68 protein-coding genes and 1 riboswitch (1 of these 69 cut by a window edge) are annotated in these 55,057 nt (G+C 40.8%); of the genes, 57 read left to right on the top strand and 11 right to left on the bottom strand.

The features are described 5' to 3' along the window. The 3 genes in view from mutL to SM12261_RS08735 are tightly spaced (at most 15 nt apart) and all read left to right on the top strand, a layout consistent with a single transcriptional unit that may run on beyond the window. Nucleotides 1-54: the 3' portion of a DNA mismatch repair endonuclease MutL gene (gene mutL / locus SM12261_RS08745; protein WP_000018200.1), read on the top strand. It extends 1,896 nt beyond the left edge of the window; only the last 54 of its 1,950 coding nucleotides appear in the window; its start codon lies off the left edge, out of view; it ends in the stop codon at nt 52-54. A gap of 15 nt (nt 55-69) precedes the next feature. Further along, nucleotides 70-663, top strand: a complete 594-nt coding sequence (ruvA, locus tag SM12261_RS08740) for a Holliday junction branch migration protein RuvA (RefSeq protein ID WP_000273422.1) — start codon at nt 70-72, stop codon at nt 661-663. A 9-nt stretch (nt 664-672) separates the two neighbouring features. Next, nucleotides 673-1,236 (top strand): DNA-3-methyladenine glycosylase I, encoded by a 564-nt coding sequence (locus tag SM12261_RS08735; RefSeq protein WP_000166574.1) that lies wholly within the window; start codon nt 673-675, stop codon nt 1,234-1,236. An 83-nt stretch (nt 1,237-1,319) separates the two neighbouring features. Here SM12261_RS08735 and SM12261_RS08730 read toward each other — a convergent pair whose 3' ends face one another. The 4 genes from SM12261_RS08730 to SM12261_RS08715 all read right to left on the bottom strand — a co-directional run bounded on the left by SM12261_RS08730 (nt 1,320) and on the right by SM12261_RS08715 (nt 4,497). Beyond that, on the bottom strand, nt 1,320-1,583 hold the full coding sequence (locus SM12261_RS08730) for a SemiSWEET family transporter (protein WP_000166114.1): 264 nt from the start codon (nt 1,581-1,583) through the stop codon (nt 1,320-1,322). Between the two features lie 105 nt (nt 1,584-1,688). Beyond that, on the bottom strand, nt 1,689-2,723 hold the full coding sequence (locus SM12261_RS08725) for a S66 family peptidase (protein ID WP_000626031.1): 1,035 nt from the start codon (nt 2,721-2,723) through the stop codon (nt 1,689-1,691). A gap of 140 nt (nt 2,724-2,863) precedes the next feature. Continuing rightward, nucleotides 2,864-3,541: a DUF1129 domain-containing protein gene (locus SM12261_RS08720; RefSeq protein WP_000078009.1), complete on the bottom strand. Its 678-nt coding sequence runs from the start codon at nt 3,539-3,541 to the stop codon at nt 2,864-2,866. Nucleotides 3,542-3,552: 11 nt separating this feature from the next. After that, nucleotides 3,553-4,497 carry a magnesium transporter CorA family protein gene (locus SM12261_RS08715; protein ID WP_000815623.1) on the bottom strand — a complete coding sequence of 315 codons (945 nt, stop codon included), beginning with the start codon at nt 4,495-4,497 and terminating at the stop codon, nt 3,553-3,555. 131 nt (nt 4,498-4,628) lie between these two features. On the opposite strand from SM12261_RS08715, the gene uvrA reads away from it, so the two are divergent. From uvrA to SM12261_RS08465, 49 genes are all read left to right on the top strand, one after another. Further along, on the top strand, nt 4,629-7,460 hold the full coding sequence (uvrA, locus tag SM12261_RS08710) for an excinuclease ABC subunit UvrA (protein ID WP_001152871.1): 2,832 nt from the start codon (nt 4,629-4,631) through the stop codon (nt 7,458-7,460). Then, entirely contained in the window at nt 7,453-8,514 is a 1,062-nt protein-coding gene (locus SM12261_RS08705) for a M24 family metallopeptidase (protein WP_001042845.1), read from the top strand. Before uvrA ends, SM12261_RS08705 begins: the two co-directional genes overlap by 8 nt. A 57-nt stretch (nt 8,515-8,571) precedes the next feature. Then, nucleotides 8,572-8,722, top strand: a riboswitch (M-box (ykoK) riboswitch). Nucleotides 8,723-8,916: 194 nt separating this feature from the next. Next, nucleotides 8,917-11,577 carry a magnesium-translocating P-type ATPase gene (gene mgtA, locus SM12261_RS08700; RefSeq protein WP_000858860.1) on the top strand — a complete coding sequence of 887 codons (2,661 nt, stop codon included), beginning with the start codon at nt 8,917-8,919 and terminating at the stop codon, nt 11,575-11,577. 134 nt (nt 11,578-11,711) lie between these two features. After that, complete coding sequence (spx, locus tag SM12261_RS08690; RefSeq protein ID WP_000591165.1) at nt 11,712-12,110, top strand: transcriptional regulator Spx; 399 nt, start codon at nt 11,712-11,714, stop codon at nt 12,108-12,110. Between the two features lie 60 nt (nt 12,111-12,170). Continuing rightward, on the top strand, nt 12,171-12,740 hold the full coding sequence (locus SM12261_RS08685; protein WP_000725153.1) for an SP0191 family lipoprotein: 570 nt from the start codon (nt 12,171-12,173) through the stop codon (nt 12,738-12,740). A gap of 86 nt (nt 12,741-12,826) precedes the next feature. Then, entirely contained in the window at nt 12,827-13,093 is a 267-nt protein-coding gene (locus tag SM12261_RS08680; RefSeq protein ID WP_000507059.1) for an IreB family regulatory phosphoprotein, read from the top strand. A 3-nt stretch (nt 13,094-13,096) separates the two neighbouring features. After that, a complete protein-coding gene (ruvX, locus tag SM12261_RS08675; protein ID WP_004239076.1) occupies nt 13,097-13,516 on the top strand; it encodes a Holliday junction resolvase RuvX in 420 nt (139 codons plus the stop codon). Nucleotides 13,517-13,531: 15 nt separating this feature from the next. Next, on the top strand, nt 13,532-13,837 hold the full coding sequence (locus SM12261_RS08670) for a DUF1292 domain-containing protein (protein ID WP_000017620.1): 306 nt from the start codon (nt 13,532-13,534) through the stop codon (nt 13,835-13,837). Nucleotides 13,838-14,042: 205 nt separating this feature from the next. Then, nucleotides 14,043-15,293 carry a folylpolyglutamate synthase/dihydrofolate synthase family protein gene (locus SM12261_RS08665; RefSeq protein ID WP_000464317.1) on the top strand — a complete coding sequence of 417 codons (1,251 nt, stop codon included), beginning with the start codon at nt 14,043-14,045 and terminating at the stop codon, nt 15,291-15,293. An 86-nt stretch (nt 15,294-15,379) separates the two neighbouring features. Then, complete coding sequence (locus SM12261_RS08660; RefSeq protein WP_000769495.1) at nt 15,380-15,841, top strand: SP_0198 family lipoprotein; 462 nt, start codon at nt 15,380-15,382, stop codon at nt 15,839-15,841. Between the two features lie 254 nt (nt 15,842-16,095). Next, nucleotides 16,096-17,628, top strand: a complete 1,533-nt coding sequence (gene cls / locus SM12261_RS08655) for a cardiolipin synthase (protein ID WP_000877376.1) — start codon at nt 16,096-16,098, stop codon at nt 17,626-17,628. Between the two features lie 254 nt (nt 17,629-17,882). Then, nucleotides 17,883-19,436 (top strand): hypothetical protein, encoded by a 1,554-nt coding sequence (locus SM12261_RS08645; RefSeq protein WP_000301989.1) that lies wholly within the window; start codon nt 17,883-17,885, stop codon nt 19,434-19,436. 119 nt (nt 19,437-19,555) lie between these two features. Next, nucleotides 19,556-21,763 carry an anaerobic ribonucleoside-triphosphate reductase gene (nrdD, locus tag SM12261_RS08640; RefSeq protein WP_004239081.1) on the top strand — a complete coding sequence of 736 codons (2,208 nt, stop codon included), beginning with the start codon at nt 19,556-19,558 and terminating at the stop codon, nt 21,761-21,763. 11 nt (nt 21,764-21,774) lie between these two features. After that, on the top strand, nt 21,775-21,915 hold the full coding sequence (locus SM12261_RS09520; protein ID WP_000521618.1) for a hypothetical protein: 141 nt from the start codon (nt 21,775-21,777) through the stop codon (nt 21,913-21,915). Between the two features lie 43 nt (nt 21,916-21,958). Then, nucleotides 21,959-22,465: a GNAT family N-acetyltransferase gene (locus SM12261_RS08630; RefSeq protein WP_000423408.1), complete on the top strand. Its 507-nt coding sequence runs from the start codon at nt 21,959-21,961 to the stop codon at nt 22,463-22,465. Then, the gene (gene nrdG / locus SM12261_RS08625; RefSeq protein ID WP_001064206.1) at nt 22,458-23,048 is read left to right on the top strand and encodes an anaerobic ribonucleoside-triphosphate reductase activating protein; all 591 of its coding nucleotides are present in this window, start codon (nt 22,458-22,460) and stop codon (nt 23,046-23,048) included. The genes SM12261_RS08630 and nrdG overlap by 8 nt, the downstream gene beginning before the upstream one ends. A 27-nt stretch (nt 23,049-23,075) precedes the next feature. Then, complete coding sequence (locus tag SM12261_RS09515; protein ID WP_000221339.1) at nt 23,076-23,285, top strand: hypothetical protein; 210 nt, start codon at nt 23,076-23,078, stop codon at nt 23,283-23,285. Nucleotides 23,286-23,302: 17 nt separating this feature from the next. Then, the gene (gene rpsJ, locus SM12261_RS08620) at nt 23,303-23,611 is read left to right on the top strand and encodes a 30S ribosomal protein S10 (RefSeq protein ID WP_001284513.1); all 309 of its coding nucleotides are present in this window, start codon (nt 23,303-23,305) and stop codon (nt 23,609-23,611) included. Nucleotides 23,612-23,693: 82 nt separating this feature from the next. After that, nucleotides 23,694-24,320 carry a 50S ribosomal protein L3 gene (gene rplC, locus SM12261_RS08615; RefSeq protein WP_000160193.1) on the top strand — a complete coding sequence of 209 codons (627 nt, stop codon included), beginning with the start codon at nt 23,694-23,696 and terminating at the stop codon, nt 24,318-24,320. Nucleotides 24,321-24,344: 24 nt separating this feature from the next. Beyond that, complete coding sequence (gene rplD / locus SM12261_RS08610) at nt 24,345-24,968, top strand: 50S ribosomal protein L4 (RefSeq protein WP_000024547.1); 624 nt, start codon at nt 24,345-24,347, stop codon at nt 24,966-24,968. Next, nucleotides 24,968-25,264, top strand: a complete 297-nt coding sequence (locus SM12261_RS08605; protein WP_001055347.1) for a 50S ribosomal protein L23 — start codon at nt 24,968-24,970, stop codon at nt 25,262-25,264. The genes rplD and SM12261_RS08605 overlap by 1 nt, the downstream gene beginning before the upstream one ends. Before the next feature lie 17 nt (nt 25,265-25,281). Beyond that, a complete protein-coding gene (gene rplB / locus SM12261_RS08600; RefSeq protein WP_000512911.1) occupies nt 25,282-26,115 on the top strand; it encodes a 50S ribosomal protein L2 in 834 nt (277 codons plus the stop codon). 103 nt (nt 26,116-26,218) lie between these two features. Continuing rightward, the gene (rpsS, locus tag SM12261_RS08595; RefSeq protein ID WP_000533766.1) at nt 26,219-26,500 is read left to right on the top strand and encodes a 30S ribosomal protein S19; all 282 of its coding nucleotides are present in this window, start codon (nt 26,219-26,221) and stop codon (nt 26,498-26,500) included. Between the two features lie 11 nt (nt 26,501-26,511). Next, a complete protein-coding gene (rplV, locus tag SM12261_RS08590; RefSeq protein ID WP_000818137.1) occupies nt 26,512-26,856 on the top strand; it encodes a 50S ribosomal protein L22 in 345 nt (114 codons plus the stop codon). Nucleotides 26,857-26,868: 12 nt separating this feature from the next. Further along, nucleotides 26,869-27,522, top strand: coding sequence for a 30S ribosomal protein S3 (gene rpsC / locus SM12261_RS08585; RefSeq protein ID WP_000529936.1), 654 nt, complete (start codon nt 26,869-26,871; stop codon nt 27,520-27,522). 3 nt (nt 27,523-27,525) lie between these two features. Further along, nucleotides 27,526-27,939, top strand: a complete 414-nt coding sequence (gene rplP / locus SM12261_RS08580; RefSeq protein ID WP_000960946.1) for a 50S ribosomal protein L16 — start codon at nt 27,526-27,528, stop codon at nt 27,937-27,939. A 9-nt stretch (nt 27,940-27,948) separates the two neighbouring features. Next, a complete protein-coding gene (gene rpmC / locus SM12261_RS08575) occupies nt 27,949-28,155 on the top strand; it encodes a 50S ribosomal protein L29 (RefSeq protein WP_000772918.1) in 207 nt (68 codons plus the stop codon). 24 nt (nt 28,156-28,179) lie between these two features. Then, nucleotides 28,180-28,440, top strand: coding sequence for a 30S ribosomal protein S17 (gene rpsQ, locus SM12261_RS08570; RefSeq protein ID WP_000440801.1), 261 nt, complete (start codon nt 28,180-28,182; stop codon nt 28,438-28,440). Nucleotides 28,441-28,465: 25 nt separating this feature from the next. Continuing rightward, the gene (gene rplN, locus SM12261_RS08565; protein WP_000616545.1) at nt 28,466-28,834 is read left to right on the top strand and encodes a 50S ribosomal protein L14; all 369 of its coding nucleotides are present in this window, start codon (nt 28,466-28,468) and stop codon (nt 28,832-28,834) included. 78 nt (nt 28,835-28,912) lie between these two features. Then, a complete protein-coding gene (gene rplX, locus SM12261_RS08560; RefSeq protein ID WP_000497691.1) occupies nt 28,913-29,218 on the top strand; it encodes a 50S ribosomal protein L24 in 306 nt (101 codons plus the stop codon). 23 nt (nt 29,219-29,241) lie between these two features. After that, entirely contained in the window at nt 29,242-29,784 is a 543-nt protein-coding gene (rplE, locus tag SM12261_RS08555; protein WP_000013542.1) for a 50S ribosomal protein L5, read from the top strand. A 17-nt stretch (nt 29,785-29,801) separates the two neighbouring features. Then, the gene (locus tag SM12261_RS08550; RefSeq protein WP_001085697.1) at nt 29,802-29,987 is read left to right on the top strand and encodes a type Z 30S ribosomal protein S14; all 186 of its coding nucleotides are present in this window, start codon (nt 29,802-29,804) and stop codon (nt 29,985-29,987) included. Nucleotides 29,988-30,200: 213 nt separating this feature from the next. Further along, nucleotides 30,201-30,599 carry a 30S ribosomal protein S8 gene (gene rpsH, locus SM12261_RS08545; protein WP_000245504.1) on the top strand — a complete coding sequence of 133 codons (399 nt, stop codon included), beginning with the start codon at nt 30,201-30,203 and terminating at the stop codon, nt 30,597-30,599. Between the two features lie 191 nt (nt 30,600-30,790). Beyond that, nucleotides 30,791-31,327, top strand: coding sequence for a 50S ribosomal protein L6 (gene rplF, locus SM12261_RS08540; RefSeq protein ID WP_000086626.1), 537 nt, complete (start codon nt 30,791-30,793; stop codon nt 31,325-31,327). An 83-nt stretch (nt 31,328-31,410) separates the two neighbouring features. Continuing rightward, nucleotides 31,411-31,767, top strand: a complete 357-nt coding sequence (gene rplR / locus SM12261_RS08535; protein WP_000624044.1) for a 50S ribosomal protein L18 — start codon at nt 31,411-31,413, stop codon at nt 31,765-31,767. 17 nt (nt 31,768-31,784) lie between these two features. Further along, nucleotides 31,785-32,279 carry a 30S ribosomal protein S5 gene (gene rpsE / locus SM12261_RS08530; protein WP_000874202.1) on the top strand — a complete coding sequence of 165 codons (495 nt, stop codon included), beginning with the start codon at nt 31,785-31,787 and terminating at the stop codon, nt 32,277-32,279. Between the two features lie 13 nt (nt 32,280-32,292). Then, nucleotides 32,293-32,475, top strand: coding sequence for a 50S ribosomal protein L30 (gene rpmD / locus SM12261_RS08525; protein ID WP_000057241.1), 183 nt, complete (start codon nt 32,293-32,295; stop codon nt 32,473-32,475). A 144-nt stretch (nt 32,476-32,619) separates the two neighbouring features. Continuing rightward, a complete protein-coding gene (gene rplO / locus SM12261_RS08520) occupies nt 32,620-33,060 on the top strand; it encodes a 50S ribosomal protein L15 (protein WP_000766087.1) in 441 nt (146 codons plus the stop codon). A 12-nt stretch (nt 33,061-33,072) separates the two neighbouring features. Continuing rightward, entirely contained in the window at nt 33,073-34,383 is a 1,311-nt protein-coding gene (gene secY, locus SM12261_RS08515; protein WP_000465403.1) for a preprotein translocase subunit SecY, read from the top strand. Nucleotides 34,384-34,532: 149 nt separating this feature from the next. Next, entirely contained in the window at nt 34,533-35,171 is a 639-nt protein-coding gene (locus tag SM12261_RS08510; protein ID WP_001050436.1) for an adenylate kinase, read from the top strand. Between the two features lie 116 nt (nt 35,172-35,287). Beyond that, a complete protein-coding gene (infA, locus tag SM12261_RS08505) occupies nt 35,288-35,506 on the top strand; it encodes a translation initiation factor IF-1 (protein ID WP_001029883.1) in 219 nt (72 codons plus the stop codon). A 24-nt stretch (nt 35,507-35,530) separates the two neighbouring features. Further along, the gene (rpmJ, locus tag SM12261_RS08500) at nt 35,531-35,647 is read left to right on the top strand and encodes a 50S ribosomal protein L36 (protein ID WP_001808836.1); all 117 of its coding nucleotides are present in this window, start codon (nt 35,531-35,533) and stop codon (nt 35,645-35,647) included. Between the two features lie 17 nt (nt 35,648-35,664). Then, the gene (rpsM, locus tag SM12261_RS08495) at nt 35,665-36,030 is read left to right on the top strand and encodes a 30S ribosomal protein S13 (RefSeq protein ID WP_000090781.1); all 366 of its coding nucleotides are present in this window, start codon (nt 35,665-35,667) and stop codon (nt 36,028-36,030) included. A 17-nt stretch (nt 36,031-36,047) separates the two neighbouring features. Next, complete coding sequence (gene rpsK, locus SM12261_RS08490) at nt 36,048-36,431, top strand: 30S ribosomal protein S11 (RefSeq protein ID WP_001118385.1); 384 nt, start codon at nt 36,048-36,050, stop codon at nt 36,429-36,431. Nucleotides 36,432-36,473: 42 nt separating this feature from the next. After that, entirely contained in the window at nt 36,474-37,409 is a 936-nt protein-coding gene (locus SM12261_RS08485; protein ID WP_000568988.1) for a DNA-directed RNA polymerase subunit alpha, read from the top strand. An 11-nt stretch (nt 37,410-37,420) separates the two neighbouring features. Continuing rightward, nucleotides 37,421-37,807, top strand: coding sequence for a 50S ribosomal protein L17 (gene rplQ / locus SM12261_RS08480; RefSeq protein WP_000331493.1), 387 nt, complete (start codon nt 37,421-37,423; stop codon nt 37,805-37,807). 264 nt (nt 37,808-38,071) lie between these two features. Beyond that, on the top strand, nt 38,072-38,338 hold the full coding sequence (locus tag SM12261_RS08475; protein ID WP_000644120.1) for an ACT domain-containing protein: 267 nt from the start codon (nt 38,072-38,074) through the stop codon (nt 38,336-38,338). A gap of 9 nt (nt 38,339-38,347) precedes the next feature. Beyond that, nucleotides 38,348-39,685 (top strand): PFL family protein, encoded by a 1,338-nt coding sequence (locus SM12261_RS08470; protein WP_000354926.1) that lies wholly within the window; start codon nt 38,348-38,350, stop codon nt 39,683-39,685. 244 nt (nt 39,686-39,929) lie between these two features. Further along, nucleotides 39,930-40,622 carry a histidine phosphatase family protein gene (locus tag SM12261_RS08465; protein WP_000241543.1) on the top strand — a complete coding sequence of 231 codons (693 nt, stop codon included), beginning with the start codon at nt 39,930-39,932 and terminating at the stop codon, nt 40,620-40,622. A 101-nt stretch (nt 40,623-40,723) separates the two neighbouring features. On the opposite strand, the gene SM12261_RS08460 is transcribed toward SM12261_RS08465, so the two are convergent. The 6 genes from SM12261_RS08460 to SM12261_RS08435 form a co-directional block, all read right to left on the bottom strand. Beyond that, entirely contained in the window at nt 40,724-42,382 is a 1,659-nt protein-coding gene (locus SM12261_RS08460) for an ABC transporter permease (protein ID WP_000440014.1), read from the bottom strand. Next, complete coding sequence (locus SM12261_RS08455) at nt 42,372-43,463, bottom strand: ABC transporter ATP-binding protein (RefSeq protein ID WP_001289690.1); 1,092 nt, start codon at nt 43,461-43,463, stop codon at nt 42,372-42,374. Before SM12261_RS08455 ends, SM12261_RS08460 begins: the two co-directional genes overlap by 11 nt. A 12-nt stretch (nt 43,464-43,475) precedes the next feature. After that, nucleotides 43,476-44,522: an ABC transporter substrate-binding protein gene (locus SM12261_RS08450; protein ID WP_000731167.1), complete on the bottom strand. Its 1,047-nt coding sequence runs from the start codon at nt 44,520-44,522 to the stop codon at nt 43,476-43,478. Between the two features lie 162 nt (nt 44,523-44,684). Continuing rightward, nucleotides 44,685-45,725, bottom strand: a complete 1,041-nt coding sequence (locus tag SM12261_RS08445; protein ID WP_000721791.1) for an ABC transporter substrate-binding protein — start codon at nt 45,723-45,725, stop codon at nt 44,685-44,687. Between the two features lie 292 nt (nt 45,726-46,017). After that, nucleotides 46,018-46,788 carry a response regulator transcription factor gene (locus SM12261_RS08440; protein WP_000475407.1) on the bottom strand — a complete coding sequence of 257 codons (771 nt, stop codon included), beginning with the start codon at nt 46,786-46,788 and terminating at the stop codon, nt 46,018-46,020. Beyond that, nucleotides 46,781-48,430, bottom strand: coding sequence for a sensor histidine kinase (locus SM12261_RS08435; protein WP_078228265.1), 1,650 nt, complete (start codon nt 48,428-48,430; stop codon nt 46,781-46,783). Before SM12261_RS08435 ends, SM12261_RS08440 begins: the two co-directional genes overlap by 8 nt. A 147-nt stretch (nt 48,431-48,577) precedes the next feature. On the opposite strand from SM12261_RS08435, the gene leuS reads away from it, so the two are divergent. The 3 genes from leuS to SM12261_RS08420 all read left to right on the top strand — a co-directional run bounded on the left by leuS (nt 48,578) and on the right by SM12261_RS08420 (nt 52,397). Then, nucleotides 48,578-51,079, top strand: a complete 2,502-nt coding sequence (leuS, locus tag SM12261_RS08430; protein WP_000011743.1) for a leucine--tRNA ligase — start codon at nt 48,578-48,580, stop codon at nt 51,077-51,079. Between the two features lie 194 nt (nt 51,080-51,273). Then, nucleotides 51,274-51,969, top strand: coding sequence for a GNAT family N-acetyltransferase (locus SM12261_RS08425; RefSeq protein WP_001144927.1), 696 nt, complete (start codon nt 51,274-51,276; stop codon nt 51,967-51,969). A gap of 11 nt (nt 51,970-51,980) precedes the next feature. Next, a complete protein-coding gene (locus tag SM12261_RS08420) occupies nt 51,981-52,397 on the top strand; it encodes a GNAT family N-acetyltransferase (RefSeq protein WP_000628389.1) in 417 nt (138 codons plus the stop codon). Between the two features lie 807 nt (nt 52,398-53,204). On the opposite strand, the gene SM12261_RS08415 is transcribed toward SM12261_RS08420, so the two are convergent. Continuing rightward, nucleotides 53,205-53,297, bottom strand: coding sequence for a type I toxin-antitoxin system Fst family toxin (locus SM12261_RS08415; RefSeq protein ID WP_000970293.1), 93 nt, complete (start codon nt 53,295-53,297; stop codon nt 53,205-53,207). A gap of 133 nt (nt 53,298-53,430) precedes the next feature. On the opposite strand from SM12261_RS08415, the gene ruvB reads away from it, so the two are divergent. After that, on the top strand, nt 53,431-54,429 hold the full coding sequence (gene ruvB, locus SM12261_RS08410; protein ID WP_004239104.1) for a Holliday junction branch migration DNA helicase RuvB: 999 nt from the start codon (nt 53,431-53,433) through the stop codon (nt 54,427-54,429). Then, complete coding sequence (locus SM12261_RS08405) at nt 54,410-54,982, top strand: nucleotidyltransferase family protein (RefSeq protein ID WP_001028387.1); 573 nt, start codon at nt 54,410-54,412, stop codon at nt 54,980-54,982. Before ruvB ends, SM12261_RS08405 begins: the two co-directional genes overlap by 20 nt. Nucleotides 54,983-55,057: the final 75 nt, after the last annotated feature.

Raw genomic sequence — 55,057 nt, 5'->3', positions numbered from 1 at the left:
TTCCGACGTATTCAGGAAAATCACACCAGTCTCCGTGAGTTGGGGAAATATTAAACTAAAAGGAAAACTATGTACGAATATTTAAAAGGAATCATTACCAAAATCACTGCTAAATACATTGTTCTTGAAGTCAATGGTATCGGTTATATTTTGCATGTGGCCAATCCTTATGCCTATTCAGGACAGGTTAATCAGGAGGCTCAGATTTATGTGCATCAAGTCGTGCGTGAGGACGCTCATCTGCTTTATGGATTTCGCTCAGAAGACGAGAAGAAGCTCTTTCTCAGTCTGATTTCGGTTTCTGGGATTGGTCCTGTGTCAGCTCTTGCTATTATCGCTGCTGATGACAATGCTGGCTTGGTTCAAGCAATCGAAACCAAGAACATTACCTACTTAACCAAGTTTCCTAAAATTGGCAAGAAAACAGCCCAGCAGATGGTGTTGGACTTGGAAGGCAAGGTAGTAGTTGCAGGAGATGACTTTCCTGCCAAGGTCGCAGTGCAAGCTAGCGCTGAAAACCAAGAATTGGAAGAAGCCATGGAAGCCATGTTGGCTCTGGGCTACAAGGCGACCGAACTCAAGAAAATCAAGAAATTCTTTGAAGGAACGACAGATACAGCTGAGAACTATATCAAGTCAGCCCTTAAAATGTTGGTCAAATAGGAGCAGAGCATGACAAAACGTTGTTCTTGGGTCAAGATGAGCAATCTTCTCTATATCACCTATCATGATGAAGAGTGGGGCCAGCCCCTCCATGATGATCAAGCATTGTTTGAGTTATTGTGTATGGAAACCTATCAGGCAGGCCTGTCTTGGGAAACGGTGCTCAACAAACGCCAAGCTTTCCGTCAAGCCTTTCATGGCTATCAAATTCAAGCGGTGGCAGACATGACCGACACCGAGTTGGAAGCCTTGCTGGAGAATCCAGCCATCATTCGGAATAGAGCCAAGATTTTTGCTACTCGGACTAACGCCCAAGCATTTCTACGACTACAGGCAGAATATGGCTCTTTTGATGCCTATCTTTGGTCTTTTGTTGAGGGGAAAACTATCGTTAACGATGTTCCCGATTACCGCCAAGCCCCTGCTAAAACACCCTTGTCTGAGAAATTAGCCAAAGATCTCAAAAAACGAGGTTTCAAGTTCACAGGCCCAGTCGCTGTCTTGTCTTTTCTACAAGCAGCAGGGCTAGTTGATGACCATGAGAATGATTGTGAGTGGAAAAGCGGTCACTAGTGTGTACAGGTAACTAGCATATCTGAGAATATATAAAAAGCTGAGAAATTTTTCCCAGCTTTTTATATATACTATTAGATTGGTTAGAGTGAAGTCAGAAAAGTGATTCCACCTAAAATAACACCAGCTGAATTTGGAATGATGAGTATCCAATCCTTCTTAGGTTCCTTTGTCCATCCATAAATAACCCAGATTAAGCAAGATATTGCAGCTGATAAAGGTTGAAATGGTTGAGCTTTATTTCCCTGTAAATTAGCGATAATTTGAGGTATGTAGGCAATAAATACTATAATTCCAATAAAGGCACCAATAGAACCTACGATTCGATTAATTTTTTGTTTTGTCATATACACCTCCTTCAAAAGGATATCATAGAAATTAGCGAAATGCAATAAATTCAGATACAAATTGTAACGAAAACCAATACAAAAGCACAAAAATAGAGAAACTATTTATTTTTTGTTATAGTCAAAGCGAATGACTTGCTCTTTTGCATCTACGTGGGCGTGGACTCCGAAGGGAATAATGGCTCTTGGAGTTGCGTGGCCGACATTGAGATTATAGACAATCGGGATATTGCTGCCAATGATATCCAATAGTGCCTCTTTATAGTCGTCATAGAAAGTTTCATCCATAGGTTTTCCGACCAGGAGTCCACTGATGCCCTCGAATATGCCAGTGTCTTTTAAAGTTCGCAACATCTTTTTGAAGTCTTCTGGCTCAGGCTTTTCTTCGCTTGTTTCTAGCAAGAGGATTTTTCCTTCCCAGTCTGACAAGTCAGGGAAAAGTTTGTATTTTTGACAGAGCTCCGTGCTATCTGCGTATCGAGAGTTGTCAAAGATATCGTAGAGGGATTCGAGGCAACCACCGAGGATTTTTCCCTCGAACTGGGCATTTCCTTGCAACAACTCAAAACCGGTATTTGTATGACTGACACGAGGTGTCCCCAGAGCCTTGGGACTGAAGTCAGTCCTTTCATCATACCAAACGTCACTAGAGCGGATTTCTGAGATTCTTCCCGTCTCAATCAATTCTTTAAAGTAGTGAAGGCTATAGGTTAGCATTTCTTTTTCTAATTCACAAATGTCTGCTAAGAAGGATTGACCATAAAAAGTCTTGATTCCTAGTTTATGCAACATGAGATGGTTCATGGTTGTATCCGAGAAGCCAAGAAAAATTTTTTGTTTGATAACCTTTTGTAGTTGGTCATTTTCAAAAAGATAAGATAGTAGGCGATAGGTATCATCTCCACCGATGGCACATAGGATCATATCGATGCTATCATCAGAAAAGGCATGAATCAAATCCTCTGCACGCGCTTCAGGATGGTTCTTGATAAAGTCTAATCCATTTAGAGAATGGGGCAAAAAGATAGGATTGAGTCCCAGATCCTTGAGACGTTGGACACCCAAGTCCACTTCGTGTTTGACAAAGTCCTCTCCGATAATGCCACTAGATAAACTAACAATACCAATAGTAGAAATCATATCTTATCCTCCTAGAATTAGATTGAGCCTATTTTATCACAAAAGATTAGATAGAGCTATGTGGGATGTCATAAGAATACTTTTAAATCAAGAAAGTAGTAAAAAAGCAACCGCATCTGCAGTTGCTTTTATGATTCTTCTTAATAGCGTGTTGGTCCTGCACTTGCGCTGCGGATATTCAAGCGTTTCTTGAGATAGAAGCGAAGGGCTAGGAGGGCTGCTCCGATAATAGCCAGTGGCAATGGAGCAAGTACTGGGTTAAGGCTAGCTGGTAGGAAGCTTGTTGCAAAGAAGACAAGCAACCAAAGGAACATAGAAGCTAGGATAACCAGTACAGATTTCCAGAAAGGTGGACGTTGGCTGCGGTCCATATCTGGTCCATAGTATTGGTAAACAAAGTAGTACATCAAGTAGAAGGCAAATCCACCAACAAGTCCAACTAGCAGGAGAGTGACAAGTCCATAGCCGAAAGCCTGATCTGCTGCAAAGAAAGTTGTGAGGGCACTGACGAGGGCAAAGAGGCTAGTGATGAAAAGGGCTGAGTCCATAATCATGAGTTTTGGATCATCATTTTCTTTTGGATGCTCTTTTTCATATTGTTCCTTGACAGTGAAACTATGAGCCCAGTGGGTCGGTGCGCCATAGAGGGAACGAGCAGTCGTACCCTTGGCTTGCTCTTCAAGGATTTTGGGAATGACTTCCTCAAAAATAGCCTTGATTTCAGCGTCTGTTTTCCCATCTTTGATGAATTGTTGGGTAGCGATGTGGACAAACTCTTGGTTTTTCTTAGTTAATTTTTGTAGATCAATCTGAGACATAGGAACTCCTCTTAGAACCATTTTTTATGGATGAGATAGAGAGTGAGCGAGACACTCATAGCAAAGGCGATAAAGACGATTAACCAGAAGGCATTTGGCTCGCCGTTTAGGGGGATTTCATTATCCTTAAAGTTCATCCCGTAGGCAGAAAAGACCATGGTTGGGATGGACATGACGATGGTCACAAGGGCCAAGGTTTTCATAATGTTGTTCTGGTTGTTGGAAATGATAGAGGCAAAGGTCTCTGTCATAGAGTGCAAGACATTTCCATAAATGTCTGCCATTTCGATGGCCTGTTGGGTTTCAATCAGGGTGTCTTCAAGCAGGTCTTCGTCTTCAAGGTATTTCTTGATATTGCTGGTTGAGCTGGTCAATTTCTTAATCACACGCTCATTTGTTTTGAGGGAAGCCTTGAAATAGACGATGGTTTTTTCCAATTCCATGAGCTCAATCAATTCTTCATTACGAGTTGATTGATGCAGTTGACTTTCGATTTGTTCACTCTTACGGTCAATCGAACGAAGGGCTGTTAGGTAAAGCTCTGCATTGCGATAGAGAATCTGAAAGATAAAACGTGAACGCATGAAGGTGTAGAAATTACGCAATCGACGGTTGATAAAGACATCGAGGACCGGTAATGGTTCCAAACAAGTAGTGATGATGGTTTCCTCTGTGATGATAATACCAAGCGGGATGGTTACGTAGTAGGTGCGATTATTTCTTTCTTCTGTGACCGGCACGTCAACGATAATCAGGGTGTACTCGTCTTCAATCGTAATACGAGACATTTCTTCCGCATCGAGCGGTGCTCGAAGGTCGGCAATATCGATATCGAAGGCGTTGGCGATTTCGAGTGATTCATTTTGAGTTGGATTGACGAGATTGATCCAAGTACCCGGTTCAAGTGTATCGATCTCTTTAAATTCAGTTGTTGTAGAGAGAAAAACTTGTTTCATATCCCTTATCCTTTCTCATTTTTCAGATTTTTTCACACCGTACTATTATACTACAAATTAAGTCTTTTGGGTAATAGAATCTCACTTTTTTTGGTATAATGGTAAGCAATAATGGACTAGAAAGAACAAAAATGCAAGATAAAATTGTCATTCATGGGGCGCGTGCCCATAATTTAAAAAATATTGATGTGGAGATTCCGCGAGACAAGTTGGTTGTTGTGACCGGTTTGTCAGGTTCAGGGAAATCCAGTCTGGCCTTTGATACCCTCTATGCGGAGGGGCAACGTCGCTATGTGGAGAGTTTGTCAGCCTATGCTCGTCAGTTCTTGGGGAATATGGAGAAGCCTGATGTAGATGCTATTGATGGTCTCAGCCCAGCTATTTCTATCGACCAGAAAACGACTAGTAAAAACCCTCGCTCGACGGTGGGAACAACGACTGAAATCAATGACTATCTGCGTCTCCTCTACGCACGTGTGGGGACGCCTTACTGTATCAACGGGCATGGAGCTATCAAGGCCTCTTCAGTGGAGCAAATCGTGGATAAGGTTTTAGAATTGCCTGAACGCCAGCGCTTGCAGATCTTGGCCCCTGTCATCCGCAAGAAAAAAGGCCAACATAAGAGTGTTATCGAGAAGGTTCAGAAAGATGGGTATGTCCGTGTCCGTGTGGATGGGGAAGTCTATGATGTGACCGAAGTGCCAGAGTTATCTAAGAGCAAGCAACACAATATTGATGTCGTGGTTGATCGTATTGTTATCAAGGAGGGCATTCGTAGTCGTCTCTTTGATTCTATTGAGGCTGCCCTTCGTATCGCAGAAGGCTATGTCATTATCGACACTATGGACGACTCTGAGTTGCTCTTCTCTGAGCATTATGCCTGTCCAGTTTGTGGCTTTACTGTTCCAGAGTTAGAGCCGCGTCTCTTCTCCTTCAATGCTCCTTTTGGTTCTTGTAGTGAGTGTGATGGCTTGGGCATCAAGCTGGAGGTGGATACTGATTTGGTAGTGCCAGATGCCAGCAAAACCTTACGTGAGGGAGCCTTGGCTCCGTGGAATCCTATCTCATCCAACTACTATCCAAACATGCTAGAGCAGGCTATGACAGCCTTTGGAGTGGATATGGATAAGCCTTTTGAGGACTTGTCAGAAGAAGATAAGAACTTGATTCTCTACGGCTCAGATGGTAAGGAATTCCATTTCCACTATGAGAATGAATTTGGTGGCGTGCGCGATATCGATATTCCTTTTGAGGGAGTTGTTAATAATATCAAACGTCGCTACCATGAAACTAATAGTGACTACACTCGCACCCAGATGCGCCTTTACATGAATGAGCTGACCTGCGGAACCTGTCATGGTTACCGTCTCAATGACCAGGCCTTGTCTGTCCGTGTTGGTGGTGCGCAAGGACCACATATCGGAGAAATTTCAGACCTGTCTATCGCAGACCACTTGGAATTAGTCAGTCAGTTGACTCTTTCTGAAAATGAAGCCATCATTGCTCGGCCCATTCTCAAGGAAATCAAGGACCGTTTGACTTTCCTTAATAACGTGGGTCTTAACTATCTGACTCTGTCTCGTTCAGCAGGAACTCTTTCAGGTGGGGAAAGTCAGCGTATTCGCTTGGCGACCCAGATTGGTTCTAACCTATCAGGTGTTCTTTATATTCTAGACGAGCCGTCAATCGGTCTTCACCAGAGGGATAATGACCGTCTGATTGCCAGTCTCAAAAAGATGCGTGACTTGGGCAATACTCTTATCGTGGTGGAACATGACGAAGATACCATGCGTGAGGCTGATTATCTGATTGACGTTGGTCCTGGTGCGGGTGTTTTTGGTGGGGAGATTGTTGCGGCAGGTACGCCCAAACAGGTAGCTCGTAACAGTAAGTCTATCACAGGCCAGTACTTGTCAGGCAAACGTGCCATTCCAGTACCAGAAGAACGCCGTGTTGGTAATGGTCGTTTTATCGAGGTGACGGGAGCGCGTGAGAACAACCTGCAAAATGTCACAGCTCGCTTCCCACTAGGAAAATTCATCGCAGTGACAGGGGTGTCGGGCTCAGGGAAATCGACCCTAATCAATAGCATTCTCAAAAAAGCTATTGCCCAGAAGCTCAACCGCAATTCAGACAAACCTGGTAAGTTTAAAACGATTACAGGGATTGAGCATGTAGACCGCTTGATTGATATTGATCAGAGCCCTATCGGACGAACGCCGAGGTCTAACCCTGCTACCTATACGGGAGTTTTTGACGATATACGTGACCTCTTTGCCCAGACAAATGAGGCTAAGATTCGTGGTTACAAAAAGGGACGTTTCAGTTTCAATGTCAAGGGTGGTCGTTGTGAAGCCTGCTCAGGTGACGGGATTATCAAGATTGAGATGCACTTCTTGCCAGATGTTTACGTGGCTTGTGAAGTCTGCCACGGGACTCGCTACAATAGTGAAACCCTAGAAGTTCATTACAAGGAAAAGAATATCTCGCAGGTCTTGGACATGACTGTCAATGATGCGGTGGAATTTTTCCAACACATTCCGAAAATTCAACGCAAACTTCAGACTATCAAGGATGTAGGGCTAGGCTATGTGACGCTAGGTCAACCAGCTACCACTCTTTCTGGGGGAGAAGCCCAGCGTATGAAGCTGGCTAGCGAACTCCACAAACGCTCGACAGGCAAGTCATTCTATATTCTGGATGAACCGACGACAGGACTCCATACAGAGGATATCGCTCGCTTGCTCAAGGTTTTAGCTCGCTTTGTTGACGATGGCAATACAGTCCTTGTTATCGAGCACAATTTAGACGTTATCAAGACAGCAGACCATATTATTGACTTGGGACCTGAGGGCGGTGTCGGTGGTGGAACCATCATCGCAACAGGAACTCCAGAAGAAGTAGCGGCCAATGAAGCCAGCTACACAGGACAGTATTTGAAAGGAAAGTTACATCATGAATAAACGTGTACAAGCATTTCTAGCTAAAATGCAAGAAAAAGAACTAGATGGCATCATCATCAATAACCTTAAAAACGTCTATTACCTTACTGGTTTTTGGGGCTCAAACGGAACAGTCTTTATCAGCCGTGACCGTCAGGTCTTGGTGACAGACTCTCGCTATATCATTGCAGCTAAGCAAGAAACCAGTGGCTTTGAGATTGTGGCAGACCGTGATGAATTGGCTGTCATTGCAGGAATTGTCAAGGACATGGGCTTGTCTCGTATCGGTTTTGAAGATGAGATTTCAGTGTCTTATTATCACCGTATGCAGGCAACCTTTGAAGGAATTGACTTGCTTCCACAAACTCAGTTTGTCGAAGGTCTTCGAATGATTAAGGACGAGGCAGAGATTGCAGCTATTCGCAAGGCTTGTTCTATCTCAGACCAAGCTTTCCGCGATGCGCTTGACTTTATCAAACCAGGAAAGACTGAGATTGAGATTGCCAACTTCCTTGACTTCCGTATGCGTGAGTTGGGAGCATCTGGCTTGTCTTTTGATACGATTCTAGCTAGTGGTATCAACTCTTCCAAACCTCATGCTCATCCTATGCACAAACCAGTGGAGCTGGGAGAAGCCATTACTATGGACTTCGGTTGCCTTTATGACCACTATGTCAGTGATATGACACGGACTATCTATCTGGGGCATGTCAGCGACGAGCAGGCGGAGATTTACAATACGGTTTTGAAAGCCAACCAAGCCTTGATTGACCAGGCTAAGGCAGGATTAGGTTTCCGAGACTTTGACAAAATCCCTCGTGATATTATTATCGAGGCGGGCTATGGCGACTACTTTACCCACGGTATTGGACACGGTATTGGGCTGGATATTCATGAGGAACCTTACTTTAGCCAAACTTCTACAGAAATTATTAAGGCAGGTATGGCCTTAACCGATGAACCAGGTATCTATATAGAAGGCAAATACGGTGTTCGTATCGAGGATGATATCTTGATTACAGAGACCGGTTGTGAATTGTTGACCCTAGCTCCAAAAGAGTTGATAGTTATCTAAGAGTTAAACAACTCAAATGATTGACTTTTAAATTTTAAAGGTTTATACTGAAAAACGAAAACGGTAGGTGAGGCTACCATAGGGATACGGATGACTACCGCAAAGCAGTGGAGACACTACTCGTTGGTCAACAGTCCTGGTCGCGAAGGCCAAGACTAAGCTCATTACATTGCCCTATGGAGTTAAAGCTTGAACGAAAAACAGATAATTAGTTTTTTAATCCTGCCATTTTATGGTGGGATTTTCTACTGTTTAAATCAAAGAAAGGAGATAGACGATGCAAATTGACGATCATCCGGAACCGCACATACACAGCCAATCGCTGATTTGTGTCATTCTGCCCTTATAAAGTGATTGGTCTCTGTGTATGAAACACATCATTCATACAGATAGGAGAAACCAATGAAAACTACAAAAGAAAGATTAGCAACAGCTATTCATACATCTTTAAACGAAACTCTATCTTTTTATAAGACAAGTCTAACAGGCTTGACTGAGGAGCAGGTGGAGAAAAATCGTGACCTATATGGCGAAAATACCATCACAAAGGGTCAAGAAGAAAGTATCCTCAAAAAGATTTACGAATCCATTATCAATCCTTTTACGATCATCTTACTGGTCATCGCCGTGATTTCCTTGGTGACCAATGTCTGGTTGGCAAAACCAGGTCAAGAAGATCCGACAACTTCCATTATCATCGTTGTCCTAGTCCTCATTTCTGGTGGCATACGCTTTGTCCAAGAACTCCGTAGTGATAAGGCTGCGACTAATCTATCAAAAATGATTGTCAACACAGCGACTGTCATTCGTCAAGGAGAAATCCAAGAAGTACCTATCGATGATTTGGTAGTGGGTGACGTGGTTAAATTAAGCGCTGGAGACATGATTCCAGCAGATCTTCTTTTATTTGAGTCGCGCGATTTCTTTGTACAACAGTCGGGCTTGACAGGTGAAAGTGAATCGGTTGAAAAATTGGCCTTGACCAAGGCAACAGTTCAACAATCTGATAGTCTGCTAGAAGCAGAAGCGCTCGCCTTTATGGGAACCAATGTCTTATCTGGTAGTGCCAAGGCCGTGGTTTTAGCAGTTGGTGATGATACCATGATGGGAGCCATTGAGCAGACTTTGAACACCTATGAAGAGCCTACTTCGTTTGAGCGGGAGATGAATAGTATTTCGTGGCTCTTGATTCGTTTGATGCTGGTCATGGTGCCCATCGTTTTCTTGTCCAATGGTTTAACAGATGGTGACTGGCTGGAAGCTGGCGTATTTGCTTTGAGTGTTGGTGTCGGATTAACACCTGAGATGCTTCCTATGATTATCACGGCCAGTCTAGCAAAAGGCTCCATCATTATGGCCAAGGAAAAAGTGGTTATCAAGAAACTCAATGCCATACAGGACTTAGGGGCGATTGATATTTTGTGTACAGATAAGACAGGAACTCTAACCCAAGACGAAATTGTCCTTGAATATCCCTTGGACATCCACGGACGCTTGGATTTGACCGTCTTGAGACGAGCTTATCTCAATTCTTATTTTCAAACGGGCTTGAAAAATTTGATGGACAGAGCTATCATCAAACGGACTGAAAAGGAAGCCAAAGAACACACCCTCTTACAAAATCTGGATCAAACTTTTCAAAAAATAGATGAGCTTCCCTTTGATTTTGAACGTAGACGGATGAGTGTTATCGTTAAGGATGAACACGAAGTTGTTAGTTTGGTAACCAAGGGTGCCCTAGAGGAAATGTTGACGATTTCCAGTCATGCGGAATACCAAGGAGTGATTACTCCCTTGACAGATGCTATTAGAGAAGAGATTTTAGAGGAAGTCCGACAACTAAATCAACAAGGTTTACGTGTCTTGGGAGTGGCCTATAAGTCAGGTTTGAGGGAAGGTCATGCCTATACAGTTGATGATGAAGGGGATATGATTCTAACTGGTTATTTAGCCTTCCTAGATCCTCCTAAACCATCTGCAGCACCAGCAATTAAGGCTCTGTTAGAACATGGGGTTCAAACAAAGATTTTGACGGGAGACAACGAGAAAGTTACCCAAGCAGTCTGTGAAAAGGTTGGTTTAGATATCAATCAGATGCTGTTAGGATCTGAAATTGATCAGATGAGTAATCAAGAATTGGCTCAAGCCGTGGAGGAGGTAACAGTCTTTGCCAAACTTTCTCCTGACCAAAAAGCACGAATTATTTTGCAATTTAAGGCTAATGGTCATGCTGTTGGCTATATGGGAGATGGGATCAATGATGCTCCTTCTATGAAAGTTGCAGATGTGGGGATTTCTGTTGATACAGCAGTAGATATTGCCAAAGAAACAGCGGATGTTATCCTACTTGATAAGGATCTCATGGTGCTTGAAAAAGGACTTGTTGAAGGGCGTAAGGTCTATGCCAATATGACCAAATATATCAAAATGACAGTGAGTTCTAATTTTGGAAATATCTTATCCCTATTAGTCTCTGGAATATTTTTACCATTTTTACCAATGGCGCCAGTCCATTTGATTATCCTAAATCTAGTCTATGATTTATCTTGTATCGCCTTGCCTTTTGACAAGGTGGACAAAGATTTTTTGAGAAATCCGCATACCTGGGAAGCTAGGTCCATCACACGTTTCATGATTTGGATGGGACCTATCTCTTCTGCCTTTGATATTTTGACCTTTATTTTGCTTTATTTTATCATTGTACCCATGACAACAGGTCAAGCTTATGTTCATGGGGCAGAGTCTGCCGTAGAATTTATTGTCTTGTTTCAGACAGGTTGGTTTATCGAGTCCATGTGGTCACAGACCATGGTTATCCATATGCTGCGTTCAGCCAAAATTCCCTTTTTACAAAGTCGTCCAGCTTGGCTAGTCCTTGTGACAACCTTATTGGCTGCAGCCTTTGTGACCTTCCTTCCCTACAGTCCACTCGCAATCCTACTTCATCTAACTCCATTAAAACCGATTTATTTCATCTTTTTACTTTTCATCATTATTTTGTATATGATTAGCGTGACAATTGTGAAAAAAATCTATATCAAGAAATATCAAGAATGGCTGTAAATTTCATTTTGTCAAGAAAAAAGTACGAAAATGACGAAAAAAGTTAAAAAATTTAAAAATAGGTCGCAAGTCGGATGTTTTTTATGGTATAATAGACTAAACTGATAGTAACATGTAGCGAAAGGGGTAGGTACATGATTAAAATTTATACAGTCTCAAGTTGTACTAGCTGTAAAAAAGCAAAAACCTGGCTCAATGCCCACCAGTTAAGTTATAAAGAACAAAATCTTGGTAAAGAAGGAATTACGAGAGAAGAATTACTGGATATTCTAACCAAAACAGATAACGGAATAGCCAGCATCGTTTCATCTAAAAATCGCTATGCCAAAGCCCTTGGAGTGGATATTGAAGATTTGAGTGTCAATGAAGTCCTCAATCTGATTATGGAAACACCGAGAATTTTAAAGAGCCCAATTCTTGTGGATGAAAAACGCCTACAAGTTGGCTATAAGGAAGATGATATTCGTGCCTTCCTACCACGCTCTGTCCGTAATGTAGAAAATGCAGAAGCACGTTTGCGTGCAGCTCTATAAACATCAAGGCTGGGAGCAACTCCCAGTCTTATTTTAATTTCAAAAAGAAAGAAGAAAGAAATGAAAAAAATAGTTCTTGTTAGTCTAGCTTTCCTTTTTGTCCTAGTTGGTTGTGGACAGAAAAAAGAAACTGGAACAGCTACAAAAACAGAAAAGGATACGCTTCAGTCGGCGTTGCCAGTTATTGAAAATGCCGAGAAGAATACAGTTGTGACCAAGACTTTGGTCTTGCCCAAGTCAGATGATGGCAGCCAGCAAACCCAAACCATTACTTACAAAGATAAGACTTTTTTGAGCTTAACGATTCAACAAAAGCGTCCAGTCTCTGATGAATTGAAGACCTATATTGACCAACATGGAGTGGAAGAAACTCAAAAAGCTCTTCTCGAGGCGGAGGAGAAGGATGAGGCTATCATAGAAGCTCGTAAATTAGCAGGATTTAAGCTTGAAACCAAACTATTGAGCGCAACAGAACTTCAAACAACCACTAGTTTTGATTTTCAAGTTCTGGATGTCAAGAAGGCTTCTCAGTTAGAATATTTGAAGAACATTGGTTTAGAAAATCTCTTGAAGAATGAACCAAGTAAATATATTTCAGACAGATTGGCAAATGGCGCGACAGAACAGTAGAAAATCCAAATAAATAGACTGCCTGAATTGTAGAACGTAAGGAATTATGCTATAATGGTACTATTCTAAGGAAAGAGGGTGTTAGAATGGGATTTACTGAAGAAACAGTACGTTTTAAATTGGACGATTCCAATAAAAAAGAAATTAGCGAAACTCTGACTGATGTTTATGCTTCGTTGAACGATAAGGGTTATAACCCGATTAACCAAATCGTAGGTTACGTATTGAGTGGAGACCCTGCCTACGTTCCTCGTTATAATAATGCACGAAATCAAATCCGTAAGTATGAGCGCGATGAAATCGTTGAAGAATTGGTCCGCTACTACCTTAAAGGACAAGGAGTCGATCTATAACCTATGAGAATTATGGGATTGGACGTCGGTTCAAAAACGGTAGGGGTGGCCATTAGCGATCCGCTTGGTTTTACAGCTCAAGGACTTGAAATCATCCAAATCAATGAGGAGCAAGGTCAATTTGGTTTTGACCGCGTTAAGGAGTTGGTTGATACTTACAAGGTGGAACGATTTGTAGTGGGCTTGCCTAAAAACATGAACAATACAAGCGGACCGCGCGTGGAAGCTAGTCAAGCCTACGGAGCAAAGCTAGAAGAGCTTTTTGGTTTACCAGTAGACTATCAAGATGAACGCTTGACAACAGTTGCCGCAGAGCGCATGTTGATTGAACAAGCAGATATTAGTCGCAATAAGCGCAAAAAAGTCATTGATAAGTTAGCAGCTCAGCTGATTTTACAAAACTATTTAGATAGAAAATTTTAATATAAAGGAGAGGCTATGTCACACGATCATAACCACGACCACGAAGAACGTGAACTAATCACACTAGTAGATGAACAAGGAAATGAAACCTTGTTTGAAATCCTTTTGACCATTGACGGAAAAGAAGAATTTGGTAAAAACTATGTTCTTCTAGTACCAGTTAACGCAGAAGAAGACGAAGACGGACAAGTTGAAATCCAAGCTTACTCATTCATCGAAAACGAAGATGGAACAGAAGGCGAATTGCAACCAATCCCAGAAGACTCAGAAGACGAATGGAACATGATTGAAGAAGTCTTCAACAGCTTTATGGAGGAGTAAACACGTCCAGTGGACGTGTTTAGCACTGCGCTAGAAATTAGAAACGCAGGCACATCCAGTGGATGTTTTACCCCAAGCTAATATTCATAGTAGCTAGTTATTAGCTAACCAGGTAAGAGGTCGGGACGAAAATCCTGGCCTCGTTTTTGTTAGTTATGAGACTTTATTGAGGCAGTTGATTGAACCTGTAATTAAGGAGATGTATATGTTTGAAGTAGAAGAATGGCTTCATAGTCGGATTGGTTTGAATTTTCGATCAGGTTTGGGCCGAATGCAACAAGCGGTGGATTTGTTGGGGAATCCCGAGAAGTCTTATCCTATTATCCACGTAACAGGAACTAATGGAAAAGGATCTACCATTGCTTTTATGAGGGAGTTATTTATGGGGCATGACAAAAAAGTTGCGACCTTTACTTCCCCTCATATCGTCTCTATCAATGATCGAATCTGCATTAACGGGCAACCAATAGCTGATGCAGACTTCATTCGTTTGGCTAATCAGGTCAAGGAGATGGAGAAAATGCTTCTGCAAACCCATGATCAGTTGTCCTTTTTTGAATTGCTGACCTTGATTGCTTTTCTTTATTTTAGAGAGCAAGAGGTGGATTTAGTTCTATTAGAAGTGGGAATTGGTGGCTTACTTGACACAACCAATGTGGTAATTGGAGAGATTGCTGTCATCACCTCCATCGGACTTGACCATCAGGAGACTCTGGGTGACAATATAGCAGCAATTGCAGAGCAGAAAGCTGGTATTTTTAAGGCTGGTAAAAAGGCAGTGATTGCTAAGTTGCCTTCAGAAGCTAGGCTTGTTTGTCAGAAAAAAGCAGACTCTTTAGCTGTTGACCTTTATCAGGCAGGCCAAGATTTTTCAATGCTGAATGGGAATTTTTCAAGCTCTTTGGCTAACCTTTCACAGTTGAAAATAGGTTTGGAAGGAGCTTATCAGCAGGAAAATGCGGCCTTGGCGCTACAAACGTTTCTTCTCTTTATGAGGGAAGGAAAGGAAGTTGTTGATGAGCAGGTTGTAAGACAGGCTTTGGAGAAGACCCATTGGGCTGGGCGTTTGGAGCGTATTTGCCCTCAGATTTACTTGGACGGTGCTCATAACCTCCCTGCCTTGACTCGCTTGGTTGAATTTATTAAAGAAAAAGAGCAGGAAGGATATCGGCCTCAAATCCTATTTGGAGCCTTGAAACGGAAGGATTATCAAGGGATGTTGGGTTACTTGACTGAGAATTTGCCTCAGGTGGAACTCAAGGTGACAGGCTTTGACTATCAAGGTTCTTTGGATGAAACAGATGTAACAGGTTACGATATAGTTCCTTCTTACCGAGAATTTATTAGCAATTTTGAAGCAAGAGTAGATGTCCAGGATTTGTTGTTCGTTACAGGTTCTCTCTATTTTATCTCAGAGGTACGGGGCTATCTACTGGGGCATGAGCAGATAAATTGACCTCCTTTTTTGAACTTGTTATACTAGGAAAACTACTAGTTAGAAGGAAAAACTTCTGTAAATTGGTATCAGAAAGGAAATTCATCATGAAATTAAAAAGATTCACACTTTCTCTTGCTTCTCTAGCAAGTCTTAGTCTCTTAGTAGCTTGTTCACAAAGAGCTCAACAAGTTCAACAATCAGCAACTCAACCCCAAACACAACAAACTCAACAATCACAAGCTGCTTCATCTTCTACAGAAAATACAAATCAGGCAGCAGCAAATTCTTCACAAAATGTGCCCGAGGCTCAACCAACCAATATTGATGGAACTTATACCGGTCAGGACGAAGGAGACCGTATCACTTTAGTGGTAACTGGAACAACTGGTACATGGACACAGGTAGAAACTGACGGAGATCAAGAAATCAAGCAGGTTAGCTTCGATGCTGCCAATCAACGCATGATTATTGGGGATGATGCCAAGATTTATACAATTAATGGAAATCAGATGATTATCGACGATATGGATAGAGAAGCGTCTGATCGCATTGTTTTATCAAAATAGACTAGAAGGAGACTGGTTTTGTCAGTCTCTTTTGTTTTTACTCAGAAAAATGATTATAAATACTTGCCTTCTACCGAATACCTGCGTTATACTAGTATTAATTACCTGTTTTTAGCATTCATACTCTTCGAAAATCTCTTCAAACCACGTCAGCTTCCATCTGCAACCTCAAAACAGTGTTTTGAGCAACCTGCGACTAGCTTCCTAGTTTGCTCTTTGCTTTTCATTGAGTATCAAAATATCAAGGAGGGGATATGAAATATAGAAAACTTCAATTATTGATGTCCAAGTATGGCTTTAGTCTTTCGATTATGTTACTTGAACTTTGTCTTGTTTTTGGTCTCTTTCTCTATTTAGGGCGCATGGCCCCTATTCTATGGGTAATTGTCTTAATTTTTATGAGTATGGCGACTATTGTCGCAATTGTCAATCGCTCAATGGCACCTGAAAGTAAAGTAATGTGGTTAGTGGTAACTTTTGTTCCTGTCATTGGCCCCTTGCTCTATCTAATGTTTGGTGAAAGGCGATTGTCCAAAAAAGAAATCAAGCAGTTGGACAAACTTGGTTCTATGCATTTTCGGGAGGATAACAGTAAAGCTCTCCGCCAGAAATTGAAGGAAGAGGATAAGGCTGCTTACGGAGTTATCAAATCTTTGTTAAGTATGGATAGTAACGCCGATGTCTATGATCGAACAGACTCACAATTCTTTTCTTCGGGTGAAAGCATGTGGCAATATATGTTGGAAGACCTCAAGAAAGCTGAGAAATTTATCTTTCTAGAGTACTATATTGTCGAAGAAGGTCTGATGTGGAATAGCATACTAGATATACTAGAGCAAAAGGCAGCTCAGGGTGTAGAGATCAAGATGCTCTATGATGATATCGGCTGTATGGCGACTTTACCTGGAGACTATACTGTTCAGCTTCGTAGTCGAGGAATTGAAGCACATAAGTTTAACAAGGTGATTCCTCGTTTGACGGTGGCTTACAACAATCGGGACCATCGTAAAATCCTTGTCATAGATGGTCAGGTAGCTTATACAGGAGGGATTAACTTAGCCGATGAGTACATCAATCATGTAGAACGTTTTGGCTATTGGAAGGATAGTGGGGTTCGCTTAGATGGCCCTGGTGTCAAGGCTCTCACCCGTCTCTTTTTGATGACTTGGTATATCAATCGTGGGGAAATCAGCGATTTTGACCAGTATCACTTGGAAAATCAGCCTTGTTCTGGCCAAGGGCTCTGCATTCCTTACGGTAGTGGACCCAAGCCTATCTTCCGTACCCAGGTAGGGAAAAAAGTTTATCAAAGTTTGATTAATCAGGCTACTGATTCAGTCTATATCACAACACCCTATTTGATTATTGACTATGATTTAACTGAGAGTATTAAAAATGCAGCCATGAGGGGTGTTGATGTCCGCATCGTGACTCCTTTCATTCCGGATAAAAAATTAATCCAGCTCATAACAAGAGGAGCCTATCCGGATCTTTTGTCAGCAGGAGTCAGGATTTTTGAGTATAGTCCAGGCTTTATCCACAGTAAACAAATCCTAGTGGACAAGGACTTTGCTGCAGTTGGAACCATTAATCTAGATTATAGAAGTTTGCTTCATCACTATGAAGATGCAGTTTTGCTATATAAAACGGCATCAATCACAGAGATTCAAAAAGATTTTGAGGAGATTTTTTCAGTATCGCAAGAAATTTTCCCTCATACGATAAAAAATAGCTGGTATCAAAAATTGATTAAGGAAATTGCCCAGTTATTCGCCCCTATCTTATAAGAAATCTAGGACTTAGGACACAAACCAGTCCTATTTTTCTTGCCTTTTACGAATAAGAAGATGTAGGAGGAACGATGCTGACTCAGAAGGAATTGAACTATATCACGACATTTAAACAGACGCATTTACACCGATTTCGGGAAATTGAAACCTTTGTGAAACTATGCAAAAAATCGCTCAAACAGCCATCGCAAGCTGACAATTTTAGGTCTTTTTGATATACTAAGACAGATAAATTGAATAGGAGAAACGATATGGCTGTATATGGCAGAATCGAAGAAGTATCCGAAATGATACAGAGTGATGGAATAGAAAATAGACTGGATAGGAACCTTGAATCTCATGTAGAAAAAGAAGAACAGGTAGCTTTCCCGTTTTTCAGACTCATCATTGGAAGTACGATTGCAACGGTTTTTTCTGTGGTGATACCTTTACTTTTAGATATGGTAAGTCCCTCTCAGGCGCAGGATTTGTATATAGGGTGGGCTTTACATCAGGGAGGACAGCTCTACAGTAGCTATTATGCTAGTCACGGTCTTATTTATTACTTGCTACTTTACATCACCCAAGGAGGCATTCTTTTTGCCTTGGTAGAATGGCTAGCCCTCTTAGGAGGAGGTTATTTCCTCTTTTCTTCAACTGACTATCTGACGGGACAAAGGGAACAAGCCAAGCAACTCCTAACCATATTTTATATTTTGGTATCCGGTCTCGGTTTTGGAGGAGGATATGCTACGATTTTAGCTCTGCCATTCCTGTTTGCAGGATTTTCGTTCATAGCAGCTTATCTATCAAATCCTAACCATGACAAGGGGTTTCTACGTCTGGGAATTTTCTTGGCTCTATCATTTTTCATAGAGCCTCTTACAAGTCTTCTCTTTATTGCAGTAGTAACGATTGGTTTATTTGTCTTTAATGTTGGGCATGGCCGCCTTGCTCATGGAGTTTATCAGTTTTTTGCAGCAGCACTTGGCTTTTCTCTCATCTTTTACCCAGTAGGATATTATGTTCTTGCTTCAGGTGGTTTTGGAGAAGCTCTAGGAAGTCTTTTATATCCGATTGATTCCCTTCAGGTCTTTGCGAATCCTCAACTAATGGATAATGTTGTATTCTATGGTTTGTTGACCTTTGGTTTAGGAGCTCTCTTCCTTGTTTTTCTAGGATTGTTCCAATCAAAGGCATCAAGATTATATGTTATTTCAGTACCAGCTAGTTTTGCTTTCTTATTTATACTAGCCTTGTTGCTTTTTTCTCAAGAACCTCTTCACGGTTCGCGTTTGATTCTAATCATTCCATTTTTACTGCTTCTTTTGATGACCAGTATTCGTGGGAAGCATTCAGCTAGGGGAGTTCGTCGTCGGAGAAGAGAAGAAGTTCCTACTCTATGGAAAAAATTCATGAAGGGAAATCTCTACCTACCGATTCTAGTGGTGGTTTATCTGATTGCTATTCCTTTTGTGGCTCGTTTTGTCTTGCATCCAGCTTCTTATAGAGAACAACATCAAGTGGTAGATAGAGTCAAACAAGAGACGAGTGATGGTGACCAAATCTATATTTGGGATTCACATGTTCAAATGTATAAAGAAAGCCAGCGTTTGGCTGGATCCATGTTCCCATCACCTCTTCTTTACACGAGTACAGAAGAGAATAAAACTAGTTTAATCAATGACTTGAAAGAAAACAAACCTAAGGTGATTGTGGTAAACGACAAGGTGGCTCTCTGGTCTGAGGCGGAGACACTCTTAAAAGAAAATTACCAACAAGTAAAGACTGATTACTCAGAGTTTAAAGTCTATAAAATCAAATAGCCAAATCAATATCTTGTGTATTTTTAAAAATTTTAGGATTTTTAACACAAGATATTGATTTTTCTTTTTAGAGTGGTATAATACTTTTTAGAAAGAACATTTTAGAAAAGAGCATGCATATGATTGCACTAGAAGAAAAAATTACAATTTTGCCAACTCTCTTCGTCGAGAAACGAGATGGGAGACGTGTTGTATTTGATGTGGACAAGATTGACAAGGCTCTCCACAAGGCGGCTGACAAGGTTATGGATGTGACACCCTTGGTTGAAAAGCGCCTAAATGCTCTGACCGAGCGAATTGTCACAGAAATTCATAGTCGTTTTCCGCAGGGGGTTAAGATTTACGAAATTCAAAATATCGTAGAACATGAACTCCTTGAAGCCAAAGAATATGCGCTAGCTGAGGAGTATATTACTTATCGGACACAAAGGGATTTTGAGCGTTCAAAAGCGACAGATATCAACTTTAGCATCCATAAACTTCTCAACAAAGACCAGGCCGTTGTCAATGAAAATGCTAATAAAGACAGCGATGTCTTTAATACCCAGCGTGATTTGACGGCGGGGATTGTTGGGAAATCAATCGGACTGCAAATGCTCCCTAAGCACGTAGCCAATGCCCACCAAAAGGGGGATATCCACTATCATGATTTGGATTATAGCCCCTACACACCTATGACTAACTGCTGTTTGATTGATTTTAAAGGTATGTTGGAGAATGGCTTTAAGATTGGAAATGCAGAGGTAGAAAGTCCCAAGTCTATCCAGACTGCGACAGCTCAGATTTCTCAAATTATCGCCAACGTTGCTTCTAGCCAGTACGGTGGCTGTTCAGCTGACCGTATCGATGAAGTTTTGGCGCCTTATGCAGAGAAGAATTACCAAAAACACCTCAAGGATGCGGAAGAATGGGTCTTACCTGACAAACGGGAAGATTACGCTTGGAAGAAAACCCAAAAAGATATCTATGATGCCATGCAATCTCTCGAGTATGAAATCAATACTCTCTTCACTTCAAATGGGCAAACACCTTTTACTTCACTAGGTTTTGGTCTGGGAACCAATCGTTTTGAGCGTGAAATTCAAAAAGCTATCTTGAACATCCGAATCAAGGGACTTGGTTCAGAACACCGCACAGCTATCTTCCCTAAACTTATCTTCACGCTTAAAAGAGGACTCAACTTAGAAGAAGGGACTCCCAACTACGACATTAAGCAGTTGGCTCTTGAGTGTGCAACCAAGCGGATGTACCCAGATGTCTTGTCTTATGATAAGATTATCGAATTGACAGGTTCCTTCAAGGTTCCGATGGGATGTCGTTCATTCCTTCAAGGATGGAAGGATGAAAATGGAGTTGAAGTTAACTCTGGCCGTATGAATCTAGGGGTGGTGACGGTCAATCTTCCTCGTATTGCCCTTGAGTCTGAAGGTGATATGAATAAGTTCTGGGAAATCTTTAACGAGCGGATGAACATTGCAGAAGATGCTCTAGTTTATCGTGTCGAACGGACCAAGGAAGCAACACCAGAAAATGCTCCTATCCTTTATCAATACGGTGCTTTTGGTCATCGTCTAGGTAAAGAAGAAAGCGTTGACCAGCTCTTTAAGAATCGTCGTGCGACAGTTTCACTAGGCTATATCGGTTTGTACGAAGTAGCGACTGTTTTCTTTGGTAACAGCTGGGAAAGTAATCCAGATGCTAAGGAATTCACGCTGGATATCATTCGTGATATGAAACGCCGTGTAGAAGAGTGGTCTGACCAATATGGCTATCATTTCTCTATCTACTCAACACCATCTGAAAGTTTGACAGATCGTTTCTGCCGACTAGATACAGAGAAGTTTGGTTCTATTCCTGATATTACAGATAAGGAATACTACACCAACTCTTTCCACTACGATGTTCGTAAAAATCCAACACCGTTTGAAAAATTGGATTTTGAGAAAGTCTATCCAGAAGCAGGTGCGTCGGGTGGTTTCATCCATTATTGTGAGTATCCAGTCCTTCAGCAAAATCCAAAGGCCTTGGAAGCTGTCTGGGACTATGCCTATGACCGTGTGGGCTATCTTGGGACCAATACACCAATAGACCGTTGCTACAAGTGTGACTTTGAAGGGGATTTTGAACCAACTGAGAGGGGTTTTGCTTGTCCTAACTGTGGCAATAGCGACCCTAAAACAGTAGATGTTGTTAAACGAACTTGTGGCTATTTAGGTAATCCTCAAGCGAGACCTATGGTCAATGGCCGTCACAAGGAAATCGCAGCGCGTGTCAAACATATGAATGGTTCAACGATTAAAATAGCTGGCCATCAAGTAACCAATTAGAAAGAAATGAAATGGGAAAATATCAATTAGACGATAAGGGGCGTGCACAAGTGACCCGTTATCACGAGAAACACTCTAAAGGTGGAGCTGGTAAAAAAGAACGCTTGCTCAACCTCAGAGAACAATTTTTAAACAAGAACAAGAAAAAATAAAAGTGAGAGTCAACTCTCGCTTTTCTCATAGTGGGAGGTAAGGATGGAATTACGCAGACCAAGATTAGCAGATAAAGAAACAGTTTTAGAGATGATGACAGAGTTTGAAAAGAGCCAATCAGCCCATGATGGAGGATTTTGGGATACAGAGAACTTTGTGTATGAAGAATGGTTGGAAACAAATAAGCAAAAAGAAATGGGAATAAACTTGCCTGAAAATCGTGTTCCTTCTATTCAATTTGTATCATTTGATGATGTAGGTCCTGCTCTAGGATTTTTGAATCTGCGATTGAGACTGAATGAGGGTTTATTGAATTATGCTGGCCACATTGGCTACTCCATTCGTCCATCAGAAAGAGGCAAAGGTTATGCTAAAGAGACTCTCCGTCAGGGCTTGCAAGTTGCTAAGGAAAAGAACATCAAGAGAACTCTTGTGACCTGTAGCGTGAATAATCCTGCTAGCAGAGCAGTCATTCTAGCAAATGGTGGGCTCCTTGAAGATGTTCGTAATGGAGTTGAGCGTTATTGGATAGAGGTAGCGAATGAATAATCCAAAACCACAAGAATGGAAAAGCGAGGATCTCAGTCAAGGGCGTATTATTGATTACAAGGCCTTCAACTTTGTAGATGGAGAGGGTGTGCGTAACTCTCTCTATGTATCAGGCTGTATGTTTCACTGCGAGGGTTGTTATAATGTTGCCACTTGGTCTTTCAATGCAGGAATTCCCTACACAGCAGAATTAGAAGAACAGATTATGGCAGACCTTGCCCAACCCTATGTTCAGGGATTGACCTTGCTGGGAGGGGAGCCTTTTCTCAATACTGGCATTCTTTTGCCACTCGTGAAGCGTATTCGGAAGGAATTGCCAGACAAGGACATCTGGTCTTGGACGGGCTATACATGGGAAGAAATGATGTTGGAAACTCCAGATAAACTGGAACTCTTATCATTGATTGACATTCTTGTCGATGGACGATACGACCGAACTAAGAGAAATCTCATGCTCCAGTTTCGAGGCTCGTCCAATCAACGAATTATCGATGTGCAAAAATCTCTCAAAAGTGGGCAAATAGTGATTTGGGACAAACTCAATGATGGAAAAGAAAGCTATGAACAGGTGAAGAGAGATTAACTTTCTTCTATAAAAATAGTTAAATAAATGACCTATAAAAAAAGAAAACAGTTTCATTGTAAAAAAACAAAAAAACAGCAACAAATCCCTTGCAATCGCAGGGGCTTTGTGTTATTCTATTATGGTGCTGTAAATTACAGCCTTAGCTTTGATGCAAGAGGTTGCGACACGCTCGGTTGCATTGCCACGCAACACCGCGTCGGTTTTCTTGTGGAGCTAGCCTATTATCTTAAATAGACGAAAAGGAGAAAAAGATGGCAAACAAAAAAATCCGTATCCGTTTGAAAGCTTACGAACACCGTACGCTTGACACAGCGGCTGCAAAAATCGTAGAATCAGCTACTCGTACAGGTGCACAAGTTGCGGGTCCAATCCCACTTCCAACTGAACGTAGCCTCTACACAATCATTCGTGCGACTCACAAATACAAAGACTCTCGCGAACAATTTGAAATGCGTACACACAAACGTTTGATTGATATCGTTAACCCAACTCAAAAAACAGTTGATGCGTTGATGAAATTGGATCTTCCAAGTGGTGTAAACGTAGAAATCAAACTTTAATCTAAAGCTTGATACCTTGAGCATAAAAAACGCTCGTTAAAAACTTTTTGAATAAAAAATATAGAAAAGGAACTATTTTCTCATGACAAAAGGAATCTTAGGGAAAAAAGTGGGAATGACTCAAATCTTCACTGAAGCTGGCGAATTGATCCCTGTAACAGTTATTGAAGCAGCTCCAAACGTTGTTCTTCAAGTTAAAACTGTTGAAACAGACGGATACAACGCTATCCAAGTTGGTTTCGATGACAAACGCGAAGTATTGAGCAACAAACCTGCTAAAGGACATGTAGCGAAAGCTAACACGGCTCCTAAGCGCTTCATTCGTGAATTCAAAAACGTTGAAGGCTTGGAAGTTGGTGCTGAAATCACAGTTGAAACATTCGCAGCTGGAGATGTTGTTGACGTAACTGGTACTTCTAAAGGTAAAGGTTTCCAAGGTGTTATCAAGCGCCACGGACAATCACGTGGACCAATGGCTCACGGTTCTCGTTACCACCGTCGTCCAGGTTCTATGGGACCTGTTGCACCTAACCGCGTATTCAAAGGTAAAAACCTTGCAGGACGTATGGGTGGCGACCGTGTAACAATTCAAAACCTTGAAGTTGTACAAGTTGTTCCAGAAAAGAACGTTATCCTTATCAAAGGTAACGTACCAGGTGCTAAGAAATCTCTTATCACTATCAAATCAGCAGTTAAAGCTGGTAAATAATAAGGAAAGGGGAATACAGTCAAAATGGCAAATGTAACATTATTCGACCAAACTGGTAAACAAGCGGGCGAAGTTGTTCTTAACGATGCAATCTTTGGTATCGAACCAAATGAATCTGTTGTGTTTGATGTGATCATCAGCCAACGTGCTAGCCTTCGTCAAGGAACTCACGCAGTTAAAAACCGCTCAGCTGTTTCAGGTGGCGGACGCAAACCATGGCGTCAAAAAGGAACTGGACGTGCTCGTCAAGGTTCTATCCGCTCTCCACAATGGCGTGGTGGTGGAATCGTCTTCGGACCAACTCCACGTAGCTATGCGTACAAACTTCCTCAAAAAGTTCGTCGCCTTGCGCTTAAATCTGTTTACTCAGAAAAAGTTGCTGAAAATAAATTTGTAGCCGTTGATTCTCTTGAATTTACAGCTCCAAAAACTGCTGAATTTGCAAAAGTTCTTGCAGCTTTGAGCATCGATTCTAAAGTCCTTGTTATTCTTGAAGAAGGAAACGAATTCGCAGCTCTCTCAGCTCGTAACCTTCCAAACGTGAAAGTTGCGACTGCTACAACTGCAAGTGTTCTTGACATCGCAAATAGTGACAAACTTCTTGTTACTCAAGCAGCTATCTCTAAAATCGAGGAGGTTCTTGCATAATGAATTTGTATGATGTTATCAAAAAACCTGTAATCACTGAAAGCTCAATGGCTCAACTTGAAGCAGGAAAATATGTATTTGAAGTTGACACTCGTGCACACAAACTTTTGATTAAGCAAGCTGTTGAAGCTGCTTTCGAAGGTGTTAAAGTTGCAAATGTTAACACAATCAACGTAAAACCAAAAGCTAAACGTGTTGGACGTTACACTGGTTTTACTAACAAAACTAAAAAAGCTATCATCACACTTACAGCTGATTCAAAAGCAATCGAGTTGTTTGCTGCTGAAGCTGAATAATCTAAGGAGGAAATATCGTGGGAATTCGTGTTTATAAACCAACAACAAACGGTCGCCGTAATATGACTTCTTTGGATTTCGCTGAAATCACAACAAGCACTCCTGAAAAATCATTGCTTGTTGCATTGAAGAGCAAGGCTGGTCGTAACAACAACGGTCGTATCACAGTTCGTCACCAAGGTGGTGGACACAAACGTTTCTACCGTTTGGTTGACTTCAAACGTAACAAAGACAACGTTGAAGCAGTTGTTAAAACAATTGAGTACGATCCAAACCGTTCTGCAAACATCGCTCTTGTACACTACACTGACGGTGTGAAAGCGTACATCATCGCTCCAAAAGGTCTTGAAGTTGGTCAACGTATCGTTTCAGGTCCAGAAGCAGATATCAAAGTCGGAAACGCTCTTCCACTTGCTAACATTCCAGTTGGTACTTTGATCCACAACATCGAGTTGAAACCAGGTCGTGGTGGTGAATTGGTACGTGCTGCTGGAGCATCTGCTCAAGTATTGGGTTCTGAAGGTAAATACGTTCTTGTTCGTCTTCAATCAGGTGAAGTTCGTATGATTCTTGGAACTTGTCGTGCTACAGTTGGTGTTGTCGGAAACGAACAACATGGACTTGTAAACCTTGGTAAAGCAGGACGTAGCCGTTGGAAAGGTATCCGCCCAACAGTTCGTGGTTCTGTAATGAACCCTAACGATCACCCACACGGTGGTGGTGAAGGTAAAGCACCAGTTGGTCGTAAAGCACCATCTACTCCATGGGGCAAACCTGCTCTTGGTCTTAAAACTCGTAACAAGAAAGCGAAATCTGACAAACTTATCGTTCGTCGTCGCAACGAGAAATAATATTAAACTAGTCGCTTAAGCAACTAGTAAATCCGCCAGCTCGGTAGCGCTGCTTGTGAGCGCAAGCCGCTGTGGTACAACATTTAAAGGAGAAAATATAAAAATGGGACGCAGTCTTAAAAAAGGACCTTTCGTCGATGAGCATTTGATGAAAAAAGTTGAAGCTCAAGCTAACGACGAAAAGAAAAAAGTTATTAAAACTTGGTCACGTCGTTCAACGATCTTCCCAAGTTTCATTGGTTACACTATCGCAGTTTATGACGGACGTAAACACGTACCTGTTTACATCCAAGAAGACATGGTAGGTCACAAACTTGGTGAATTTGCACCAACTCGTACTTACAAAGGTCACGCTGCAGACGACAAGAAAACACGTAGAAAATAAGGAGAACATAAATGGCAGAAATTACTTCAGCTAAAGCAATGGCTCGTACAGTACGTGTTTCACCTCGTAAATCACGTCTTGTTCTTGATAACATCCGTGGTAAAAGCGTAGCCGATGCAATCGCAATCTTGACATTCACTCCAAACAAAGCTGCTGAAATCATCTTGAAAGTTTTGAACTCAGCTGTAGCTAACGCTGAAAACAACTTTGGTTTGGATAAAGCTAACTTGGTAGTATCTGAAGCATTCGCAAACGAAGGACCAACTATGAAACGTTTCCGTCCACGTGCGAAAGGTTCAGCTTCACCAATCAACAAACGTACAGCTCACATCACTGTAGCTGTTGCAGAAAAATAAGGAGGTAAAATCGTGGGTCAAAAAGTACATCCAATTGGTATGCGTGTCGGCATCATCCGTGATTGGGATGCCAAATGGTATGCTGAAAAAGAATACGCGGATTACCTTCATGAAGATCTTGCAATCCGTAAATTCGTTCAAAAAGAACTTGCTGACGCAGCAGTTTCAACTATCGAAATCGAACGCGCAGTAAACAAAGTTAACGTTTCACTTCACACTGCTAAACCAGGTATGGTTATCGGTAAAGGTGGTGCTAACGTTGATGCACTCCGTGCGAAACTTAACAAATTGACTGGAAAACAAGTACACATCAACATCATCGAAATCAAACAACCTGATTTGGATGCTCACCTTGTAGGTGAAGGAATTGCTCGTCAATTGGAGCAACGTGTTGCTTTCCGTCGTGCACAAAAACAAGCAATCCAACGTGCAATGCGTGCTGGAGCTAAAGGAATCAAAACTCAAGTATCAGGTCGTTTGAACGGTGCAGATATCGCCCGTGCTGAAGGATACTCTGAAGGAACTGTTCCACTTCACACACTTCGTGCAGATATCGATTACGCTTGGGAAGAAGCAGATACTACATACGGTAAACTTGGTGTTAAAGTATGGATCTACCGTGGTGAAGTTCTTCCAGCTCGCAAAAACACTAAAGGAGGTAAATAACCAATGTTAGTACCTAAACGTGTTAAACACCGTCGTGAATTCCGTGGAAAAATGCGCGGTGAAGCAAAAGGTGGAAAAGAAGTAGCATTCGGTGAATACGGTCTTCAAGCTACAACTAGCCACTGGATCACTAACCGCCAAATCGAAGCTGCTCGTATCGCCATGACTCGTTACATGAAACGTGGTGGTAAAGTTTGGATTAAAATCTTCCCACACAAATCATACACTGCTAAAGCTATCGGTGTGCGTATGGGATCTGGTAAAGGGGCACCTGAAGGTTGGGTAGCACCAGTTAAACGTGGTAAAGTGATGTTCGAAATCGCTGGTGTATCTGAAGAGATCGCTCGCGAAGCGCTTCGTCTTGCTAGCCACAAATTGCCAGTTAAATGTAAATTCGTAAAACGTGAAGCAGAATAAGGAGAAGGCATGAAACTTAATGAAGTAAAAGAATTTGTTAAAGAACTTCGTGGTCTTTCTCAAGAAGAACTCGCGAAGCGCGAAAACGAATTGAAAAAAGAATTGTTTGAACTTCGTTTCCAAGCTGCTACTGGTCAATTGGAACAAACAGCTCGCTTGAAAGAAGTTAAAAAACAAATCGCTCGTATCAAAACAGTTCAATCTGAAGCGAAATAATAGACTAGGGAAGGAGAAATTTCAATGGAACGCAATAATCGTAAAGTTCTTGTTGGACGTGTTGTATCTGACAAAATGGACAAGACAATCACAGTTGTAGTTGAAACAAAACGTAACCACCCAGTCTATGGTAAACGTATTAACTACTCTAAAAAATACAAAGCTCATGATGAAAACAATGTTGCCAAAGAAGGCGATATCGTACGTATCATGGAAACTCGCCCGCTTTCAGCTACAAAACGTTTCCGTCTTGTAGAAGTTGTTGAAGAAGCGGTCATCATCTAATCAAACCTGAAAGGAGAAAACTGAAATGATTCAAACAGAAACTCGTTTGAAAGTCGCAGACAACAGCGGTGCTCGCGAAATCTTGACTATCAAAGTTCTTGGTGGTTCAGGACGTAAATTTGCAAACATCGGTGATGTTATCGTGGCATCTGTAAAACAAGCTACTCCTGGTGGTGCGGTTAAAAAAGGTGACGTTGTTAAAGCAGTTATCGTTCGTACTAAATCAGGTGCTCGTCGTGCTGATGGTTCATACATCAAATTTGACGAAAACGCAGCAGTTATCATCCGTGAAGACAAAACTCCTCGCGGAACACGTATCTTTGGCCCAGTTGCACGTGAATTGCGTGAAGGTGGCTTCATGAAGATCGTGTCACTTGCTCCAGAAGTACTTTAATTTTTAGAAACAAACTAGTCCCCTGGATTTACCTCCAGGGTGCCCTTATGGGCGTAAGAAAAATCAAGGAGAAACCTAATGTTTGTAAAAAAAGGCGACAAAGTTCGCGTAATCGCTGGTAAAGATAAGGGAACAGAAGCTGTTGTCCTTACTGCCCTTCCAAAAGTAAACAAAGTTATCGTTGAAGGTGTTAACATCGTTAAGAAACACCAACGTCCAACTAACGAACTTCCTCAAGGTGGTATCATCGAGAAAGAAGCAGCTATCCACGTATCAAACGTTCAAGTTTTGGACAAAAATGGTGTAGCTGGTCGTGTTGGTTACAAATTTGTAGACGGTAAAAAAGTTCGCTACAACAAAAAATCAGGCGAAGTGCTTGATTAATCACGAAGGAAAGGAGAAGTATAATGGCAAATCGTTTAAAAGAAAAATATCTTAATGAAGTAGTTCCTGCTTTGACAGAACAATTCAACTACTCATCAGTGATGGCTGTGCCTAAAGTAGATAAGATCGTTTTGAACATGGGTGTTGGTGAAGCTGTATCAAACGCTAAAAGCCTTGAAAAAGCTGCTGAAGAATTGGCACTTATCTCAGGTCAAAAACCACTTATCACTAAAGCTAAAAAATCAATCGCCGGCTTCCGTCTTCGTGAAGGTGTTGCGATCGGTGCAAAAGTTACCCTTCGTGGTGAACGTATGTACGAATTCTTGGATAAATTGGTTTCAGTTTCACTTCCACGTGTACGTGACTTCCACGGTGTTCCAACAAAATCATTTGATGGACGCGGAAACTACACACTTGGTGTGAAAGAACAATTGATTTTCCCAGAAATCAACTTCGATGACGTTGACAAAACTCGTGGTCTTGACATCGTTATCGTAACAACTGCTAACACTGACGAAGAGTCACGTGCATTGCTTACAGGCCTTGGAATGCCTTTTGCAAAATAATATAGGAGGTAAATCTAATGGCTAAAAAATCAATGATTGCTAAGAACAAACGTCCAGCGAAGTTCTCTACTCAAGCTTATACTCGTTGTGAAAAATGTGGTCGTCCACATTCAGTTTACCGCAAATTTAAACTTTGCCGTGTTTGCTTCCGTGAATTAGCTTACAAAGGACAAATCCCAGGCGTTACCAAAGCATCTTGGTAATATCATGATACGAAGAGCGTAACAACCACAGCAAAAATAGGAAATTTGGTGTAGGAGCGATGCTCCAAAACAAATTTATCTTTTTTGCACAGGTTGTAGCTCGTGTTCAAATAAGAGTTTTCTCATTTGAATGTATCAATACTATCTGAGCCTAGCTCAATCATTAACTAGCAAGTGCAACTTGCAAACTACTAGTAAGAGGAGAAAAACAAAATGGTTATGACTGACCCAATCGCAGACTTCCTAACTCGTATTCGTAATGCTAACCAAGCTAAACACGAAGTACTTGAAGTACCTGCATCAAACATCAAAAAAGGGATTGCTGAAATCCTTAAACGCGAAGGTTTTGTAAAAAACGTTGAAATCATCGAAGATGACAAACAAGGCATCATCCGTGTATTCCTTAAATACGGACCAAACGGTGAAAAAGTTATCACTAACTTGAAACGTGTTTCTAAACCAGGACTTCGTGTCTACAAAAAACGTGAAGACCTTCCAAAAGTTCTTAACGGACTTGGAATTGCTATCCTTTCAACTTCTGAAGGTTTGCTTACTGATAAAGAAGCACGCCAAAAGAATGTTGGTGGAGAAGTTATCGCTTACGTTTGGTAAAATCAAGATACAAAGCTCGTAAAGAACAAAGCAAAATTAGAAAGTTGGAGAAGTTTGTTTACAAACAAGCCAACTTATCTATTTTGCACAGTTCTTAGAGCGTGTTCAGTTCAGCTCTTGAACTAAATAAGTATCTGAACCCCGTGAAAACTGGCCGTTCTGGCCTGACAATTTAACAGGAGAAAATAAACATGTCACGTATTGGTAATAAAGTTATCGTGTTGCCTGCTGGTGTAGAAATCACTAACAATGACAACGTTGTAACTGTAAAAGGACCTAAAGGAGAACTTACTCGTGAGTTCTCAAAAGATATTGAAATCCGTGTGGAAGGTACTGAAGTAACTCTTCACCGTCCAAATGATTCAAAAGAAATGAAAACTATCCACGGAACTACTCGTGCCCTTTTGAACAACATGGTTGTTGGTGTATCAGAAGGATTCAAGAAAGAACTTGAAATGCGCGGGGTTGGTTACCGTGCACAACTTCAAGGATCTAAACTTGTTTTGGCTGTTGGTAAATCTCATCCAGACGAAGTTGAAGCTCCAGAAGGAATTACTTTTGAACTTCCAAACCCAACAACAATCGTTGTTAGCGGAATTTCAAAAGAAGTAGTTGGTCAAACAGCTGCTTACGTACGTAGCCTTCGTTCACCAGAACCATATAAAGGTAAAGGTATCCGTTACGTTGGTGAATTCGTTCGCCGTAAAGAAGGTAAAACAGGTAAATAATGTTGAGTGGTTGAGTCTCAACCACCAACCTATTTTCCAACTTTGTGCATAGCACACGATTTAAAACTAAAGAGGTGAAAACTGTGATTTCAAAACCAGATAAAAACAAACTCCGCCAAAAACGCCACCGTCGCGTTCGCGGAAAACTCTCTGGAACTGCTGATCGCCCACGTTTGAACGTATTCCGTTCTAATACAGGCATCTACGCTCAAGTGATTGATGACGTAGCGGGTGTAACGCTCGCAAGTGCTTCAACTCTTGACAAAGAAGTTTCAAAAGGAACTAAAACTGAACAAGCCGTTGCTGTCGGTAAACTCGTTGCAGAACGTGCAAACGCTAAAGGTATTTCAGAAGTGGTGTTCGACCGCGGTGGATATCTATATCACGGACGTGTGAAAGCTTTGGCTGATGCAGCTCGTGAAAACGGATTGAAATTCTAATAGGAGGACACTAGAAAATGGCATTTAAAGACAATGCAGTTGAATTAGAAGAACGCGTAGTTGCTGTCAACCGTGTTACAAAAGTTGTTAAAGGTGGACGTCGTCTTCGTTTCGCAGCTCTTGTTGTTGTTGGTGACCACAACGGTCGCGTAGGATTTGGTACTGGTAAAGCTCAAGAAGTTCCAGAAGCAATCCGTAAAGCAGTAGATGATGCTAAGAAAAACTTGATCGAAGTTCCTATGGTTGGAACAACAATCCCACACGAAGTTCTTTCAGAATTCGGTGGAGCTAAAGTATTGTTGAAACCTGCTGTAGAAGGTTCTGGAGTTGCCGCTGGTGGTGCAGTTCGTGCCGTTGTGGAATTGGCAGGTGTGGCAGATATTACATCTAAATCACTTGGTTCTAACACTCCAATCAACATTGTTCGTGCAACTGTTGAAGGTTTGAAACAATTGAAACGCGCTGAAGAAGTTGCTGCCCTTCGTGGTATTTCAGTTTCTGATTTGGCATAAGAAAGGGGATAAAATGGCTCAAATTAAAATTACTTTGACTAAGTCTCCAATCGGACGCATTCCATCACAACGTAAAACTGTTGTAGCACTTGGACTTGGCAAATTGAACAGCTCTGTTATTAAAGAAGATAACGCTGCTATCCGTGGTATGATCACTGCAGTATCTCACTTGGTAACAGTTGAAGAAGTAAACTAATGAATTTTTAGGGGATGTGCACTATACCATCCCCTAAAACTAGATATAGTCATCTATGATGACGTCGTATAGGCGAGTTGATGGGGGAGACAACCTTTTCTCCCTTATCGGCGCTAGCATTTTACAAAAGAGGAGAAAATAAAAATGAAACTTCATGAATTGAAACCTGCAGAAGGTTCTCGTAAAGTACGTAACCGCGTTGGTCGTGGTACTTCATCAGGTAACGGTAAAACATCTGGTCGTGGTCAAAAAGGTCAAAAAGCTCGTAGCGGTGGCGGAGTTCGCCTTGGTTTTGAAGGTGGACAAACTCCATTGTTCCGTCGTCTTCCAAAACGTGGATTCACTAACATCAACGCTAAAGAATACGCAATTGTGAACCTTGACCAATTGAACGTCTTTGAAGATGGTGCTGAAGTTACTCCAGTTGTTCTTATCGAAGCAGGAATTGTTAAAGCTGAAAAATCAGGTATTAAAATTCTTGGTAACGGTGAGTTGACTAAGAAATTGACTGTGAAAGCAGCTAAATTCTCTAAATCAGCTGAAGAAGCTATCACTGCTAAAGGTGGTTCAGTAGAAGTCATCTAAGAGAGGTGACCTATGTTTTTTAAATTATTAAGAGAAGCTCTTAAAGTCAAGCAGGTTCGATCAAAAATTTTATTCACAATTTTTATCGTTTTGGTCTTTCGTATCGGAACTAGCATTACAGTTCCTGGTGTGAATGCCAATAGCTTGAATGCTTTAAGTGGATTATCCTTCTTAAACATGTTGAGCTTGGTGTCAGGGAATGCCATGAAAAACTTCTCAGTTTTTGCTCTTGGTGTTAGCCCCTACATTACGGCCTCTATCGTTGTCCAACTCTTGCAAATGGATATTTTACCCAAATTTGTAGAGTGGGGTAAACAAGGGGAAGTAGGTCGAAGAAAATTAAATCAAGCTACTCGTTATATTGCTCTTGTTCTAGCCTTTGTGCAATCGATCGGGATTACAGCTGGTTTTAATACTTTGGCTGGAGCTCAATTGTTGAAAACAGCTCTTACTCCACAAGTCTTTATCATGATTGGTATCATCTTAACAGCTGGTAGTATGATTGTGACTTGGTTGGGAGAGCAAATTACAGATAAGGGATACGGAAATGGTGTTTCTATGATTATCTTTGCCGGGATTGTTGCCTCAATTCCAGAGATGATTCAGGGCATCTATGTGGACTACTTTGTGAACGTCCCAAGTAGCCGTATCAACTCATCCATCATTTTCGTAATCATTTTGATTATTACTGTATTGTTGATCATTTATTTTACAACTTATGTTCAACAAGCAGAATACAAAATTCCAATCCAATATACTAAGGTTGCACAAGGTGCTCCATCTAGCTCTTACCTTCCTTTGAAGGTAAACCCTGCTGGAGTTATCCCTGTTATCTTTGCAAGTTCGATTACTGCAGCGCCTGCGGCTATTCTTCAGTTTTTGAGTGCTACAGGTCATGATTGGGCTTGGGTAAGAACAGCACAAGAAATGCTGGCAACAACTTCACCAACTGGTATTGCCATGTATGCTTTATTGATTATTCTCTTTACATTCTTCTATACGTTTGTACAGATTAATCCTGAAAAAGCGGCAGAAAACTTACAAAAGAGCGGTGCTTATATCCATGGAGTTCGTCCTGGTAAAGGTACAGAAGAATATATGTCTAAACTTCTTCGTCGTCTTGCAACTGTTGGTTCTCTCTTCCTTGGTGTGATTTCTATTTTACCGATCGTAGCAAAAGATGTTTTCGGACTTTCAGAAGCAGTTGCTTTTGGAGGAACCAGTCTTTTGATCATTATCTCTACAGGTATTGAAGGAATCAAACAATTGGAAGGCTACCTATTGAAACGTAAGTATGTTGGTTTCATGGACAGAACAGAATAAAAGTAATTACTGAATCAGTAATTACTGAGGGAGTGGAGGTTTAACTCTAACATTAGTGAGAGTTTGGTCTCCCCTCTTCTATTTTGTTTTTAAATAGGGGTGAAAAAACTTTTTGCTTCTATTTAAAAATAAAATAAGGAGATCAAATCATGAATCTTTTGATTATGGGCTTACCTGGTGCAGGTAAGGGAACTCAAGCAGCAAAAATCGTAGAACAATTCCATGTTGCACATATCTCAACAGGTGATATGTTCCGTGCTGCTATGGCAAATCAAACTGAAATGGGTGTTCTTGCTAAGTCATACATTGACAAGGGTGAATTGGTTCCTGACGAAGTTACAAATGGGATCGTAAAAGAACGTCTTTCACAAGATGATATTAAAGAAACAGGATTCTTGTTGGATGGTTACCCACGTACAATTGAACAAGCTCATGCCTTGGACAAAACATTGGCTGAACTTGGCATTGAACTAGAAGGTGTTATCAACATCGAAGTGAATCCAGACAGCCTCTTGGAACGTTTGAGTGGCCGTATCATCCACCGCGTAACTGGAGAAACTTTCCACAAGGTCTTTAACCCACCAGTTGACTATAAAGAAGAAGATTACTACCAACGTGAAGATGATAAGCCTGAGACAGTCAAACGTCGTTTGGATGTGAATATTGCTCAAGGGGAACCAATCATTGCTCACTACCGTGCCAAAGGTTTGGTTCATGACATCGAAGGTAATCAAGATATCAATGATGTCTTCTCAGATATCGAAAAAGTATTGACAAATTTGAAATAAAGCGTTTTTCACACTTGCAAAAATCCGCTACAAATGTTATACTGAGATAGTCTGACTTATAATTGTTGTCTCTGTGTCTAGAGGCATCGAATCGAAATTTATGGAGGTGCTTTTGCGTGGCAAAAGACGATGTGATTGAAGTTGAAGGCAAAGTAGTTGATACAATGCCGAATGCAATGTTTACGGTTGAACTTGAAAATGGACATCAGATTTTAGCAACAGTTTCTGGTAAAATTCGTAAAAACTATATTCGTATTTTAGCGGGAGATCGTGTTACTGTCGAAATGAGTCCATATGACTTGACACGTGGACGTATCACTTACCGCTTTAAATAATCGAAAAACTTGGAGGGATAAGAAATGAAAGTAAGACCATCGGTCAAACCAATTTGCGAATACTGTAAAGTTATTCGTCGTAATGGTCGTGTTATGGTAATTTGCCCAGCAAATCCAAAACACAAACAACGTCAAGGATAAGATAGAAAGGAGAAAACATGGCTCGTATTGCTGGAGTTGACATTCCAAATGACAAACGCGTAGTAATCTCATTGACTTATGTTTATGGTATCGGACTTGCAACATCTAAGAAAATTTTGGCTGCTGCTGGAATCTCAGAAGATGTTCGTGTACGTGATCTTACATCAGATCAAGAAGATGCTATCCGTCGTGAAGTGGATGCAATCAAAGTTGAAGGTGACCTTCGTCGTGAAGTAAACTTGAACATCAAACGTTTGATGGAAATCGGTTCATACCGTGGTATCCGTCACCGTCGTGGACTTCCTGTCCGTGGACAAAACACTAAAAACAACGCTCGCACTCGTAAAGGTAAAGCTGTTGCGATTGCTGGTAAGAAAAAATAATATAGGAGGTAAAAGTCTTGGCTAAACCAACACGTAAACGTCGTGTGAAAAAGAATATCGAATCTGGTATTGCTCATATTCACGCTACATTTAATAACACTATTGTTATGATTACTGATGTGCATGGTAATGCAATTGCTTGGTCATCAGCTGGTGCTCTTGGTTTCAAAGGTTCTCGTAAATCTACACCATTCGCTGCTCAAATGGCTTCTGAAGCTGCTGCTAAATCTGCACAAGAACACGGTCTTAAATCAGTTGAAGTTACTGTAAAAGGTCCAGGTTCTGGTCGTGAGTCAGCTATTCGTGCGCTTGCTGCCGCTGGTCTTGAAGTAACAGCAATTCGTGATGTGACTCCAGTGCCACACAATGGTGCTCGTCCTCCAAAACGTCGCCGTGTATAATCATCGCATTACACTGCTTTTCGTTTAAGAGGGAGTAACTAAATGATCGAGTTTGAAAAACCAAATATAACAAAAATTGATGAAAATAAAGATTATGGCAAGTTTGTAATCGAACCACTTGAACGTGGCTACGGTACAACTCTTGGTAACTCTCTTCGTCGTGTACTTCTAGCTTCTCTACCAGGAGCAGCTGTGACATCTATCAATATTGATGGTGTGTTACATGAGTTTGACACAGTTCCAGGTGTTCGTGAAGACGTGATGCAAATCATTCTGAACATTAAAGGAATTGCAGTGAAATCGTACGTTGAAGACGAAAAAATCATCGAACTGGATGTTGAAGGTCCTGCTGAGGTAACAGCTGGTGACATTTTGACAGATAGCGATATTGAAATTGTAAATCCAGATCATTATCTCTTTACAATCGGTGAAGGTTCTTCCCTAAAAGCGACTATGACTGTTAACAGTGGTCGTGGATATGTACCTGCTGATGAAAATAAAAAAGATAATGCACCAGTTGGAACACTTGCTGTAGATTCTATTTATACACCAGTTACAAAAGTCAACTATCAAGTGGAACCTGCTCGTGTAGGTAGCAATGATGGATTTGACAAATTAACCCTTGAAATCTTGACAAATGGAACAATTATTCCAGAAGATGCTTTAGGGCTTTCAGCACGTATTTTGACAGAACATCTTGATTTGTTTACAAATCTTACTGAGATTGCTAAGTCAACTGAAGTGATGAAAGAAGCTGATACTGAATCTGACGACCGTATTTTGGATCGTACGATTGAGGAACTGGACTTGTCTGTGCGTTCATACAACTGTTTGAAACGTGCCGGTATCAATACTGTGCATGATTTGACAGAAAAATCTGAAGCAGAGATGATGAAAGTACGAAATCTTGGACGCAAGAGTTTGGAAGAAGTGAAACTCAAACTCATTGATTTGGGTCTTGGATTAAAAGATAAATAAAGGAGGAATAAATGGCTTACCGTAAACTAGGACGCACTAGCTCACAACGTAAAGCAATGCTTCGCGATTTGACAACTGACCTTTTGATCAACGAATCAATCGTGACAACTGAAGCTCGTGCTAAAGAAATCCGTAAAACTGTTGAAAAAATGATTACTCTAGGTAAACGTGGTGATTTGCATGCACGTCGTCAAGCAGCTGCTTTCGTACGTAATGAAATCGCATCTGAAAACTATGATGAAGCAACTGATAAGTACACTTCTACTACAGCACTTCAAAAATTGTTCTCAGAAATTGCACCTCGTTATGCTGAACGTAACGGTGGATACACTCGTATCCTTAAAACTGAACCACGTCGTGGTGATGCAGCGCCAATGGCGATCATCGAATTAGTATAAAATCATCAATTTTGTTGAGTGTTATGATGATGGAGTCTTGTGCTCTTAGTCTAGCTCTGGTCTACCGCTAGGATTTCGGTCCTAGCGGGAACACTCATCATAAGTTGGGATAGTAGACGCTTGTTTACGAAATTGTTTTTTTCTTAAGAACAACTTCGTAAGCAGGCGTTTTTGAGTATTTTAGTTAGAATTATGCTATACTATTTGAAAAGAATCCTGTTTAATGTTCAGGTTTCCTATTAAAAGAAGAATTGGAGTTTGCTTATGAAAGCGATTATAACTGTTGTTGGTAAAGATAAATCTGGAATTGTTGCAGGTGTTTCTGGTAAAATAGCAGAATTGGGTTTGAATATTGATGATATCTCTCAAACTGTCTTGGATGAATATTTCACGATGATGGCTGTCGTCTCTAGTGATGAAAAGCAAGATTTTACACGTCTTCGTAATGAATTTGAAGCTTTTGGGCAAATTTTGAATGTGAAAATCAACATTCAGAGTGCAGCGATTTTCGAAGCTATGTATAATATCTAGGAGGTTATCATGGATATTAGACAAGTTACTGAAACCATCTCCATGATTGAGGAGCAAAACTTCGATATCAGAACTATTACCATGGGGATTTCCCTATTGGACTGTATCGATCCGGATATCAATCGTGCTGCGGAGAAAATTTATCAAAAGATTAGGACCAAGGCAGCTAATTTAGTGGCTGTTGGCGATGAAATTGCGGCTGAGTTGGGGATTCCAATCGTTAATAAGCGTGTATCGGTGACTCCTATTTCTCTGATTGGGGCGGCGACAGATGCGACAGACTATGTGGTTCTGGCAAAAGCACTTGATAAGGCTGCGAAAGAGATTGGTGTGGACTTTATTGGTGGTTTTTCAGCCTTGGTACAAAAGGGTTATCAAAAGGGAGATGAGATTCTTATCAATTCTATTCCTCGTGCTTTGGCTGAAACGGATAAGGTCTGCTCGTCAGTCAATATAGGCTCAACCAAGTCTGGTATCAATATGACGGCTGTCGCAGATATGGGACGAGTTATCAAGGAAACGGCAACTCTATCTGATATGGGGGCAGCTAAGTTGGTTGTATTCGCTAATGCTGTTGAGGACAATCCATTTATGGCGGGTGCCTTCCATGGTGTTGGGGAGGCAGATGTTATCATCAATGTCGGAGTTTCTGGTCCTGGTGTGGTGAAACGTGCCTTGGAAAAAGTTCGTGGACAGAGCTTTGATGTAGTAGCAGAAACAGTCAAGAAAACTGCCTTTAAAATCACTCGTATCGGTCAATTGGTTGGTCAAATGGCCAGTGAGAGACTGGGTGTGGAGTTTGGTATTGTGGACTTGAGTTTGGCACCAACACCTGCAGTTGGAGACTCTGTGGCACGTGTCCTTGAGGAAATGGGGCTAGAGACAGTTGGTACGCATGGAACGACGGCTGCCTTGGCTCTCTTGAACGACCAAGTTAAGAAGGGCGGAGTTATGGCTTGCAACCAAGTTGGTGGTTTGTCTGGTGCCTTTATCCCTGTTTCAGAGGATGAAGGAATGATTGCTGCAGTGCAAAATGGCTCTCTTAATTTGGAAAAACTAGAAGCTATGACGGCTATCTGTTCCGTTGGTTTGGATATGATTGCCATCCCAGAAGATACTCCTGCTGAAACCATTGCAGCTATGATTGCGGATGAGGCTGCAATTGGTGTCATTAACATGAAGACAACGGCTGTTCGTATCATTCCAAAAGGAAAAGAAGGAGATATGATTGAGTTTGGTGGCCTATTAGGAACTGCACCTGTTATGAAAGTCAATGGGGCTTCGTCTGTCGATTTCATTTCTCGTGGGGGACAAATCCCAGCACCAATTCATAGTTTTAAAAATTAAGAAAATAGGAGAAATTTTAAGTTCTATTTAAGGTTGGATGTGTATACTATAATCATTAAATAAAGACCTCCTAATATTATTTGAAACAGATAACACTGATTTAGTTTGAATTTGATTTTCATCTAATATCTTTATTTAATAGAACTCCTAAACTTTTTCATAATAATCTCCTGCAAAAGTCACCTGTCTGGGTGGCTTTTGTTTTATCATCCATGATATAATAGAAGCAAACGGAGGACGGAAAATGGTAAAAGTACGATTGTATTTGGTACGTCATGGCAAGACTATGTTTAACACGATTGGTCGCGCGCAAGGTTGGAGCGATACTCCTTTAACGGCTGAAGGTGAGCGAGGGATTCAAGAATTAGGAATCGGTTTGCGAGAATCTGGTCTACAGTTTGATCGCGCTTATTCCAGTGATTCTGGCCGCACCATTCAGACAATGGGAATTATTCTTGAAGAACTTGGTTTGCAGGGGAAAATCCCTTATCGCATGGACAAACGTATCAGAGAATGGTGTTTTGGTAGCTTTGACGGAGCTTATGATGGTGATCTTTTCATGGGCATTATTCCTCGTATCTTTAATGTGGATCATGTTCACCAATTGTCTTATGCTGAACTGGCTGAGGGGTTGGTAGAGGTCGATACAGCTGGTTGGGCTGAAGGATGGGAAAAACTCAGTGGCCGAATCAAGGAAGGTTTTGAAGCGATTGCCAAAGAAATGGAAGAGCAAGGTGGGGGCAATGCCCTAGTCGTGAGCCACGGAATGACCATTGGAACCATTGTGTATCTGATTAATGGCATGCATCCGCATGGTCTCGATAATGGTAGCGTGACGATACTTGAATATGAGGACGGCCAGTTTAGCGTAGAAGTTGTCGGTGACAGTAGTTACCGAGAACTAGGACGTGAGAAGATGGAGGAAGTCTCTATTTAATTAGTCTAGACTTGCTTGCAATGAACTAGGAATCTAGTAGGAATATCAAAATAAGAAAAAACAGCCGAAGTAATCCTTTCGGCTGTTTTTGATGGGGAAAACTAAAGTGTAATGCTATTGCTTTTAGAGATTTTCATAAACAAGAGCAAGGAACCTACTGTTAGAACAGTCAGGATAGTTGATAAGGCTGCGGCTACACCGTAATTCCCTCTGAGAACCTCTGTATAAATGGCTACAGTCATTGTTCTTGTTTTGACATTGTAGAGGAGGATAGAAGTAGAGAGTTCTGAAATCATTGTAACCCAAGATAGGATAGCTCCAGAAATAATACCAGATAGCATCATTGGAGTTGTAATCTTGGCAAAGGTATTGAGACGGCTACTTCCTAAGCTTTCAGCAGCTTCTTCAATACTTGGTGCTATTTGTTGCAAGCTAGCAACAGATGAGCGAATAGTATACGGTAATCTTCTGACAGATAGAGACATAATCAAGATGAAAGCAGTTCCTGTAATCATAAGAAATCCACTTCCAAATAGACCGGTATTGAAGGAAGAAATGAAGGCAATCCCTAGAACGGTTCCTGGTACAATATAAGGGACCATACTGAGGCTGTCAATTAAGTTTGTAAACAAATTCCGTTTTCTAACGGCTAGGTAGGAGATAAATGTTGCGAATAGGACAACTAGAACTAAGGCAATCAAAGGGATACGAATGGTATTGAAAATAGCAGATCCCATACGATTGAAAGCCACCTTGTAACTGTTTAGAGAATAACCTTTGACAAATACCATACCTGATGTTTTTAGGAAAGAAGTATAAATCAAGTAGACTTGAGGTAGAACAGAGAACAAGATAATTCCGTAGACTGTTGCATAAATGGCAGCCATTTTTCCTTTTGTAGTTTTTTTAGGCTCAATTGGATGGAGCGAATTCATGCTGAAACTGTAGCGGTTTGAGATGTATTTTTGGATAAGGAAAATCGCCAAGGCAATGATAATCGCCATAATTGCTAAAGCAGATGCAAAAGCAGAATTTCCTCCAACCTCGCTAATGAATTGGGTATAAATCAAGACGGGGAAAGTCCGATATCCTTCACCAATCAACATAGGCGTTCCAAAGTCTGAGAATGCTCTCATAAATACAAGCAGGGCAGCTGCTAGTAAGGTTGGAACTAGGAGAGGTAAAACAACCGTTACGATACGCTTAAATCCGAAGGACCCCATGCTTTCAGCGGCTTCAAGTAGAGAATTGTCAATACTTTTCATTGTACCAGCAACGTATAGAAATACCAGTGGGAATAGTTGCAGTGTAAAGACAAGTACAATTCCTTTGAATCCATAAATATCGATAGCTGGAAGATGAAGAGAATTTGTCAGGAATTTAGTAATTACCCCATTTCGTCCCAGCAAGAGAATCCAGGAGTAGGCTCCCACGAAAGGAGCTGACATAGAAGCAATGATAATCAATATTTGTAGAAATTTCTTTCCCTTGAAGTCATACATAGAGAAGAGATAAGCTAATAGGGTTCCTACGACTAAGGAAGTGACAGTAGCGGTAATGGAGACCTTGAAACTGTTGACAAGTGTCTCAGAGTAGTAAGCTTTACTAAAGAAAGTGACAAAATTAGCTAGTGAGAATTGTCCTTCATGTATGAGTGCTTGCTTGAGCACGGTAACGATAGGATAAACGAGAAAGACAAGATAAGTAAGAAAGATGAAGAAAGAGGAGGCTGTCCAAATATTTAGTTTTTTACGTTCCATGGTTGACTCCTTTTATCAGGTTTTGTGAACCATTTGCAGAAAAGACATTTAATTTTTGAGTATTGATTCGTAGACGAATACGATCGCCTTTTTGTAGATCTTCTTCAAAAGTTGATTCTTCGCTAACCTGAATTTTTGAGGCAAATCCTGTTTCGATGAAGTATTCAGTATTCAGTCCAAGATAGACGCTATCGCTAATAATTCCTTCAATATCTCCAGATTCATCTTTGATAAACTCTTCAGGACGAATACTTACATGAATGGCTTGCTCCTCAGCCTGATCAAGAGCTGGCATTCGAAGAGCATAGCCATCTGAAAAGACGATATAAGCGCCGTCGCTCCGTTTTTCGAGATTGGCAGGGATAATATTTGTGCGTCCGATAAAGGTTGCTACAAACTCATTAGCTGGTTTATGATAGAGTTCTTTTGGTCGACCGATTTGTTGGATGACTCCGTCTTTCATAACAGCAATTTGATCTGAAATAGCCATAGCTTCTTCTTGGTCGTGGGTCACATAAACGGTTGTAATTCCCACTTCGTGTTGGATTTCTCGAATGGCTTGACGCATATCCAAGCGAAGTTTGGCATCTAGATTACTAAGTGGCTCGTCCATGAGGAGAACACTTGGATTAACCGCTAAGGCACGTGCCAAAGCGACACGTTGTTGTTGTCCACCACTGAGTTTATCGGGCTTTCGATCCGCATATTGAACAATTTGCATGAGTTCAAGATATTTATTGGTTTGTTGAATCAATTCTTCTTTTGGAACCTTCTTTTGCTTGAGACCAAAAGCAACATTATCTCGGACAGTCAAATGTGGGAAAATAGCGTAGTTTTGGAAAACCATCCCGATATTGCGTTTGCTGGGTTCCATATTATTGATTTTTTTATCATCGAAGTAAAATTCTCCGCCTTCGATACTGTTGAAACCTGCAATCATACGAAGAAGGGTCGTTTTCCCACACCCTGAAGGCCCAAGAAGGGTAAAGAGACTTCCTTTTGGAATTGTAATGTTCAAATTCTCAATAACAGGGACATCGTGATAGATTTTTTTTGCGTTAATAATTTTGATCTCACTCATAGTGAACCTCTTTTACTGTTTAGATTGGATATCTGTAAAGACTTCGTTGTATTTTTTAACGATATCTGATTTATTCTTGATGACATAATCATAATCTTCAGTGAGTGTTTTGATTTTGTCAATTGGTTTCATATTTTCGCTCGTTTTAGCATTTTTACGAACAGGACGGTTAGTAGTGGTTGTACCAAGTGTATCTTGTACTTCTTGAGAGATAATAAAATCGATAAATTTTTTGGCATTTTCCATATTTTTAGCTTTTTTAACGATAGCAGCACTAGCAGGTAGGAAGACTGTTCCTTCTTTTGGATAGACTACCTTAATGTTAGCTCCGTCATTTAAGAGTTTAACTGCTGGATCTTCATAAGAGAGACCAACAGCCATTTCTCCGTCAGCGACTGCTTTATAGACACCAGATGAGCTTGAACCGATTTTACCATCAATAAGTGTGAAGAGATCTTTTACATAAGACCAAGCTTTATCGTCTTTGTAACCACCTTGAGCTTGTAGCATATTTGTTAATTGAGCAAAGGCGCTAGAAGAGTTTGCTGGGTCAGCAGTTGCGATTTTTCCTTTTAGTTCAGGTTTGAGAAGGTCGCTATATCCTTCGATGTTCATGCCTTTCGTTAAATCAGGATTGACGATTAAAACACTACCATCTAGTGTATAAGGAGTAGAGTAGCCAGTTGTGTTTTGATATTCTTTGATAACATTATCATTTTCTTTTGAAGTATAGTTTTCAAAGAGTTCTCCGTGGGTAGCATATTGTGTATAAGAACCACCAAAGATAACATCGGCTACAGGAGCTTCTTTTTCTGACTCTAGTTTTTTGAAAAGTTCTCCAGTACCAGCTTGAATCAGTTCTACTTTAATACCGTATTTTTCTTCAAAGGCGGGAATAGTTGCTCCAATTAAGCCCTCTGAGTTTGGTGAATAAACGACTAGCGAACCGCCGTCTCCTTTATCAGATGAACTGTCATCGGCAGATTCACTAGAAGAACAAGCGGCAAGACCAAAAAGAGCTAGTCCGCAAGCAGCATAATACATCCATTTCTTTTTCATGATGGATACCTCCGTTATGTTATTTAAGTTTATTTTAAAATAATGTAAGCGTTTTTAAAACCGATAATTCTATTCTATTAGAGTAAAATTCTCTACAAAAACGGAAGCAATCTTTTTGATTTTATAGTAGGGTGCGACAGTTAATCATTGGGAAATCAAATTTTATTTTTTAGATAGAATATCTGTGAAAATATCATTGTACTTTTTAAGAATAGTGGATTTATTTTTAATGACATAATCTGAATCTTCGGTGGCAATCTTGATTTCTGTCATAGCCTTCATATTTTTATTGGTTTTAGCATTTTTACGAATGGGTCTGATTGTTGTTTCAGTTCCTAGCTTATCTTGGATTTCTTGAGAAAGGAGGAAATCGATAAATTTCTTAGCGTTTTCCATGTGTTTGGCATTTTTGACGATAGCTGCGTTACCAGGTAAAAAGACGGTTCCTTCTTTTGGATAAATGACTTTTACATCAACCCCATCATTTAAGAGTTTTAAAGCAGGATCTTCATAGGTGAGTCCAACAGCCATTTCCCCATCGGCGACAGCTTTGTAAACATTTGAAGAACTAGATGCAATCTTTCCATCTACTAGGGTAAATAGATTTTTTACATAGGTCCAAGCTTGTTCATTTTCGTATCCACCTTGGTCTACAAGCATGTTTGTTAATTGAGCAAAGGCACTAGAAGCATTACTTGGATCAGCAGTAGCAATTTTTCCTTTTAATTTAGGATTGAGTAGATCATTGTAGCCTTCAATTTTTATATCTTTTGTAAGGGCTGAATTGGCAATGATAACACTGACATCCAGTGTGTAAGGGGTGTAGAATCCAGTTTTATTTTGATATTCAGGGATTATCTGGTCGTTTTCTTGAGAAATATAAGGTTCAAAAAGTTTTTCGTTAGAAGAGAAGAGGGCGTAGGAGCCTCCGAAAATGACATCGGCTACTGGGGATTCTCTTTCGGCCTCAGCTTTTTTGAATAATTCACCAGTGCTGGCTTGTACTAAATCAACCTTAATACCATATTTTTCTTCGAAGGAAGGGATTGTTTCTTCGATAAGGTCTTCAGGGTTAGGCGAGTAGACAACCAAAGTGTTATCTGAATCTTTTTCAGCGCTAGTTTCTGCTTCTATAGGTGAAGAACATCCTGATAAAGAAAGGAATATCCATCCACAAGAGAGAAAGAATAGTATTTTTTTCATAAGTATCTCCTTTTTTACGAACAATTTCTCTACCTAGATTGTTAATGTTTTTAAATTGTAGAGTTCTACAGGATATAATAAAAACCTTAAAGAAATCTAAAACGGGAAATAGGAAATGGGTTCCTAGAGCAAGGATGGGTGAATTGTAGCTGAGATTTTGATGGTAATACTCTTCAAAACACGTCGCTTTATCTGCAATCTCAAAGCTATGATTTGAGTAGTTAGCACTTTGATTTTCATTGGGTAAAAGCACAAAATAAAAAGATTGCCTGAGCTGAGCAATCCTTTTACATCAATGGTTTTTATCCATGAGTTTTAATTCTTTTGGAGAAATATGGAGATACTTTTTAAAAACTTTTGCAAAATATTTATAGTCTGAAAATCCAATTTGTTCAGAGATATCGCTTAGGGGGGAATTGGGGGATTCAGCCATTTTATCTATAGCTTGCTTGAGGCGGTAGCGTAAGATATATTCATTTAGCGTCATTGGGAAGTCTTCTTTGATAACCTTATATAGATAACTTTCGCTATACCCTAGATTCTCTGCAATGCTAGAAATGGTAAAGTGCATACAGTAGTGTTGATGAACAAATTCAAGAATTTGCTGAATGATTTGGTTTTGTGTATCAATTTGTTGGATAGAGGTAAGTAAAGTTTGATATTCTTCTAAAAAAGGAGTTTCTTGACGAGTGCTAACTCGTAATCGCAAAACAATTTTTTGAAGACATTCTGTCAACTCCTTGGTATCAATTGGTTTGGATAAGAAATCAACTGCCCCATATTGCATGGCTTTTTTGGCATTTTGAAAATCGTTATAACCTGATAAAATAACTTTTTCATAGGAGAGAGTACGAGTGGCTTCGAACATCATAAAAGCATCCATAATTGGCATTGTGATGTCTGTTAAGACAATATGAGGTTCTTTTTCTTGGATGAGTTTCATTCCCTCTTGACCGTGACTGGCAGTTCCTACTACTTGGATACCTAAGGCAGAGTAGTCTACGGCAATCTCTAGCCATTTTCGAATGAGGTGTTCGTCTTCTACGATAATGAGCTTAAACATGAGTTAGTCCTTTCGTTATAAATTTGACCCAAGTTTCTCCTTGGCGATTGACTCCTAAATCTAGCTGGACATCAGAAAAGAAATTGCTCAATCGTTTATAGCTGTTAACGATGCCATGCTGGGTATGAGGGCTTTCTAAAGAGTCTAAAATAGCGAGTCGCTCTTGTTTTGTGAGTCCTCCAGCATTATCCTTGACTAAAAAAGTTAGAGAATCTGCTTCCAAGGTAATTTGGATATCAATATGAAGATCAATACGGTATTGCATCCCATATTTTATAGCATTTTCTACTAGAGGAAGCAAGAAAAGTTTAGGAATAGGTTGATTATCGATAGTTTCTGGGCAGACAATATCATAGGAAAAGTGCTCGAAACGAATCTTATGAATAATAAGGTAATCCTCTATAATCTTTAAATCTTGGCAAATGGTTGTTTCTTTTTCTAAATCGGTGATACTGTAGCGAAGAATGCGCGTGAGATTTTGAATCAGGTCTTGTGTGAGAGCTGCATCCATTAAAGAAGTGATTTTAATCGTCTCAAGTGTATTGTAGAGAAAATGAGGATTGAACTGAGCTTCCAGCATTTTTCTTTCAAAAATCCACTTTTCTTTTTCGATGGTCAACATTTTCTGATGAAGTTGATCTAATTCATACAACATATTATTAATTTTTTCGGCCATAAATTCAAACTCATCACCTGTTTGTAGAGAAAGTCTTTTTTCTGCTTGTTTGGGAATTTCTTGAAGTTGGTAAACTAAGCTTTCAATAGGAACAGCGTTGTGTGTAGCAATCTTATGAGCAATTCGTCTTGCTTGCCAGAAGTAGAGGAAGAATATACATAAGGTGAGAATGGAGGCTAGGCCGAGTAAGCTAGGAATAGGAAAAAAGGATTGAAAAGTATAGATTGAAAAAATAGCACCGACTTTTTCTTTTTGAACAATAAGCGGTTCATTCTCATACCAGTGGGTACGAGAGTGTAGGAGTTTTTCATCAAATTTTTCAAGAGTGGAGCGAGTGAACTGGTTTGTATTGTTGGAAAACATATTTCCAAAGCTATCGGTAATGATGTATTTAGAATTTATCATTGGGAAACTTGAGATGAAATCATTCTCATTTACGAAAGCAATCGTATAGGCTATAACTCGTTGGTTTTGAAGTAGTGGTTTGATAAAGAGTGTGTAATGTTGCTTATCTGAAGAGAGTGCAATTTTTTCTGTAACTTTTTCTTGAGAAGGATTTTGAATGAGCAGTTTTAGATAGTAGGGAGATAAAATACTTTCTTGATGATTGCGATTGGTACTAAATAGTAATTCACCTGTATCACTTAGGATAATGAGGTCAGAACTAAGTTTTAATTTAGCTTTTGTCTCGTAAAATAAGCTAAAGACTTCTCTCTCTGTGTGTTTGCCATCCAAAAATCCAGGAATCATTTTATAGTTCATAGTGGTCAGGAGCTCATTATTTGCTTCTTTCATCTCTTGAACTTGTTTGACAATCTGTCTCGTGTCTTTGGAGAGTTGTTGCTTTTGTAAAAAATAGGAAAAACCAAAAAGTAAAATGAGTAGTAAAAGAGAGGTCATAAAGGCTGCGATAGAGCTTCTATGGAGAATTTCTTTTTGGAGAGATTTTTTAAAGGAATGAGACATCCGCTACCTCCTTGGAAGGGTTTTTTGTTATAAGTATAGCAGTTTAAAAATTCTAGAGCAAGGTAAAATAGAAAAGTATAGAATAGAACGAGACCAAATTCCCTCAAAAATGGTATAATAGTAACATCACAAAATTGGAGAGAGACCATGAGTTTTTATAATCATAAAGAAATTGAGCCTAAGTGGCAGGGCTACTGGGCAGAACATCATACATTTAAGACAGGAACAGATGCATCAAAACCTAAGTTTTATGCGCTTGACATGTTTCCGTATCCGTCTGGAGCTGGATTGCACGTAGGACACCCAGAAGGTTATACCGCAACCGATATCCTCAGCCGTTACAAACGTGCGCAAGGCTACAATGTTCTTCACCCAATGGGTTGGGATGCTTTTGGTTTGCCTGCAGAGCAATACGCTATGGATACTGGAAATGACCCAGCAGAATTTACAGCTGAGAACATTGCTAACTTCAAACGTCAAATCAATGCGCTTGGATTCTCTTACGACTGGGATCGTGAAGTCAACACCACAGATCCAAACTATTACAAGTGGACGCAATGGATTTTCACTAAGCTTTACGAAAAAGGCTTGGCCTATGAAGCGGAAGTGCCAGTAAACTGGGTTGAGGAATTGGGAACAGCCATTGCCAACGAAGAAGTCCTTCCTGACGGAACGTCTGAGCGTGGAGGCTATCCAGTTGTCCGTAAACCAATGCGCCAATGGATGCTCAAAATCACGGCCTATGCGGAGCGTTTGCTTAATGACTTAGATGAACTTGATTGGCCAGAGTCTATCAAGGACATGCAACGCAACTGGATTGGGAAATCAACGGGGGCTAATGTAACTTTTAAAGTTAAGGGAACAGACAAGGAATTCACCGTCTTTACCACTCGTCCTGATACTCTTTTCGGTGCGACTTTCACCGTTTTGGCTCCTGAGCATGAACTAGTAGATGCCATTACAAGCACAGAGCAAGCAGAAGCAGTAGCAGACTACAAACACCAAGCCAGTCTGAAATCAGACTTGGCTCGTACAGACCTTGCCAAAGAAAAAACTGGTGTCTGGACAGGTGCTTATGCCATCAACCCTGTCAATGGTAAGGAAATTCCAATCTGGATTGCCGACTATGTTCTTGCTAGTTACGGAACAGGTGCCGTTATGGCTGTGCCTGCCCACGATCAACGTGACTGGGAATTTGCCAAACAATTTGATCTTCCAATCGTCGAAGTACTTGAAGGTGGAAATGTAGCAGAAGCTGCCTACACAGAAGATGGCCTTCATGTCAACTCAGACTTTCTAGATGGACTCAACAAAGAAGACGCTATTGCTAAGATTGTGGCTTGGTTGGAAGAAAAAGGATGTGGACAAGAGAAGGTTACTTACCGTCTCCGCGACTGGCTCTTTAGCCGTCAACGTTACTGGGGTGAACCAATTCCAATTATTCATTGGGAAGATGGGACTTCAACAGCAGTTCCAGAAAGTGAATTGCCACTTGTCTTGCCAGTAACCAAGGACATCCGTCCTTCAGGTACAGGGGAAAGTCCACTGGCTAACTTGACAGACTGGCTTGAAGTGACTCGTGAAGATGGCGTCAAAGGTCGTCGTGAAACCAATACTATGCCACAGTGGGCTGGTTCAAGCTGGTACTACCTCCGCTATATCGACCCACACAATACTGAGAAATTGGCTGATGAGGATCTTCTCAAACAATGGTTGCCAGTAGATATCTATGTGGGTGGTGCAGAGCATGCCGTTCTTCACTTGCTTTACGCTCGTTTCTGGCATAAATTCCTCTATGACCTCGGTGTTGTTCCGACTAAGGAACCATTCCAAAAACTCTTTAACCAAGGAATGATTTTGGGAACCAGCTACCGTGACCACCGTGGGGCTCTTGTGGCAACCGACAAGGTTGAAAAACGTGACGGTTCTTTCTTCCATGTGGAAACAGGAGAGGAGTTGGAGCAAGCGCCAGCCAAGATGTCTAAATCGCTCAAGAACGTTGTTAACCCAGATGATGTTGTGGAACAATACGGTGCCGATACCCTTCGTGTCTATGAAATGTTTATGGGACCACTTGATGCTTCGATTGCTTGGTCTGAAGAAGGTCTGGAAGGAAGCCGTAAGTTCCTTGACCGTGTTTACCGTTTGATTACAAGCAAGGAAATTGTTGCAGAAAACAATGGCTCTCTCGACAAGGTTTACAACGAAACCGTTAAAGCTGTCACAGAGCAAATCGAGTCCCTCAAATTCAACACAGCCATTGCTCAACTTATGGTCTTTGTCAACGCTGCTAACAAGGAAGACAAACTCTATGTGGACTACGCCAAAGGCTTTATCCAATTGATTGCCCCATTTTCACCTCACTTGGCAGAAGAACTCTGGCAAACAGTTGCGGCAACAGGTGAGTCAATCTCTTACGTGGCTTGGCCAACATGGGACGAAAGCAAATTGGTTGAAGACGAAATCGAAATCGTTGTCCAAATCAAAGGAAAAGTTCGTGCCAAACTCATGGTCGCTAAAGACCTATCACGCGAAGAATTGCAAGAAATTGCTCTAGCGGATGAAAAAGTCAAAGCAGAAATTGACGGTAAGGACATCGTGAAAGTAATTGCGGTACCTAACAAACTCGTTAATATCGTCGTTAAATAACGAGTTTATTAGCTCTATCTGCCACCTTCAATAGTCCACTGGACTATTGAAGCCAACCAAATTGGTTAATATTGTTGTGAAATAAGATAGGAATCCTTCAGAGTAGAATCTGGAGGATTTTTTGAGTCTTCTTATGAAAGTATGATATACTATGGGCAACTATAAAGTTTGGAAAGCAAAACAAGGGGAAAGTTATGCCAGTAAATGAATATGGTCAAATGATTGGTGAGTCAATGGAAGGTTATACACCAGGTGAACTGCCTTCTATTGATTTCTTAGAAGGGCGATATGCTCGAATAGAAGCTCTTTCAGTGGAAAAGCATACGGAGGATTTATTAGCTGTTTATGGTCCGGATACTCCTCGGGAGATGTGGACCTACCTTTTTCAGGAACCAGTGGCAGATATGGAGGAGCTGGTTACCCTTTTAAATCAGATGTTAGCTCGTAAGGACCGTTTTTACTATGCAATCATAGACAAGGAAACTGGTAAAGTTTTAGGAACTTTTTCTCTCATGCGTATTGACCAGAATAACCGAGTAATAGAAGTGGGAGCTGTCACTTTTTCTCCAGAGCTCAGGGGGACACGAATAGGGACAGAAGCCCAGTATCTCCTGGCGCGCTATGTTTTCGAGGAACTTAACTATCGTCGCTATGAGTGGAAATGCGATGCTCTTAACCTGCCATCAAGACGAGCAGCGGAACGTTTGGGCTTTATTTATGAAGGAACCTTCCGTCAGGCAGTGGTTTATAAGGGGCGCACGAGGGATACGGATTGGTTGTCTATAATTGATAAGGATTGGCCCAAAGTAAAATCTCGTTTGGAAACATGGTTGCGTCCTGAAAATTTTGACAAAAATGGACAGCAGTACAAGAGCTTGAGAGAACTCTAAGAGGTGTTGAGATGATTACTATTAAAAAGCAAGAAATTGTCAAGCTAGAGGATGTTTTGCATCTCTATCAGGCTGTCGGTTGGACAAATTATACCCATCAACCAGAGATGCTGGAGCAGGCCTTGTCTCATTCATTAGTAATTTATCTGGCACTTGATGGTGATGCTGTGGTGGGCTTGATTCGTTTGGTTGGCGATGGATTCTCATCAGTTTTTGTACAGGATTTGATTGTTTTGCCTAGCTATCAGCGCCAAGGGATTGGTAGCTCCTTGATGAAAGAGGCTTTAGAGGATTACAAAGATGCCTATCAAGTCCAGCTGGTGACAGACCAGACAGAAAGAACCTTGGGCTTCTATCGTTCTATGGGCTTTGAAATCTTATCCACCTATAATTGTATAGGGATGACTTGGATGAATCGAGAAAAATAACAAAACTTATTTTTCTTAAGCAAAGTTTAAGGCTGGTCTAGTATTATATAGTCATTAAATAAAGACCTCCTAACTTTATTTAATGAAATCCTAAAAACTTTTTTCATCATAATCTCCTAATGAAGTCACCCAATCAGGTGGCTTTTTTTCTTGGATAGGTGATGGTGATAGAAATTTTTTGCAAAATAGCAAAATTTGAGAAAAGTTAAGCTATTTTTAAGCTTCGTCTTGTATCATATAGTTATTAAGTAAAGACCTCCTAACTTTATTTAATAAAATCCTAAACTTTTCTTTTTCATAATAATCTCCCTTGACTCCACCCAATCAGGTGGAGTTTTTTGGCTCTATTTCAGGCTTTTGGAGACTATTCTAAAAATCATTTTTCGATATTTTTCGGATTTTGGTCGGGGATTTTTTTAGAGAATATGAGTAAGAAATAGGTCTGTTGTTATTTAAGTGAATTCAACCTTAATTTGATTGTAGGTGACTGTTAATTGAAGGAATGGAACTATTGTAATGATGATTTTACTTGTCCAGTAGTGGCGTATTAAATGAGGAGTGATATGTAAGCTTGTCTCTTCGTTTACGAAATCAAAATTTTTATGAAATTGATAGAATCCCTAACTTTCTCTTAATCTTGACCGTTTTGTTGTACAGCGGTTAAAGCTTGAAAAGCCGAGAATGTAAACCTTTGACAAAATTTGTGAACTGTAGGATAATGGAGAGGAATTAAGGATTAGTTCTATATTATGGACTAGAAAAGACCCCAAGCTAACTTCCACATTAAGCTTAGGGTCTTTTTTGACACTATCTATCTTCGTTTAGCCATTTATCGACTAAGCGAAGGATGACACCGACCACAATCGGTCCGATGATAGTTTTAAGGATTAGTTCCATCATGAGCTATCTCACCTCCTTTCGTAGGCGGTGTAGTAGTGCCGTATAATATTATTCCACATAAGTGTTAAACTCGGGAGTCACCCAATCGGGTGGCTTTTTTGTTTGTGGCTTGGTTTTTTGATATAATAGAGCAATGAGTAGAATTTTAGATAATGAGATAATGGGGGACGAGGAGTTAGTAGAACGCACGCTCCGTCCTCAGTACTTACGTGAATATATTGGGCAGGACAAGGTCAAGGACCAGCTCCAAATCTTTATCGAAGCTGCCAAAATGCGGGATGAAGCGCTGGATCATGTGCTCTTATTTGGCCCTCCAGGCTTGGGAAAAACGACCATGGCTTTTGTTATTGCCAACGAACTAGGTGTCAATCTCAAGCAGACTTCGGGTCCAGTCATTGAAAAAGCCGGAGATCTGGTAGCGATTTTGAATGACTTAGAGCCTGGGGATGTCCTTTTTATTGATGAGATTCATCGCTTGCCCATGTCGGTGGAAGAGGTGCTTTATAGTGCCATGGAAGACTTCTACATTGACATCATGATTGGGGCTGGTGAAGGCAGTCGCAGTGTTCATTTGGAGTTGCCACCTTTCACTTTGATTGGTGCGACGACTCGGGCTGGTATGCTCTCAAATCCGTTACGGGCACGTTTTGGGATTACAGGTCATATGGAGTATTATGCCCATGCTGACTTGACGGAAATTGTCGAGCGGACGGCAGATATTTTTGAGATGGAAATCACCCATGAGGCAGCATCTGAGTTGGCATTGCGTAGTCGTGGGACCCCTCGTATTGCCAATCGTCTCCTCAAGCGCGTGCGCGATTTTGCCCAGATAATGGGGAATGGGGTTATCGATGATCTTATTACCGATAAGGCTTTGACTATGCTGGATGTTGACCATGAAGGTTTGGACTATGTGGATCAAAAAATCCTTCGCACCATGATTGAGATGTACGGTGGTGGTCCTGTTGGTCTAGGAACTCTTTCTGTTAACATAGCAGAAGAACGTGAGACAGTTGAAGATATGTATGAGCCTTACTTGATTCAAAAAGGTTTTATCATGCGGACGCGGTCTGGACGGGTGGCGACTGCTAAGGCATATGAGCACTTAGGTTATGAATATAGTGAAAAATGAGCAAGAAATTCTAGAGGATTTTAGAGAAAATCCGGATATGATGGCTATTCTGACTGTCATCCGAAACTTGGAGTTGACAGATTCCTGGTTGGCAGCAGGTTCTGTCAGAAATTTTATCTGGAATCTCTTGTCAGACAAATCCCCTTTTGACTGTGAAACAGATGTAGATGTAATTTTCTTTGATCCAGATATTTCTTACGAGGAAACCTTGTCCCTAGAGAAAAAACTGCGAGAGGACTTTCCTCAGTACCAGTGGGAGTTGAAAAATCAGGTCTATATGCACCAGCACAGTCCTCACACTTCTCCCTATACCAGTTCTCGTGATGCTATGAGTAAGTATCCAGAACGATGTACGGCTGTTGGACTGCGCTTGAATGAAGAATCCGATTTTGAACTCTATGCACCTTATGGTTTGGAGGATATTTTGAATTTTCAAGTTCGTCCAACTCCTCATTTTTTAGAGAATCAAGACAGAATGGAACTTTATCGAACACGTCTATCCAAGAAAAATTGGCAGGAGAAATGGAAAAATTTGATTTTTAAAAATACTTAAGGAAACTTTAAGCTAGGAAGTGTATACTAAGTCCATAAGTTAAGAAGACCTTAACTTAAACTCCTAAAACTTTTT

Origin of the sequence: Streptococcus mitis NCTC 12261, assembly GCF_000148585.2 — a bacterium.
Classification (GTDB): Bacteria; Bacillota; Bacilli; order Lactobacillales; family Streptococcaceae; genus Streptococcus; species Streptococcus mitis.
Note: the sequence above shows the minus strand (reverse complement) of the source record. Positions and strands in the feature narration are given on the sequence as shown.

What these genes read in the sequence shown, in the direction of transcription:
- SM12261_RS08440 (WP_000475407.1), bottom strand. Translation starts at nt 46,788, where the DNA reads ATGTTTAAGCTCATTATCGTAGAAGACGAACACCTCATTCGAAAATGG.
- SM12261_RS08680 (WP_000507059.1), top strand. Translation starts at nt 12,827, where the DNA reads ATGGGATTTACTGAAGAAACAGTACGTTTTAAATTGGACGATTCCAAT.
- SM12261_RS08435 (WP_078228265.1), bottom strand. Translation starts at nt 48,430, where the DNA reads ATGTCTCATTCCTTTAAAAAATCTCTCCAAAAAGAAATTCTCCATAGA.
- SM12261_RS08445 (WP_000721791.1), bottom strand. Translation starts at nt 45,725, where the DNA reads ATGAAAAAAATACTATTCTTTCTCTCTTGTGGATGGATATTCCTTTCT.
- SM12261_RS08665 (WP_000464317.1), top strand. Translation starts at nt 14,043, where the DNA reads ATGTTTGAAGTAGAAGAATGGCTTCATAGTCGGATTGGTTTGAATTTT.
- rpsQ (WP_000440801.1), top strand. Translation starts at nt 28,180, where the DNA reads ATGGAACGCAATAATCGTAAAGTTCTTGTTGGACGTGTTGTATCTGAC.
- SM12261_RS08605 (WP_001055347.1), top strand. Translation starts at nt 24,968, where the DNA reads ATGAATTTGTATGATGTTATCAAAAAACCTGTAATCACTGAAAGCTCA.
- rpsE (WP_000874202.1), top strand. Translation starts at nt 31,785, where the DNA reads ATGGCATTTAAAGACAATGCAGTTGAATTAGAAGAACGCGTAGTTGCT.
- rplF (WP_000086626.1), top strand. Translation starts at nt 30,791, where the DNA reads ATGTCACGTATTGGTAATAAAGTTATCGTGTTGCCTGCTGGTGTAGAA.
- SM12261_RS08725 (WP_000626031.1), bottom strand. Translation starts at nt 2,723, where the DNA reads ATGATTTCTACTATTGGTATTGTTAGTTTATCTAGTGGCATTATCGGA.
- leuS (WP_000011743.1), top strand. Translation starts at nt 48,578, where the DNA reads ATGAGTTTTTATAATCATAAAGAAATTGAGCCTAAGTGGCAGGGCTAC.
- rpsH (WP_000245504.1), top strand. Translation starts at nt 30,201, where the DNA reads ATGGTTATGACTGACCCAATCGCAGACTTCCTAACTCGTATTCGTAAT.
- SM12261_RS08730 (WP_000166114.1), bottom strand. Translation starts at nt 1,583, where the DNA reads ATGACAAAACAAAAAATTAATCGAATCGTAGGTTCTATTGGTGCCTTT.
- ruvX (WP_004239076.1), top strand. Translation starts at nt 13,097, where the DNA reads ATGAGAATTATGGGATTGGACGTCGGTTCAAAAACGGTAGGGGTGGCC.
- SM12261_RS08415 (WP_000970293.1), bottom strand. Translation starts at nt 53,297, where the DNA reads ATGATGGAACTAATCCTTAAAACTATCATCGGACCGATTGTGGTCGGT.
- SM12261_RS09515 (WP_000221339.1), top strand. Translation starts at nt 23,076, where the DNA reads ATGACCTATAAAAAAAGAAAACAGTTTCATTGTAAAAAAACAAAAAAA.
- cls (WP_000877376.1), top strand. Translation starts at nt 16,096, where the DNA reads ATGAAATATAGAAAACTTCAATTATTGATGTCCAAGTATGGCTTTAGT.
- mgtA (WP_000858860.1), top strand. Translation starts at nt 8,917, where the DNA reads ATGAAAACTACAAAAGAAAGATTAGCAACAGCTATTCATACATCTTTA.
- SM12261_RS08670 (WP_000017620.1), top strand. Translation starts at nt 13,532, where the DNA reads ATGTCACACGATCATAACCACGACCACGAAGAACGTGAACTAATCACA.
- SM12261_RS09520 (WP_000521618.1), top strand. Translation starts at nt 21,775, where the DNA reads ATGGGAAAATATCAATTAGACGATAAGGGGCGTGCACAAGTGACCCGT.
- rplO (WP_000766087.1), top strand. Translation starts at nt 32,620, where the DNA reads ATGAAACTTCATGAATTGAAACCTGCAGAAGGTTCTCGTAAAGTACGT.
- SM12261_RS08715 (WP_000815623.1), bottom strand. Translation starts at nt 4,497, where the DNA reads ATGAAACAAGTTTTTCTCTCTACAACAACTGAATTTAAAGAGATCGAT.
- SM12261_RS08405 (WP_001028387.1), top strand. Translation starts at nt 54,410, where the DNA reads ATGAATATAGTGAAAAATGAGCAAGAAATTCTAGAGGATTTTAGAGAA.
- rpsM (WP_000090781.1), top strand. Translation starts at nt 35,665, where the DNA reads ATGGCTCGTATTGCTGGAGTTGACATTCCAAATGACAAACGCGTAGTA.
- rpmJ (WP_001808836.1), top strand. Translation starts at nt 35,531, where the DNA reads ATGAAAGTAAGACCATCGGTCAAACCAATTTGCGAATACTGTAAAGTT.
- ruvB (WP_004239104.1), top strand. Translation starts at nt 53,431, where the DNA reads ATGAGTAGAATTTTAGATAATGAGATAATGGGGGACGAGGAGTTAGTA.
- SM12261_RS08475 (WP_000644120.1), top strand. Translation starts at nt 38,072, where the DNA reads ATGAAAGCGATTATAACTGTTGTTGGTAAAGATAAATCTGGAATTGTT.
- SM12261_RS08735 (WP_000166574.1), top strand. Translation starts at nt 673, where the DNA reads ATGACAAAACGTTGTTCTTGGGTCAAGATGAGCAATCTTCTCTATATC.
- ruvA (WP_000273422.1), top strand. Translation starts at nt 70, where the DNA reads ATGTACGAATATTTAAAAGGAATCATTACCAAAATCACTGCTAAATAC.
- SM12261_RS08485 (WP_000568988.1), top strand. Translation starts at nt 36,474, where the DNA reads ATGATCGAGTTTGAAAAACCAAATATAACAAAAATTGATGAAAATAAA.
- SM12261_RS08425 (WP_001144927.1), top strand. Translation starts at nt 51,274, where the DNA reads ATGCCAGTAAATGAATATGGTCAAATGATTGGTGAGTCAATGGAAGGT.
- nrdG (WP_001064206.1), top strand. Translation starts at nt 22,458, where the DNA reads ATGAATAATCCAAAACCACAAGAATGGAAAAGCGAGGATCTCAGTCAA.
- secY (WP_000465403.1), top strand. Translation starts at nt 33,073, where the DNA reads ATGTTTTTTAAATTATTAAGAGAAGCTCTTAAAGTCAAGCAGGTTCGA.
- SM12261_RS08720 (WP_000078009.1), bottom strand. Translation starts at nt 3,541, where the DNA reads ATGTCTCAGATTGATCTACAAAAATTAACTAAGAAAAACCAAGAGTTT.
- rplP (WP_000960946.1), top strand. Translation starts at nt 27,526, where the DNA reads ATGTTAGTACCTAAACGTGTTAAACACCGTCGTGAATTCCGTGGAAAA.
- rpsJ (WP_001284513.1), top strand. Translation starts at nt 23,303, where the DNA reads ATGGCAAACAAAAAAATCCGTATCCGTTTGAAAGCTTACGAACACCGT.
- rplE (WP_000013542.1), top strand. Translation starts at nt 29,242, where the DNA reads ATGGCAAATCGTTTAAAAGAAAAATATCTTAATGAAGTAGTTCCTGCT.
- SM12261_RS08660 (WP_000769495.1), top strand. Translation starts at nt 15,380, where the DNA reads ATGAAATTAAAAAGATTCACACTTTCTCTTGCTTCTCTAGCAAGTCTT.
- SM12261_RS08550 (WP_001085697.1), top strand. Translation starts at nt 29,802, where the DNA reads ATGGCTAAAAAATCAATGATTGCTAAGAACAAACGTCCAGCGAAGTTC.
- SM12261_RS08645 (WP_000301989.1), top strand. Translation starts at nt 17,883, where the DNA reads ATGGCTGTATATGGCAGAATCGAAGAAGTATCCGAAATGATACAGAGT.
- uvrA (WP_001152871.1), top strand. Translation starts at nt 4,629, where the DNA reads ATGCAAGATAAAATTGTCATTCATGGGGCGCGTGCCCATAATTTAAAA.
- rplX (WP_000497691.1), top strand. Translation starts at nt 28,913, where the DNA reads ATGTTTGTAAAAAAAGGCGACAAAGTTCGCGTAATCGCTGGTAAAGAT.
- rpmC (WP_000772918.1), top strand. Translation starts at nt 27,949, where the DNA reads ATGAAACTTAATGAAGTAAAAGAATTTGTTAAAGAACTTCGTGGTCTT.
- nrdD (WP_004239081.1), top strand. Translation starts at nt 19,556, where the DNA reads ATGATTGCACTAGAAGAAAAAATTACAATTTTGCCAACTCTCTTCGTC.
- spx (WP_000591165.1), top strand. Translation starts at nt 11,712, where the DNA reads ATGATTAAAATTTATACAGTCTCAAGTTGTACTAGCTGTAAAAAAGCA.
- SM12261_RS08685 (WP_000725153.1), top strand. Translation starts at nt 12,171, where the DNA reads ATGAAAAAAATAGTTCTTGTTAGTCTAGCTTTCCTTTTTGTCCTAGTT.
- SM12261_RS08470 (WP_000354926.1), top strand. Translation starts at nt 38,348, where the DNA reads ATGGATATTAGACAAGTTACTGAAACCATCTCCATGATTGAGGAGCAA.
- rplV (WP_000818137.1), top strand. Translation starts at nt 26,512, where the DNA reads ATGGCAGAAATTACTTCAGCTAAAGCAATGGCTCGTACAGTACGTGTT.
- rpmD (WP_000057241.1), top strand. Translation starts at nt 32,293, where the DNA reads ATGGCTCAAATTAAAATTACTTTGACTAAGTCTCCAATCGGACGCATT.
- rplC (WP_000160193.1), top strand. Translation starts at nt 23,694, where the DNA reads ATGACAAAAGGAATCTTAGGGAAAAAAGTGGGAATGACTCAAATCTTC.
- SM12261_RS08630 (WP_000423408.1), top strand. Translation starts at nt 21,959, where the DNA reads ATGGAATTACGCAGACCAAGATTAGCAGATAAAGAAACAGTTTTAGAG.
- SM12261_RS08510 (WP_001050436.1), top strand. Translation starts at nt 34,533, where the DNA reads ATGAATCTTTTGATTATGGGCTTACCTGGTGCAGGTAAGGGAACTCAA.
- SM12261_RS08705 (WP_001042845.1), top strand. Translation starts at nt 7,453, where the DNA reads ATGAATAAACGTGTACAAGCATTTCTAGCTAAAATGCAAGAAAAAGAA.
- rpsS (WP_000533766.1), top strand. Translation starts at nt 26,219, where the DNA reads ATGGGACGCAGTCTTAAAAAAGGACCTTTCGTCGATGAGCATTTGATG.
- SM12261_RS08420 (WP_000628389.1), top strand. Translation starts at nt 51,981, where the DNA reads ATGATTACTATTAAAAAGCAAGAAATTGTCAAGCTAGAGGATGTTTTG.
- rplN (WP_000616545.1), top strand. Translation starts at nt 28,466, where the DNA reads ATGATTCAAACAGAAACTCGTTTGAAAGTCGCAGACAACAGCGGTGCT.
- rplQ (WP_000331493.1), top strand. Translation starts at nt 37,421, where the DNA reads ATGGCTTACCGTAAACTAGGACGCACTAGCTCACAACGTAAAGCAATG.
- rplD (WP_000024547.1), top strand. Translation starts at nt 24,345, where the DNA reads ATGGCAAATGTAACATTATTCGACCAAACTGGTAAACAAGCGGGCGAA.
- SM12261_RS08465 (WP_000241543.1), top strand. Translation starts at nt 39,930, where the DNA reads ATGGTAAAAGTACGATTGTATTTGGTACGTCATGGCAAGACTATGTTT.
- SM12261_RS08460 (WP_000440014.1), bottom strand. Translation starts at nt 42,382, where the DNA reads ATGGAACGTAAAAAACTAAATATTTGGACAGCCTCCTCTTTCTTCATC.
- SM12261_RS08450 (WP_000731167.1), bottom strand. Translation starts at nt 44,522, where the DNA reads ATGAAAAAGAAATGGATGTATTATGCTGCTTGCGGACTAGCTCTTTTT.
- SM12261_RS08455 (WP_001289690.1), bottom strand. Translation starts at nt 43,463, where the DNA reads ATGAGTGAGATCAAAATTATTAACGCAAAAAAAATCTATCACGATGTC.